Raw genomic sequence first — 54,873 nt, 5'->3', positions numbered from 1 at the left:
GATATCGCGCGGCGGCTGAGCCTGAGTGCGAAGACGGTGAACACGCACAAGGCGCGGCTGTTCGAGAAGATGGGGATCCACGACAACATCGCGCTGGCGCGGATGGCCAGCCAGTACGGGTTGGTGGATCCGGCGCGGCCGCTGTAACGGGTTTCGGCCAACGGCTGAGCCCCTTGCGGTGTGCGGCAGGATTCGTGGGGTTGGCCCTGCGGAGGGATTGCGCAGGGGACGCCGTGAATCCATCCCTGGAGGCTCGGTCGCGCCATCCATGGCGCTCGCGCCCCTGCGCAATCCCTCCGCAGGGCCAAGGACGGTTTTCGTGCGCCGCCACCGCGGAATGAAGAAGGAAGAGCGGGAGCGGGTCGCGCGCTGCGCGCGCTCTGGATGCTGGTCCTGTAGAGCTGAGCCATGCTCGGCTGCTTTCCATTCCGCTGGCGTGGAGCCGAGCGTGGGCTCGGCTCTACAGCTGCGTTGGGCTCAGTGGCCGCGAACGCGCTTGATGATCTTCGCGGCGTCGGCGGCGCTGGCGCGCACCTTGTCCCATTCGCCGTTGGCAATCCAGTTGCCCGGCACCATCCACGAACCGCCGATGCAGACCACGTTTTTCTGCTCGAGGTATTCGGCGGCGGTGTTTTCGGTGATGCCGCCGGTCGGGCACAGCTTCAGGTCCGCCACCGGGCCGGCCAGTCCCTTGATCATCGCCAGCCCGCCCACGGCCGTGGCCGGGAACAGCTTGCACACGCGGAAGCCGCGGGCGTAGAGCGACAGCAGCTCGGTCGGCGTGGCCGCACCCGGCACCACCGGCAGCGGCGCAGCAGCCAGTGCATCGGCCAGCGCTGGCGGCGTGCCCGGGGTCACCAGGAAGTCCGCGCCCGCATCGATCGACTGCTGCATCTGCTCCACGGTCAGCACCGTGCCTGCACCCACCACCACATCGGGCAGCTCGCGCTTGAGCATCGCCAACGCTTCCATCGCCACCGGCGTACGCAGCGTCAGCTCGATCGCCGGCAAACCACCGTCCAGCAGCGCCGCACTGACCGCCCGCGCCTGGTCCAGCGTATGAACCGTCACCACCGGCAGGATGCCCGCCGCATGCAACAGCTCCGCCGCCTTCACCTGATGTTGTTCGATACCCATAGCTCTGCTTCTGCCTTTGCTGTCGAATTTGATTTCAATGATCACTTCGCGGCATTGATGCGCCGGAGAGTGTCAGAAGGGCGCGGTCAGCCCCAGCCGGGACCGTAAGCGGCATGGATGCCGCGACCGAGCCCCCATGGGTGAGGGCGCTTTGCTTGCGAAGCACCGCTTTGCAAGCGCCCGAACGCCCAACCGCCAGCGGTTGGGCCGGTCCCGTAGGGGGGTTTACGGCGTGTCCCGGCCAGGGCGCTCTACTGCCCAAGCCGGGAAGCCTGCCGCGGCTTTTCGCTTCAGGCGTCTTTCGCCTCATGCGGCGCTGCCGCCGCCGCGGCATCATGCCCCAGCTCGTACTCCGCGTCGTACTCCCACGGCCCGCCATCGGCCGCCGCCGGACCGCACGAAATCGACATCGCTCCCTGGTCGGCCGGGCCCACCACGCGACGGTTGACCGCGAACAGATTGCGGCCCAGGTCATGCGCGGCCGGCGCAGTGTTCGGAGCCAGCGGACGCGCCGCCCATTCGGCCGGGTCCACCAGCACCTCCAGCGTGCCGGCCTCGCCGTCCAGCCGGATCATGTCGCCTTCGCGAACCTTCGCCAGCGGGCCGCCGCGCGCCGCTTCCGGCGTCACGTGGATCGCCGCCGGAATCTTGCCCGAGGCGCCGGACAGGCGGCCGTCGGTGACCAGCGCCACGCGTCGGCCCTGGTTCTGCAACAGGCCCAGCAGCGGCGCCAGCGAATGCAGTTCCGGCATGCCGTTCGCACGCGGGCCCTGGTAACGCACCACCGCCACGAAATGCTCGGGCAGCAGGCCACCGGCGTGCAGCTTGTTCAGCACCTGCGGTGCATCGACCACCACGGCCGGTGCTTCGATCGTGCGGTACTGCGGCTTCACCGCCGACAGCTTGATCAGCGACTTGCCCAGGTTGCCGCGCAGCAGGCGCAGGCCACCCTGGTGTTCGAACGGATTGTCGACGCCACGCACCACCTCGTCATCGGCGCTGCGTTCCAGGCCCGGCAGATAAACCAGTTGGCCGTCGCGCAGCTGGGGTTCGCGGGCGTAGTCGGCCATGCCGCCACGGGCCACGCTGACCAGGTCGCCATGCATCAGGCCGGCCTTGATCAGCTCGCCGAACACGAACGCCGGGCCACCGGCGGCGGCGAAGCGGTTCACGTCGGCCTCGCCGTTCGGGTAGACGCGGGCCAGCAGCGGAATCAGCTGCGACAGCTCGTCGAAGTCGTCCCAGGTCAGCACGATGCCGGCCGCACGCGCCACCGCGATCCAGTGGATGGTGTGGTTGGTCGAACCGCCGGTGGCCATCAGCGCGATGACCGCGTTGATGATCGCGCGCTCGTCGATGATCCGGCCCAGCGGACGGAAGTCATCGCCCAGCGCAGTGATGTCCAGTGCACGTTCGGTCGCTTCGCGGGTAAGAGCGTCGCGCAGCGGGGTGCCCGGATTGACGAACGACGCGCCCGGCAGCTGCACGCCCATCGCTTCCAGCAACACCTGGTTGGAGTTGGCCGTGCCGTAGAAGGTGCAGGTGCCGGCGCCGTGGTAGGAGGCCGACTCGGCTTCCAGCAGTTCTTCACGGGTGGCTTCGCCGGCGGCATAGCGCTCGCGAACTTCCGCCTTCTGCTTGTTGGGTATGCCCGGGGTCATCGGGCCGGCCGGCACGAACACCGCCGGCAGGTGGCCGAAGGCCAGTGCGCCGATCAGCAGCCCCGGCACGATCTTGTCGCAGACACCAAGGTAGACGGTGGTATCGAACATGTCGTGGCTGAGCCCGATCGCCGTCGCCTGCGCAATCACATCGCGCGAGAACAGCGACAGCTCCATGCCACCACGGCCCTGGGTGACGCCGTCGCACATCGCCGGCACACCGCCGGCCACCTGCGCGGTGGCGCCCAGCTCGCGGGCGATCTGGCGGATCTGCTCGGGATAGGTCTCGAACGGCTGGTGCGCCGACAGCATGTCGTTGTAGGCGGTGATGATGCCAAGGTTCGGTGTCACCCCACCGCGCAGGCGGCTCTTGTCGGTACCGCCGCAGGCGGCGAACCCATGGGCGAGGTTGCCGCAGCTCAGGCGGCTGCGGAACGGGCCCTCGCGCAGGGAGGCGTCGATCGCGGCCAGATAGGCGGCGCGCGAGGCCGCGCTGCGGCGGATGACGCGCTCAGTGATGGCTTGCAGTTGCGGATGGAGGCTCATTGGCTACCGGCGTTCGTGGTGGCGAGAGGCAAGCGGCGGCGTGGCGCCGCCGCCGACATCAATCAGCCCAGTGGACGCGCAGGCGCGCGCCTTCCAGGTTGATTGCATTGAGGATCGGGTACTGCTGGGGGTCATTGCTGTCCAGTGCCTGGCGCAGTACCTGCAGCTTCTGCTTGCCGCGCAGCAGCAGCAGACGCTGGCGGCACTGGCGCAGGCCGTGCGGGGTCAGGGTGATGCGCAGCGGCCACTGGTTCGCGCCCGGGCAGCCGGTGGCATCCAGTGCCGCATAGGGCAGGGTGCTTTCCAGTGCACGGGCCAGGTCCTTCGAACCCGGGAACAGCGAGGCGGTGTGGCCATCGTTGCCCATGCCCAGTGCCACCAGGCTGGGTGGCTGGCTGTGCTGGGCCTGCAGGTTGGCGGTGTAGACGCACTCCGTCAGCGGCTTGCCGATCCGCACCAGCGGATCGAAGTGCGCACCCTCGGCACGCTTGAGCAGGTGCTCGCGCACCAGCCAGGCGTTGCTGTCGCGATCCTGCGGCGACAGCCACCGCTCATCGGCCAGGCTCACTTCCACCCGGTCCCAATGCACGTCCAGTTCGGCCAGTGCCTGGTATACCGGCGCCGGCGTGGTGCCACCGGAGAGCAGGATGCGGGCCCGGCCCACCTCATTGATGTCGTGGTTGAGGGTCTGCGCCATTTCGGCGGCCACCGCCTCGATCCAGCCATCGGCGTCGCCGTGCTGAATGAACTCGATGCGGTCGTCGTGGAAGGTGGGGCTCATGCGGCAACTCCTGGTGCGTCACGTTCGGCGTCGGCAGCATAGGCGGCAGCGCCCAGCAGTCCGGCGTGGGGATGCATCACGGCAAGCGATGGCACCCTCGCCATGATCGAAGAGAACCGCCCCTTGTGTTCGAAGCGCTGGCGGAAGCCGGAGTGCTGCAGTGAATCGAGCATCTTCGGGGTCAGGCCGCCCGTCAGGAACACGCCGTCCCAGGCGCCCTGGGTCAGTACCAGATCGCCGGCGATGGCGCCGAACACCGCGCAGAACACGTCCACGGTGCGCATTGCCTGCGGATCACCGTGCAGGGCACGCGCGGTCACGTCTACCGGCTGCAGCTGGCCGGGGTCGATGCCGGCCATCTCGCACACGGCGCGATGGATGTTGACCAGCCCGGGTCCGCAGATCAGGCGTTCGTTGGAGACGCGGCCGAACTGCTCGGAGAGGATTTCCAGGATGCGGATTTCCTCCGGTGTGCCCGGTGGGAAACTGACATGACCGCCTTCGGTTTCCAGCGGATAGCAGCGGCCGTGGCGCATGATCAGGCCACCGACGCCGAGCCCGGTACCGGGCCCGATCACCGCGTAGTTGCGCGGCTGTCCCGGCTTGCCCGGTACCCAGGCGGCGCCGCCGACCTGGACGACGTCCTCGGGCTGCAGCAGCGAAATCGCCATCGCCTGTGCGGCGAAGTCGTTGATCAGGTGCAGCTCGTCGAACCCCAGCATCGCGGCCGTGCGGCTGCGCGAGATCACCCACGGATGATTGGTGATGCGCGCCTCGTCACCGTCGACGCGGCCGGCCACTGCGAACACGCCGCGGCTGGCCGCAGCGCCGATCTGCTCCAGGTGGTGGCGCGCGGCATCACCCAGCGACGGGAATTCCGCCACCGCGTACTCGCGGATGCTCTCCTTGAGCAGCGGCGCGTCCTGCGAGGTGTCGGCCAGGGCGAAGCGGGCATTGGTGCCGCCGATGTCGGCAACCAGCACCGGCTGCGAGATGGCACTCATGCCGAGGCCCCGCTGTCCGGCGCGTCCACGCCCTGCGGCAGGAACTCGCCTGCATTGCTCGGGCCCCACTGGCCAGCAGGATACGGTTCCAGCGGCAGCTTGGCCTCCTTCCAGGCGTCGGCAACGCTGTCGATCCAGGCCCACGCTGCGCGCACTTCGTCGTCGCGCACGAACAGCGTGTGGTTGCCGTTGAAGGCATCCAGGAACAGGCGTTCGTAGGCGATGCGGCGGTGCAGGCCGGTCGGCACCGACAGTTCCAGTTCCAGCGGATGCAGTTCCAGGGCACCCCATTCCGGGCCGGCCAGGCTGCTCATCAGGCCCAGTTCGATGTTTTCCTGCGGCTGCAGCTGGAACACCAGGCGGTTCGGCGCGGCCTGCGCGCGCTGCGGGCGCTCGAACAGCCAGTGGGTGACCGGCTTCAGCGTGACCACCACGCGGGTGGTGCGCTCTGGCAGGCGCTTGCCGGTGACCAGGTGGAACGGCACGCCGCTCCAGCGCCAGTTGTCGATATGCGCGGTGACACCGGCGAAGGTTTCCACGTCGCTGCCTTCCGGCGGCTGGTAGGCCTGGGCCGGCTGGCCATTGATGGTGCCGGCGGTGTAGCGGCCACGGATGCTGTCACGCGCGGCGTGCCTGGCATCGAGCGGGCGCAGGGCGCGCAGCACCTTGACCTTCTCGTCGCGGATGCGATCGGCTTCCAGCGATGCCGGCGGTTCCATCGCCACCATGCACAGCAGCTGCAGGATGTGGCTCTGCACCATGTCCCGCAGCGCGCCGGAGCGGGCGTAGTAGGCGTCACGGCCGTCCACGCCTTCGCTCTCGGCCACCAGGATGTGCACCGATTCGATGTAGTTGCGGTTCCACACCGCTTCCAGCAGCGTGTTGCCGAAGCGCAGCGCGATCAGGTTCTGCACTGCCGCCTTGCCCAGATAGTGGTCGAGGCGGAACACGCGGTCCTCGTCGATCCACTGGCCGATGGTGCTGATGATTTCCTCGGCGCTCTCGCTGTCGCTGCCGATCGGCTTCTCCAGCATCAGGCGTGCCGGCGCGGCGAGGGCGCCGCCCTTTGCCAGGCCTTCGCAGGTGGAGATGTACAGGCCCGGCGGAATGGCCAGGTAGCTGACACACTTGCGGTGCACCAGGTCGGAGACGGCGGCGGCAACCGAGTCGACATCGCGCAGGTCCACCGAACGGTAGTCGATGCGGCGCAGCAGGGCAGCGATGTCGTCCTGCGTGGCCATCGGCATGGCCTGCTGCAGGCGCGGCCGGAGGATGTCATGGAAAGCTTCGGTGTCATGCCCGGACAGGGCCAGTGCGCGGATGCGGAAGTCCTCCGGCAGCAGGCCGTCGCCAAGCAGGCGAAGCAGCGAAGGGAACAGGTAGCGCTGGGCCAGATCACCTGTGGCACCGAACAGGAAGAGGGTGTCGTGCATCGCTCGAGTTTCAGATCCGGGTGACATCGTTGTCAATCGCTTCATGGCTGGGTTCGGGGGACATCCGCGCAACTGCCTGTCCGAGGTTCGTCAGGGGCGTTCTACCGTACTGCGGAAGACCGTTCCATTCGAAACCACTACCTCGGCGGAACCTTCGTTCAACCGCCGACGCAGATCGGTGCGCACCGATCATCGGATAGTGCCACGTGAAAACGTTTACATGGCAGAATGGGCAACTGTATTCGATTGCAGTGCTCGCCGTCATGCGGCAGGCGCGCAATCATCACTGCCATCGGGAGGGCCGAGGCAGTCCCAAAAGACAGCCCGGCTTCGGGCGGACCGGATAGGTGATATGGCAAAAGTGCAGTTGCAGGGTGTGCGCAAGGTCTATGACAACGGCCAGGTCGCGGTGAAGGACGCCACCTTCGAGGTCGCCGATGGCGAGCTGATGGTGCTGGTCGGACCGTCCGGCTGTGGCAAGTCGACCCTGTTGCGGATGGTGGCCGGCCTTGAAGAGATCAGCGGTGGCACGCTGACCATTGGTGATCGCGTGGTCAACGACGTGGCGCCGAAGGATCGCGACATCGCCATGGTGTTCCAGAGCTACGCGTTGTACCCGCACATGACCGTGGCCGAGAACCTGGCCTTCGGCCTGAAGCTGCGCGGGCATGACAAGGCGACCATCGACAAGCGCATTGCCGAGGCGGCGCAGACGCTGGGCCTGACCGAGATGATGGACAAGCTGCCCAAGGCGATGTCCGGTGGCCAGCGTCAGCGCGTGGCACTGGGCCGGGCGCTGGTGCGCGAGCCGGCGGTGTTCCTGCTCGACGAGCCGCTGTCCAACCTCGACGCCAAGCTGCGTCACAGCGTGCGTACCGAGATTGCGCAGCTGCACCGGAAGCTGGGCACCACCATGATCTACGTGACGCACGACCAGGTTGAAGCGATGACCCTGGGTCAGCGCATCGTGGTGCTGAAGGACGGCATCATCCAGCAGATCGATACGCCGATGGCGCTGTACGACCGCCCGGCCAACCTGTTCGTGGCTGGTTTCCTCGGCAGCCCGGCGATGAACGTGCTGCGTGGCACGCTGCAGGGCGATGCCGGTGGCGTGACCGTGGTCGACGGCCAGTGGCGTGCACCGCTGGGCCAGGCCACGATCGATCCGGCATGGCTGCAGAAACCGATCGCGGTGGGCGTGCGCCCGGAGCACCTGCAACCGGCTGCTGCCGATGATGCGCACGCGTTCATCGCGCGCATTGAGGGCATCGAACCGGTCGGCAACGAGATCTTCGTCAACCTCAGCAGTGGCCAGCATGCGCTGACCATGCGCGTGGCACCGCAGGCGTTGCCTGCGGTGGGCGATGACATCCGCGTGGCGATCCACCCGCAGGGCCTGCATTTCTTCAACGCAGAGAGCGGCGAGCGCCTGTAACGGGTAGCGCCGGCCGCTGGCCGGCAACCTCAACCCTGCATGGTTGCCGGCCAGCGGCCGGCACTACCATTCCTTCACCGAAGGCGTGCGGACCAACGGTCCGCACCCACCGGGTCGGTCAGTAGATCCACGCCATGCGTGGATGAGGGCGCGTCAGATTCAGCGCGCCAATCCATCCAGCAGCGGCACGCGCTGCGCAATGGCATCACCCACCTGCAGCTCGGCGTCGCCAGCCTCCAGTGGCAGCACCGCCAGCGCCAGCTCGCCGGCCACGCTGGCGATTGTGCCCAGCGTCGCGCCGTCCTGCTGCACGCCATCGCCGGCACGTGCGGGTGCCGCGGTATGCAGCAGCTGCACCGCGCGCTTGGCCTTGCCGAGGAAATGGGTGCGGGCGACGATTTCCTGGCCGGGGTAGCAGCCCTTCTTCACGCTGTAGCCATTCAGGCGGTCCAGGCCCAGCTGCTGCGGGGTCCACACTTCGCGCTGGCTCTCTTCCAGCCGTGGCAGGCCGTAGCGCAGGTCGGCCTGGCGCCAGGCCAGGGCAAAAGCAGTCTCATCGGCTTCAGAACTGGCGGCGAACGCTTCGGCGCTGCCGATGCGCAGGGTGCGCGGCAGTGCATCGCTGCCCAGGTCCAGCTCCCAACCCTCATCTGCGGCCTGCGCAATCGCCGCGCCGCTGGCGGCCTCGGGCGCGGTGAAGGCGCCGGCCGCTGCCAGATCGCTGCGCACCTGTACCTTCACCTTGCGACGGAACACGAAGCGCTGCAGTTGCGACGCAATCGCATCGGCATCGCCGTCGGCCAGCACCAGCATCACGTGATCGTCGGCCAGCCGGAGCAGCTGGAACACCGCCAGGGTGCGGCCCTTGGCACTCAGCCAGGCACTCCACTGCCAGTGCAACAGGGGCAGGGCGGTGACATCGCTGCTGAACTGGGCGTGGGCGAAGGCGGCCGCATCCGGGCCCTGCAGGCTCAGCAGCTGGTGGCCGGGCAGGCGCGGATATCCGACGAAAGCAGGGGGCAGGTTGTCAGGCACGTGAACGAGGTCTAAAATTTGTGCGTTGCGAGACCGAACATGATAGGCCAAACAACCCCCACTCCCGACGACGAAACTGAAGCCCCGCTGGTCCCTGCGGCACCCGTGCCCGTGGAGCAGGAAAAGGCAGAAGAATTCGGCGGCCGCGGCGGACTTGATCCGGTGCGGTATGGCGATTGGGAGAAAAACGGACGCTGCATCGATTTCTGATCAGCATTGAGCCAACGCGGCCGCGTGCCGCCCAGCCGAGACAACGAGCCCAGCGAATGGCGACCAGACAACGCCCACTTTCCCCGCACCTTCAGGTGTATCGCTGGCAGATTCAGATGGCCACCTCGATCCTGCATCGAGCCACCGGCATCTTTCTGTCTGTTGGTGCCCTCATCATCGCTGCCGGCCTGCTGGCCCTGATGATGGGGCCCGAGTCCTGGAACTGCTTCACCGGCCATGCCGGGGCCTGGTATGGCCGCGTGTTCCTGTTCGCGTGGACATGGTCGTTCGCCTATCACCTGTGCAATGGCATCCGCCACGTGGTGCAGGACTTTGCCATCGGCTTCAGCATCCCGGCCTTCATCCGCAGCAGCTGGCTGTCGGTCATCGGCAGCCTGGTGATCACCCTGCTGGTGTGGGCCTATGTGATGTTCGGAGGTGCCGCGTGAGCAAGTTCCGTACCCCGTTGAAGAACGTGCGCGGCCTGGGCTCGGCCAAGACCGGCACCGAGCACTTCGTGCACCAGCGCCTGACCGCCGCCGCACTGGTGGTGCTGGGCATCTGGTTCCTGGTCTTCGTGCTGGGCCTGCTCGGCTCGGACTACGCGACCGCCGCCGCCGCCGTGGCCAAGCCGTGGAACGCGGTGCCGCTGATCGGCCTGCTGATCGCCATGTTCTGGCACGCGCAGCTCGGCATGCAGGTCGTGCTGGAAGACTACATCCACGAATCGCTGCTGGCCCTGGTGCTGCAGACCGCGGTGAAGTTCGTCGCCGTGCTCGGCATGATCGTCAGTGTGTTTGCGGTGGGCCGCATCGCCCTCGGCGTTGCCTGAGCCCAGGCACCTACACAGGAATCCAGATTAGATGTCCGCTTACAAGATCACCGAACACAAGTACGACATGGTCGTGGTCGGCGCCGGCGGTGCCGGCCTGCGCGCCACGTTCGGCCTGGCCGCCAAGGGCCTGCAGACCGTGTGCCTGACCAAGGTCTTCCCGACCCGTTCGCACACCGTTGCCGCCCAAGGCGGTATTTCGGCCGCGCTCGGCAACATGGGCGAGGACGACTGGCGCTACCACTTCTTCGACACCATCAAGGGGTCGGACTGGCTGGGTGACCAGGACGCCATCGAGTACATGTGCCGTGAGGCCATCCCGGCCATCATCGAACTTGAACACTACGGCGTGCCGTTCTCGCGCACCGCCGAAGGCAAGATCTACCAGCGTCCGTTCGGTGGCATGACCACCAAGTACGGCGAAGGCCCGGCGGCGCAGCGTACCTGCGCGGCGGCCGACCGTACCGGCCACGCGATGCTGCACACCCTGTACCAGCAGTCGCTGAAGCACGATGCGCGCTTCATGATCGAGTACTTCGCGCTCGACCTGATCTTCGACGACGAAGGCGCCTGCCGCGGCGTGCTGGCCCTGGACATGTCCGATGGCACGCTGCACCTGTTCCGCGCCCAGGGCGTGGTGCTGGCCACCGGCGGCTACGGCCGTGCCTACTTCAGCGCCACCTCGGCGCACACCTGCACCGGCGACGGTGGCGGCCTGGCCATGCGTGCCGGCATCGCCATGCAGGACATGGAGTTCGTGCAGTTCCACCCGACCGGCATCTACGGCGCCGGCTGCCTGATCACCGAGGGTGTCCGCGGTGAAGGCGGCATCCTGCGCAACAGCAGCGGCGAGCGCTTCATGGAGCGCTATGCACCGCACTACAAGGATCTGGCCTCGCGCGACGTGGTCAGCCGTTCGATGACCATCGAGATCCGCGAAGGCCGCGGCGTCGGCGAGCACAAGGACCACATCCTGCTCGACCTGACCCATCTCGGCCCGGGCGTGATCGACGAGAAGCTGCCGGGCATCGCCGAGAGCGCCCGCATCTTCGCCGGCGTCGACGTGCACAAGCAGCCGATCCCGGTCATTCCGACCGTGCACTACAACATGGGCGGCATCCCGACCAACTACCACGGTGAAGTGGTGCAGAAGGTCGGCGACAACGACAACGCCGTGGTGCCGGGCCTGTACGCCATCGGCGAAGCGGCCTGCGTCTCCGTGCACGGCGCCAACCGCCTGGGCTCGAACTCGCTGCTCGACCTGGTGGTGTTCGGCCGTGCGGTGGCCAACCGCTGCGCCGAGACCATCAAGCCGGGCGCCGCGCACAAGCCGCTGCCGGCCGATGCCTGCGACAAGGCGCTGGGCCTGCTGGACAAGCTGCGCCACGCCAACGGCGATACCCCGACCTCGGTCATCCGCGACCGCATGCAGCGCACCATGCAGGCCGACGCGGCGGTCTTCCGCACCAGCCAGACGCTGAAGGAAGGCTGCGAGAAGATGGACAAGATCTTCGACTCGTTCCAGGACGTGAAGGTCTCCGACCGCTCGCTGGTCTGGAACTCGGACCTGATCGAGACCTATGAGCTGAACAACCTGCTGCTCAACGCGGTGGCGACGATCAACTCGGCCGAACAGCGCAAGGAAAGCCGTGGTGCGCATGCGCACGAGGACTATCCGGACCGCGACGACGTCAACTGGCAGAAGCACACCCTGGTCAGCGTCGACGAGAAGGGCAAGTGCAGCTTCGACTACCGTCCGGTGCACATGTACACGTTGACCGACGACGTGTCCGTGGTGCCGCCGAAGCCGCGCGTGTACTGATTCGACCCCGCCTACCATGCAATCCGCGCCCACGGGCGCGGGCCGCCTGAGCCAACGAGAGCAGCCATGGCCGAGTTTTCACTCCCCAAGAATTCCAAGATCACGAAGGGCAAGCACTTCCCCGTCAAGAACGGCGGCAAGAATGTGCGCACCTTCAAGATCTACCGCTGGAGTCCGGACGACGACAGCAACCCGCGCACCGATACCTATGAGGTCGATCTGGATGCCTGTGGCCCGATGGTCCTGGACGCCCTGATCAAGATCAAGAACGAGATCGACCCGACCCTGACCTTCCGCCGCTCGTGCCGCGAAGGCATCTGTGGTTCGTGCGCGATGAACATCGACGGCACCAACACCCTGGCCTGCACCCGAGCCATCTCGGACTGCGGCAAGAAGGAAGTGCCGATCTACCCGTTGCCGCACATGAACGTGGTCAAGGATCTGGTTCCGGACCTGACCCACTTCTACGCGCAGTACGCCTCGATCAAGCCGTGGATCCGCACCCAGACCCCGGCACCGCCGGACCGCGAGCGCCTGCAGTCGCCGGAAGACCGCAAGAAGCTGGACGGCCTGTACGAGTGCATCCTGTGCGCCTGCTGCTCGACCAGCTGCCCGAGCTACTGGTGGAACGGCGAGCGTTACCTGGGCCCGGCAATCCTGCTGCAGGCCTACCGCTGGATCATCGACTCGCGCGATGAGGACACCGGTGCGCGCCTGGACGATCTGGAAGATCCGTTCAAGCTGTACCGCTGCCACACCATCATGAACTGCGCCCGCACCTGCCCGAAGGGCCTGAACCCGGCGCTGGCCATCGCCGAGATCAAGAAGCTGATGATGGAACGCCGCGCCTGATCAGGCCTGGCTGTACCCGGTAGAGCCACGCCATGCGTGGCTGCACCACCTCAGTAGAGCCACGCCATGCGTGGCTTTGCTGTATCTGGAGAAGCACGATGGAAGAAGACGTTCTGCTGAAGAAGCTGCGCTGGCGCTGCCGCCGCGGCATGCGTGAGCTGGATCAGCTGTTCGAGCGCTATCTCGACCACGAATGGCGCACTGCGCCGACCGAAGAGCGCGAGGTTTTCCTGTTCCTGCTCGACTGCGAGGACGATAAGTTGTGGCGCTGGTTCATGGGCTACGAGGCCTGTCCGCATGCGCACGCGATCCCCCTCATGCAGAAGATCCTCACCCTCAAGCCTTGAGTGGCGCCCTTCGAGGCTGCAGGCCGCCGCTCAGTTGGCGGTGCTGCTGGCCGCGCCCTGGCTGTTGCGCGCCTCGGATCTGCCTGCGCGGCTGCTGATGCCCGCGCTGCTGCTGGCCTGGGGCGTCGGCTTGGCCGAACTGGCCTGGCGCCAGCGCAGGCCACGCGTACAGGTGCTTCTTGCGCCGCTTCCCGAACCACTGCAGGTGGCCGGGCAGGACGTTGATACGCCACGGCTGGTGGTGCGTGGCCCATGGTTGTTGTTGCTGTGGTGTGAGGATCGGCGCCGCCGGCGCCTGCTGTTCTGGCCCGATGTGCTCGATTCCGGGCAGCGACGTGAACTGCGACTGGCCGTGGCCGCACGCGGCGTTTCCCGTCGGCCCCGGTCAATGGCACCATAAGCTGAATTGACTGGCGTGCCTGCATGTTCAAACCCATTCCCGTGGCGATCGGCCTGCGCTACCTGCGTGCCAAGCGCCGCAACGGCTTCATCTCCTTCATCTCGATGGCATCGATCCTGGGCATCGCGCTCGGCGTTACGGTGCTGATCACCACCTTGGCCGTCATGAGCGGTTTCCAGAAGGAAATCCGCAGCCGTCTGCTGCAGATGACCGCGCACACCACCATCAGCCGCGACGGCGAACCGATGCCGGACTGGATGCGGGTGGTCGACGTGGCCAGGAAAGACCCGCGTGTGGCCGGCGCCGCACCGTACATCGAGATCCAGTCGATGATCAGCGGCCCGCGCGTGCAGGGCGCGATTATCCAGGGCATCGATCCGGCGCTGGAGCCGAACGTCTCGGTGATCGACAAGAAGATCACCAAGGGCAGCTATGACAGCCTCAAGCCGGGCAGCTTCAACCTGCTGCTGGGCAAGGAGCTGGCGATCTGGCTGGGCGTGGACGTTGGTGACCAGGTGCTGGTGACCTTTGCCGAAGTGCAGGGCACGCCGGCCGGCGCGGTGCCGCGGATGAAACGCTTCACCGTCAGTGGCCTCTTCGAGGCCGGCTACAACGAGGTCGATCGCGGCGTCGGCTTCGCCAACATGCAGGACCTGGAGCGCGTGCTGCGCAGCGACGGTGCCACCGGCGTGCGCCTGAAACTGCACGACATGGACCGCTCGCTGGAGGTGGGCGTGGATCTTGCGCAGAACCTCGGTGGCGCCTACCGCGTAAGCGACTGGACCCAGCAGAATGCCAACCTCTACCACTCACTGCGCATGGAAAAGGTGGTGATGGGCATCCTGCTGTCGCTGATCATCGCCATGGGTGCGTTCAACCTGGTGTCTTCGCAGGTGATGCTGGTGACCGACAAGCAGGCCGACATCGCCATCCTGCGCACCCTCGGCCTGACCCCGGGTGGCGTGATGCAGGTGTTCATGGTGCAGGGTTCGCTGATCGGCATCTTCGGTACGCTGGCTGGCCTGATCGGCGGCATCACCCTGACCCTCAACCTGGAACGCATCCTCGGCGCCATCGAGAGCGTGTTCAACGTCAAGCTGCTGCCGGAGGATGTGTACTACATCACCGGCCTGCCGACCGACATGCAGACGGGCGACGTGGTGGCGATCACCGTGGTCGCGCTGCTGATGAGCTTCCTGGCCACCCTGTATCCCGCCTGGCGGGCAGCACGCACCCAGCCGGCGGAGGCCCTGCGTTATGAATAAGGTCTTCAACCGCGGCGACGAAGTGATCCGTGCCGAAGCACTGGGCAAGACCTACGCTGAAGGGCGCATGCAGACCCCGGTGTTCGATGGGCTGGACCTGACCGTGACCGCCGGCGAAACGGTGGCGATCATCGGTGCCTCCGGCGCCGGCAAGAGCACGCTGTTGCACCTGCTGGGTGGCCTGGACATTCCCACTGCCGGTGAGGTCTATGTGACCGGCCAGCGCATGTCGGCGCTGTCGGACACCGCGCGCGGCCTGCTGCGCAACCAGGCGCTGGGCTTCGTCTACCAGTTCCATCACCTGCTGCCGGAGTTCACCGCGCTGGAAAACGTGATGATGCCGGTGCTGCTGGCTGGCACCGCGGTGGCCGAAGCGAGCAGCCGCGCCACCATGCTGCTGGAAGCGGTCGGCCTCGGCCATCGCCTGGACCACAAGCCGGGCGAGCTGTCCGGCGGCGAGCGGCAGCGTGCTGCGGTGGCGCGGGCACTGGTCAATCACCCAGCCTGCGTGCTGGGCGACGAGCCTACCGGCAACCTGGATGACCGCACGGCGGCAACGGTGTTCGAGCTGATGCTTGAACTCAACCGCGCGCGCCATACCAGCCTGGTGCTGGTGACCCATGACCGCAGCCTGGCGCGTCGCCTGGACCGGGTGCTGGAACTGCGGGAAGGGCGCCTGCACGCACTGGCCCACGCCGACGTCTGAGGCGCTGGGCCCGCTTTGGTGCAAGCCGACCTGGGTCGGCTGCTCCTTCAGGGCGAGCGCCAAGCAAGGTTGGCGTCTACCGTGGTCCGGCCAGCAGCCGCCGACCGGCGGCTGAATGGGCTGCCGGTCGGCGCGCCAGCGTTGCGAGCCCGGGCGCATGATGGCGACAGTTCCCCGAGGAGATCGCCATGAAGACCCCGATCCTGCTGGCCGGCCTCTGCCTCGCCCTGGTCGCCTGCGCGACCACCGGCCGGCTCAGCAGCGCCGAGAAGCTTGACCTTTACCGCGCCCACGCCGGTGCGCCGCAGAGCGACATGCAGTTCTTCGGCACCCTCAATGGCTGGACCGAACTGGGCGACAGCGCACTGGCGGTCTGGACGCGCCCGAGCGAGGCCTACCTGCTGGAGCTGAGAGGCCCCTGCCAGGACCTGCCGTATGCCACCGCCATCGGCCTGACCAGCCAGATGAATCGTGTTTCGGCGCGCTTCGACAAGGTGCTGGTGCGCGACCCTACCGGTGGCCCGCGCATGCCGTGCTTCATCGACAGCATCCGCAAGCTGGATGTGAAGGCGCTGCGCGCGTCCGAGCAGGAGCTGCGACAGGCGCAGGTGCAGGAGCGCGAGGAATCCGGGAAATGAACGGGTAGCGCCGGGCCATGCCCGGCGGATGCCTGGACGCCGGGCATGGCCCGGCGCTACCGGCAGGTCAGGCTTCCGGAACGAAGCCAGCCGGCTTCTCTGCGTCCTTCTCGAACAGGAACTTGACCAGTTCGCCTTCAAGAAACGCACGATGCTCCGGGGTGCGCGGCGACAGCCGGTTCTCGTTGATCAGCATGGTCTGGTGCGCCAGCCATGCGGCCCAGGCCTGCTTGCCGATGTTGTTGAAGATGCGCTGGCCCAGCTCGCCGGGGTAGGGCACGAAGTCCAGGCCCTCGGCATCGCGTTGTTCGTACTGGCAGAAGACGGTTCGGGGCATGGCACTCACTCGTGGTTGCGGGATTTCTTGGAAGTTCGTTTTGGCGTCCTGATCGTGGCGCCGTCGAGCAGTTTGCGGATCGGCGCTGGCAGGCCCAATGCGGGTAGCTCGTCGTTGGCGACCCAGCGCAGCGTGGGTTCTTCCACGCGCAGGCCGCGCACCTTCCGTGACAATATCTGCAGGTGCAGCCTGTAGTGGCTGAAGGTGTGCTGCAGCACCGGCAGTTCCTCTGCATCTTCCAGCGAGCCGTCGACATGTGCGTCGAACCAGTCCTGCAGGTCGCTGCCGGCCTCCGCCTGCGGCAGCGTCCACAGCTGCGCCCAGATGCCAGTGTCCGGCCGCTTCTGCAGCAGCACGCGCTGCTGGGCGTCACGCAGCAGCAGAGCCACGGCTTCGCGCTCGGGCAGGGTCTTGCTGGGCTTGGGCGTGGGCAGTTCAGCGGTGCGGCCTTCGCGGCGTGCCACGCACGCGTCCTGCAGCGGGCAGATGACGCAGGCGGGCTTGGCCCGGCTGCATACGGACGCGCCCAGGTCCATTTGTGCCTGGGTGTAATCGGCCATGCGACCGGCCGGCACCTTCGCCACGTGTGCCTCGGCGATCGCCCATAGCTGCTTTTCGATGTCTGGCAGGCCGGGGAAGCCGTCGATGCCGTGATAGCGGCTGAGCACGCGCTTGACGTTGCCGTCAAGGATCGCGAACGGGTCGTTCCAGGCCTGGCTGAGGATCGCGCCAGCGGTGCTGCGGCCAATGCCGGGCAGGGCATGCAATGCATCGAAATCGCGCGGCAGGTCGCCGCCGTGCAGTTCCACGCAGCGCTTTGCAGCGGCATGCAGGTTACGCGCACGGGCGTAGTAGCCAAGCCCTGCCCACTGCGCCATCACCGCGTCATTGCTGGCGGTGGCGAGGTCGGGCAGGGTCGGGAAGTGCTGCAGGAACCGCAGGAAGTACGGGATGACCGTGGTCACCTGGGTCTGCTGCAGCATGATCTCCGACAACCAGACCCTGTAAGGGCTGCGCGGGTGCTGCCAGGGCAGGTCGTGGCGGCCGTGGTCGTCGAACCAGTGCAGCAGGCGAGCGATGAAGTCGTCTTGCTGGGGGCTGTCGGCGCTGGCGTGCGGCTGGCGGGGCATGGGTGTTCCGGGGAAGGCAGCCACCCGTAGGGTGGCTCTACTGGATTGCGGTTGCGGTGCAGTAGAGCCACGCCATGCGTGGCTGCACGGTGTATCAGGCGCCCAGCGCTTCGGGCAGCAGGGCGTCGACGAAGGCTTCCGGGTCGAACACGCGCAGGTCTTCCGGGCGCTCGCCGATGCCGGCAAAGCGGATCGGGATGCCGAACTCGCGGGCCAGTGCGAACACCACGCCGCCCTTGGCAGTGCCGTCCAGCTTGGTCACCACCAGGCCGGTCACGTTCACCGCAGCATTGAACTGGCGCAGCTGCGACAGCGCGTTCTGGCCGGTGGTGCCATCGATCACCATCAGCACTTCGTGCGGGGCGGTGGGGTCGATCTTGCCGAGCACGCGGCGGATCTTGCCCAGCTCGTTCATCAGGCCGGACTGGGTATGCAGGCGGCCAGCGGTATCGGCGATCAGCACCGAGGTGCCGCGGGCCTTGCCGGCCTGCAGCGCGTCGAACGCCACCGAAGCGGCATCGGCGTTCTGCCCCTGCGCGACCACGGCCACGCCATTGCGCTCGCCCCAGGCCTGCAACTGGGCCACGGCGGCGGCGCGGAAGGTGTCACCGGCGGCCAGCATCAGGCTGTGGCCCTCGTCCTTGAAGCGCTTGGCCAGCTTGCCGATGGTGGTGGTCTTGCCGACACCATTGACGCCGACGGTGAGCACCACGAAGGGCTTGGCGTTGCGGTCGATCACCAGCGGCTTGGCGACCGGTTGCAGGATCGCGATCAGCTCGGCGCGCAGCGCGGCCAGCAGCGCATTGGCATCAGCGAACTCGCGCGACTTCATGCGCTTGCGCAGGCCCTCGACCAGATCGGTAGTGGCACCCACGCCGACGTCGGCAGTGATCAGTGCGGTTTCCAGTTCGTCCAGCAGGTCGTCGTCGAGCTTGGGATTGCGCGAGAACAGGCCACCGAAGCTGCGCGCGATGACGCTGTTGCGCAGGCGCTCGCGCCAGCCGGGCTTGCCGGCCGGGGCTGGCGGGGCATCCACCAGAGCTGGCAGGTCGGCGGCCGGGGCGGTTGGTTCCTCGACCGGAATGACCGGAGCCAGAGGGGCCAGCACGGCGGCCGCAGCCAGCACTTCGGCCTGGACGTCCTCCGGCGCGGTGACCGGCTGCGCAGCCGGTACGGCAGGCCATTCGGCGACGGGCGCCGGTTCCGGTACAGGTGCCGGTGCTGCGGCTTCGACTACCGGGATCGTGGCGGCGTCTTCGGCCGGGGCGGCTGACGGGAACGCCGCCGCCAGCTCTTCAGCCGAGTAGTGCTGGGTCTTGGGTGCCTCCGTGGCGGGGGCATCCTGGGGCTTCTTGCGGCGGAAAAAACTGAGCATTGGCAAAAGGCGCTGAAATCAGGGGGATATGCTACCACTCGGGCCTGTCGGGCTGATGTGGACTCAAGGTCGCGGCCCGCCGGCCGTTAACCGGTCCGAAGGGCTGCGCAGCGCGGCCCGGAGACCGCCATGAACGACGTGATGGGAATCGCTCTCGGCGGGATGCGCGCGGCCCACCAGGGCGTGCAGGTGGCCGCGCACAACGTGGCCAACCTGGCGACTCCTGATGCCCGACGCCTGCAACTGCTGCGCAGTGAGGCGGAGCAGGGCGGGGTGCAGGCCGCGATGACCCCTGCCGACGCCGATGCTGGCGCGCCATTGGGGGACCTGCTGGCGGCGAAAGCCGAGGTGGTGGCCTTCGCCGCCAATGCCACGGTGATACGGCGCCAGGACCAGATGCTGGGTTCGCTGCTGGATCGGGAGGTCTGAGCCGCCCGGCTTTGGTGGGTGTCAACCTGGGTTGACACGCTCGCCCCCCTGAGTAGGTGCCAACCTTGGTTGGCACGCTTTTGGGGCGCCAACCAAGGTTGGCCTCTGCTGCAGTGCCAACCAAGGTTGGCACCAACCAGAGCATCGCCGGGCCATGCCCGGCGACCACCGCCTCGATCAGGCCGACAACTCCAGCAGCAGCTTGTTCAGGCGCGCCACATAGGCGCCGGGGTCCTTCAGGCTGTCACCGGCGGCCAGTGCGGCCTGGTCGAACAGTACCCGGCCGAGATCATCGAAGCGTGCGCCGTCGGCTTCTGCATCCAGCTTGGCGATCAGCGGATGGCCCGGATTGATCTCCAGCACCGGCTTGCTGTCCGGCACCTTCTGCCCGCTGGCTTCGAGGATCTGGCGCATCTGCAGGCCCAGGTCCTGCTCGCCGATGGCCAGCACCGCCGGCGAATCGGTCAGGCGGTGCGAGACGCGCACGTCGGCCACGTCATCGCCCAGTACCGTCTTCAGGCGCTCGACCAGGCCCTGCTTGTCCTTGGCCGCCGCTTCCTGTTCCTGCTTGTCCGCTTCGGTTTCCAGCGCGCCCAGGTCGAGGTCGCCGCGGGCGATGTCGACGAAGCCCTTGCCGTCGAAATCGGTCAGGTAGCCCATCAGCCACTCGTCGATGCGGTCGGTCAGCAGCAGCACTTCCACGCCCTTCTTGCGAAACACTTCCAGGTGCGGACTGTTGCGCACCTGGCTGTAGCTCTCGCCGGTGAGGTAGTAGATCTTGTCCTGGCCTTCGCTCATGCGGCCGAGGTAATCGGCCAGCGACACAGTCTGTGCATCGCCGTCGCCACGAGTGGAGGCGAAGCGCAGCAGCCCGGCCACCTTCTCACGATTGTTGTAGTCCTCGGCCGGGCCTTCCTTCAGCACCTGGCCGAATTCCTTCCAGAACGTGGCGTACTGCTCCGGCTTGTCGGTGGCCAGCTTTTCCAGCATGTCCAGCGAACGCTTGGTCAGCGCGGCCTTCATCGAATCGATGACCGGGCCGGACTGCAGGATCTCGCGCGAGACGTTCAGCGAAAGGTCGTTGGAATCGACCACGCCCTTGATGAAGCGCAGGTACAGCGGCAGGAACTGCTCGGCCTGGTCCATCACGAACACGCGCTGCACATACAGCTTCAGGCCCTTGGGCGCATCACGGTGATACAGGTCGAACGGCGCGCGGCCAGGCACGTACAGCAGCGAGGTGTACTCCAGCTTGCCTTCGACCTTGTTGTGGCTCCACGCCAGCGGATCGCTGTGATCGTGTGCAACGTGCTTGTAGAACTCGGTGTACTCGGCGTCGCTGATCTCGGTGCGCGGACGGGTCCACAGCGCGCTGGCACGGTTGACGGTTTCCCATTCGGCCGCGGCGCCTTCTTCGCCACCTTCCTTCGGCATCTGGATCGGCAGGCCGATATGGTCCGAGTACTTCTTGAGGATGCTGCGCAGGCGCCAGCCATCGGCGAAGCCGTGCTCGCCGTCCTTGAGGTGCAGCACGATGCGGGTACCGCGCTCGGCCTTGTCGACGGTGGCCACTTGGAAATCGCCTTCGCCGCGCGAGGTCCAGCGCACGCCTTCGCCTGCGGCCAGGCCGGCGCGGCGCGAGGTCACTTCCACTTCGTCGGCAACGATGAAGGCGCTGTAGAAGCCGACGCCGAACTGGCCGATCAGCTGCGAATCCTTCTTCTGGTCGCCGGACAGCTGGCGCAGGAAGTCGCCGGTGCCGGACTTGGCAATCGTGCCCAGGTGGGCGATGGCTTCGGCGCGGCTCATGCCAATGCCGTTGTCGTCGATGGTGATGGTGTGGGCGGAGGGATCGAAGCTGACGCGCACGCGCAGTTCGCTGTCGCCTTCCAGCAGCGCCGGCTGGGTCAGGGCCTCGAAGCGCAGCTTGTCGGCGGCGTCGGCGGCGTTGGAGACCAGCTCGCGGAGGAAGATTTCCTTGTTGGAGTACAGCGAGTGGATCATCAGCTGCAGCAGCTGCTTGACTTCGGTCTGGAAGCCAAGGGTTTCGGTCTGGATGGTGTCGGTCATCGATAGGGCTCCATGTGCAATGCCGCGCCAGCGCGTGCGGCCTCGCCAAGGGGTATGGCTGATTGTCCCGAAATCAAGGGGTTGGTCGGCCGGGCTGCGCCCGGCACCCGCCCAGTGCAACTGCAACTGCCAAAGCCAGAGCCAGAGCGGCATTCCGTGGGATGGCGGGGCACTGTGGGTTCGCGGGGACGGCGCAAGTACGTCCATGTAGCCTTGGTCGCCGCATCCATGCGGCTCACACCCCGCGAACCCACAGTGCCCCGCCTCTGACAGGTTCACGCGGCTGTTGGTAGGTGTCGACCTTGGTCGACACATCTGTCAGATATCGAAATAAAACTTGGGTCAGATCCGTTTTCCGCAGGAAAACGGATCTGACCCCAAGAGTCGTTCCGACAGCTCGCAGGAAACTGTCGAAGGCGGGGTGGGTCAGGTTGTGGGGGTGTCCGCGGCATGGATGCCGCAGCCAAGCCCCCATGGACGGGTTTACGGCGTCCCCCACAGCCTGACCTACCCCGCCTACCCCCAGGGAACCAGCTTTTGCCGTTGCTCTGGCTGTCGCTTCGGCCTCTGCGGGTGCCGGCCGCGGGCCGGCCGAACTACAATCCCACTCATGCTGAAATTCTTGAATACCTCCCGCCGGGGGCGCCGGTGAGCGGCCGTGGGGGCAATGACGGTCAGGTCCGCATCATCGGCGGGCGCTGGCGCAATACCCGCCTGCCGGTGCCGACCCTGCCAGGGCTTCGGCCCAGCAGCGACCGCGTGCGCGAGACCCTTTTCAACTGGTTGATGCCCAGACTGGGCGGCGCGCGGGTGCTGGACCTGTTCGCCGGCAGTGGCGCGTTGGGCCTGGAGGCGGTCTCGCGCGGCGCTGCTCACGCCACCCTGGTCGAGCGTGATGCTCAGCTGGGGCGCAACCTGGCCGCCGCCGTGACCAGGCTGCAGGCCAGCGACCAGATCACCGTAGTGCAGGCCGATGCCCTGCGCTGGCTGCAAGGGGCGCAGGCGCAGCAGGCCGATCTGGTCTTCATCGACCCGCCGTTCGCCGATGGCCTGTGGCAGGACGTGCTGGCCCAGCTGCCGCGGCACCTGGCCGCCGATGCCTGGCTGTACCTGGAATCGCCGGCCGGCCACGTGCCGGTGCTGCCGCCGGACTGGCTGCTGCACCGCGAGGGCGGCACCCGCGAGGTGCGCTTTGCCCTGTACCGCCGCGCCACTGCTACACTTTGACCTCATCTGAACATCTGCACCCGCCCATGACCGTGGCCAACCGCCGCATTGCCGTGTATCCCGGCACATTCGATCCGATCACCAACGGTCATATCGACCTGGTCAGCCGGGCCGCGCCGCTGTTCGAAAAAGTCGTGGTCGGCGTGGCGCAGAGCCCGTCCAAGGGCCCGGCGCTGCCGCTGGAGCAGCGCGTGCAGCTGGCACGCGGCGCCCTGGCCCATCACGGCAATGTCGAGGTCATCGGCTTCGATACCCTGCTGGCGCATTTCGTACGTTCGGTGCAGGGCGGGGTGCTGCTGCGCGGCCTGCGCGCGGTGTCCGACTTCGAATACGAATTCCAGATGGCCAGCATGAACCGCCACCTGATCCCCGAGGTCGAGACCCTGTTCCTGACCCCGGCCGAGCAGCACAGCTTCATTTCGTCCTCGCTGGTCCGCGAGATCGCCCGCCTGGGTGGCGACGTGTCCGGCTTCGTGCCGGCCGCGGTGCTCGAAGCCCTGCGCAAGGTCCGCGAAGCGAAGGCGGCACAGTCGTAAGCCCCGCTGTACCCGCACCCCATTACGTACACCACCACGCACCATTCCGGGAGGAAACCCATGAACACCACCATGCGCGCGATGCTGATCGCTTCGTTGGCCCTGGCCTTCACCGCCTGCAAGAAGGAAGAGGCCGCTCCTGTCGACGAGGCCAAGCAGGCCCTGGTCGCGCCGTCCAAGGATGACGATGCCGGCTGGAAGAAGTACCTGCAGGAAGTGGCCATCCAGAACATGGGCAACATCAGCAACAGCCCGTTCCTGTACTACCTCTCGCCGGAATCGGACCCGGACTTCCAGGCCAAGTACGAGCGCCAGACCGAGAGCGCGACCCAGGCGGTGGCCCGTGGCGTGCAGCCGGGCAACATGCTGGCCTTCGGTTCGTCGGCCTCGGGCAAGATGGCTGACATGATCCAGGCTGTGTTCAAGGACGTGGCGCCGGATTCGATGAAGGGCGTGCGCGTCGTCTTCATCGGCCAGTCGGCCGACAACGCCCGCGTGCAGGCGGCGGTCCAGCCGACCGGCGCCGAGTACATTTTCGTCGAAGCCAAGTAATACCGAGCCATGGCGGCCGTGCTCCGGCATGGCCCGGGCGGCACCCCGCAAGGGTGCCGCTGATGACCTGACCGGCCCGCGCGCCCGCGCTGGCCGGTCCTTTGTCCCAAGGCGCGGGCGAGGAGTATCGCCATGTCGCTGAAAATCAACGAGCTCTGCGTCAACTGCGACGTCTGCGAGCCGGCCTGCCCGAACCAGGCCATTTCGATGGGTGAAACCATCTACGTGATCGACCCTGCGCGCTGTACCGAATGCGTCGGTCATTTTGACGAGCCACAGTGCGTGGTCGTCTGCCCGGTCGAGTGCATCGACCCGGACCCGGAGATCGTGGAAACGGAAGACCAGCTGCTGGCCAAGCTGCGCCAGCTGCAGCACGATCACCCCGAACTCTACGCGGAGCCCCCATCCGAATGAAGACGCTGATCGTTCGCCCCCTGTTGCTGCTCGGCCTGCTGCTGAGCCCGATTGCCTGGGCCGGCAGCCCGGTCCGTGCCGAGCGCCCTGATGGCGCCGCCATTGCCAGCGGCCATGCGCTGGCCACCCAGGCCGGTATCGACATCCTGGCCCAGGGCGGCAACGCCTTCGACGCAGCAGTGGCGGTGTCGTCCACGCTGGCGGTGGTCGAGCCGATCAGTTCCGGTCTGGGCGGTGGCGGCTTCTTCCTGCTGCACGATGCGGCCACCGGAAAGGACGTGATGCTGGACGCGCGCGAGACCGCGCCGGCCGCCGCGACCCCGCAGGCCTTCCTCGACAAGCAGGGCAACCTGGACCGTGACCGCTCGGTCAACGGCGCCTGGTCGGCCGGCATCCCGGGCCTGCCTGCAGCGCTGGTCGAACTGTCGGCCAGGCACGGCAGGCTGCCGTTGTCGGCCTCGCTGCAGCCGGCCATCCGCATCGCACGCGAAGGCTTCCCGGTGTACGAGCGCATGGCCAAGGGCTACGCCTCGCGCCGTGAAGTGATGGAGCGCTATCCCGGCACGCGCGAGGTCTACCTGCGTAACGGTACGCCGATCGCTACCGGAGACCTGTTCAAGCAGCCGGAACTGGCGCAGACGCTGGAGCGGCTGGCTGCGGGTGGCTTCGATGGCTTCTACAAGGGCCAGACCGGAAAGCTGTTGCTGGCCGGCGTGAAGCAGGCCGGCGGCAACTGGACCGCTGAAGAGCTGGCCGGTTATCGCGTGAAGCAGCGCGAACCGATCGTGTTCAACTACAACGGCTGGAAGATCACCACCGCGCCGCCGCCGTCATCCGGAGGCATCGCGCTGGCCAGCATGCTGCAGATCCTGGAAGGCTGGGACATCAGGAAGATGGACCCGGCGCACCGCACCCACCTGGTGGTGGAATCGATGCGCCGTGCCTACCGCGACCGTACCTTCTTCCTCGGCGATCCGGACTTCGTGCAGATCCCGCAGAAGGTGCTGACCAGCAAGGACTACGCGCAGGGCCTGCGCGCGACCATCCATCCGGAGAAGGCCACGCCCAGCGACCTGCTGTCGGGCAACCCGACGCCACTGGAAGATGACGAAACCACGCACTTCTCGATCATCGACCGTGACGGCAACCGCGTCGGCGCCACCCAGACCGTCAACCTGCTGTACGGCTCGGGCCTGATTCCGAAGGGCACCGGCGTGCTGCTGAACAACGAGATGGACGACTTCGCGCTGAAACCAGGCACGCCCAATGCATTCGGCGTGATGGGCTACGAGGCCAATGCGCCGAAGCCGGGCAAGCGCATGCTCAGCTCGATGACGCCGACCTTCATGGAAAACAGCGACAAGGTGATCGTGCTGGGCACCCCGGGTGGCAGCCGCATCATCACCATGGTGCTGCTGGGCATCCTCGGCTACGACGCCGGCCTGGACGCGCAGCAGGTTGCTGCGCTGCCGCGCTATCACCACCAGTGGCTGCCGGACCTGATCGAAGCTGAGGACGATGCATTCGACGCGGCGACGGTGAAGCAGCTGCAGGCGATGGGCCACAAGATCGACCTGCCGGGCAATGTCGCCGCAGGCGGCCGCGGTTCCAGCCACGTGTGGGGCAACCTGCAGACCGTGGAATGGGACCGCAAGGCGAACCGACTGTTCGGCGGCAGCGACCCGCGCAATCCGGTGGGCAGTGCTCAGGTCGTGCCGGCCCATTGACGTGGGAGTGCCGGCCACTGGCCGGCACTTCGGCGGATATCGAAACCCCGTCTTCGCCGGCGGGGTTTTCCGTTTGCTTTCTAGCGATTATTTAACGGTCCGGCGCCGATAATCGACACATGAAACTCTGGTCTATTCGTGGAAACTCGCAACGCCTTGATGGCGGCGCGATGTTCGGCAACGCGCCGCGCGCGTTGTGGGAAAAATGGGCGGCTCCGGACGAGCTCAATCGCATCGAGCTGGCCTGCCGTGCGCTGCTTGCCAGTCCGCTGGAAGGCAAGACCGTGCTGTTTGAAACCGGTATCGGGGCGTTCTTCGATCCGCGCATGCGCGAGCGCTACGGCGTGCAGGAAAGCCAGCACGTGCTGATCGATTCACTGCGCGAAGCAGGTTTCGAGCACGAGGACATCGACGTGGTGGTGCTCAGCCACCTGCATTTCGATCATGCCGGTGGTCTGCTTGCCGCATGGAGCGAAGGGCGCGAGCCCGAGCTGCTGTTCCCCAACGCAACCTATGTGGTCGGTGCGCAGCACTGGCAGCGCGCCGTGCAGCCACACCCGCGCGATCGGGCCAGTTTCATTCCTGAGCTGCCCGGCCTGCTGCAGGCCAGTGGCCGCCTGGAAGTGGTGGAGGGGGAGTACTCGAAGGCACTTGGCCGCAGCGTGCGCTTCAGCTACAGCGACGGGCATACGCCGGGGCTGATGCTGGCCGAGATCGTTGGTCATGCGCATGCCGGTGAAGATGCGCACGGTGGCGTGGTGTTCTGTGCCGACCTGATCCCGGGGCGCTCATGGGTACACGTGCCGATCACCATGGGCTACGACCGCAACGCCGAGCTGCTGATCGACGAGAAGCGGCAGTTCCTTGAAGACAAGCTGGCGCGCAACGTGCGGCTGTTCTTCACCCACGACCCGCAGGTGGCGCTGGCGCAGCTGGGCCGTGATGACAAGGGACGTTTCGTGACCCTGCACGAACAGGGCGAGCTGAAGGCGCGCGCCCTGGGGTAACGGCAGAGCCGAGCGTGGGCTCGGCTCTACATCACTCTCGTTACGACGCCTTCAGGCAGCTGCTCATGAAGGTCTTGCGCGCATCGCCTGCCAGCTTCTTCGCACCCGCGTCGGCATTGCACTTGCGCATGCGTTCCTGCTGTGGATTGACCGCCTTGGTTTCGGCGGCGTGGCCGCTGAGGCAGGAACTCTGCGCGGTCTTGTAGGCATCCCCCTTCAAGCCCTTGTTCTTGGCCGAACATTCGGCCATGCGCTGCTGCTGCGGGGTGGTGGCGTTGGCAGCGAGGGGCAGGCCAACCAGCAGGACGGCGGCCAGCAGGAAAGCGGCTTTCATCGGAATGCTCCAAGCGGTGGCGGGTGCGCGGAGCATTCGCTTCCGACCGGTAAGGCCACGTGAAGAACCACGCGTCGGCCACGCCCGCGTCCACGGGCGTTCACGTGCCGCGGCGAAGCGCGCCCGCGAGTGGTTGGCGGGTCAGAGCCCTCTCCTGCGGAGAGGGATCCGACCCGTTCACCGGGATTACCCGACGCGGGTTCCGAAGATGCGGTCGCCGGCGTCGCCCAGGCCCGGCAGGATGTAGCCCTTGTCGTTGAGCTGGGCATCGATGGCCGCGGTGTAGATCTCCACGTCCGGGTGCACGGCCTTCACTGCTTCGATGCCTTCCGGCGCGGCCACCAGGAAGATGCCCTTGATGCGACGGGCGCCGGCGCGCTTGAGCATGTCGATGGTGGCGATCAGCGTGCCGCCGGTGGCCAGCATCGGGTCGAGGATCAGTGCGTCGCGCTCTTCCAGGCGGCCGGTCAGGCGCTCGAAGTAGGGCACCGGCTGCAGGGTTTCCTCATCGCGCTGCAGGCCCACCACGCTGACACGTGCGGCCGGGATCAGCGACAGCACGCCGCTGAGCATGCCCAGGCCGGCACGCAGGATCGGCACCACGGTGATCTTGGCGCCGGCAATGCGCTGAACCGTCACCGGACCGGCCCAGCCGGGCAGGGTGTGCGGCTCGGTGTCCAGGTCGGCGGTGGCCTCGTAGGCCAGCAGGGTACCCAGCTCGTTGGCCAGTTCGCGGAAATCCTTGGTACTGAGCGCGGCATTGCGCATCAGGCCGATCTTGTGCTGCACCAGCGGGTGGCGCACTTCGACGATCTTCATGGTCGGGAAGGGGGAAAGGAGAGAGAGGAGGCCATTTTGCCGGATTGGCGTGTCGAATCCCAAACCGGCCCCGGAGCGGCGTGACCGGAAATGTGCAGGTGCATGTCATGGCCATGCAACCTTGCGGACATATCGTGCAGACCCATTCTTAACAGGAATGGGGATTCCCAGTGCATATCAAGACTCCGTTGGCCGTTGCCATCACCCTGACCCTGGCAATGGGGGCCGCAGCACCGCTGCAGGCGGCCGGGCAGCAGGCGGTAGCCGCCACCGGCGCCGTGGCCGCCGACGCGGTCGACCTGGACCGCATCGAAGTACGCGCCCAGCTCGAGTCGCAGATCCGCGCAGTCGATCTCAAGCGCAGCAGCGACGCCATCGAGGATGCAGTGTCCTCCGACGCACTGGGCCAGTACCCGGACAAGAACGTGGCCGAGTCGCTGCAGCGCCTGCCGGGCATCAGCGTGACCCGCGACCAGGGCGAGGGCCGCTTCGTGGTCATCCGCGGTCTGGATGCCAATCTCAACAGCGTCAGCGTGGATGGCATCGCCGTCGGCACGCCGGAAGATTCCAGCCGCGCCGCGCCACTGGACGTTATCCCGTCCGACTCCACCGAGCGCCTGCGCGTGGTCAAGTCGCCGACCCCGGACATGCCCGGCGACGCCATCGGTGGCGCAGTGCTGGTGGAATCGGCCTCGGCCTTTGACCGCGACGGTCGCAGCCTGCGTGGCAAGATCGAAGGCAGCCACCAGCAGTTGTCCGGCGAGACCAGCCCCAAGGCCGCCTTCAACTACAGCGAAGTGTTCAACGACACCTTCGGCGTGGCCCTGGGCGTGAACTACCAGAAGCGGAAGTTCGAGTCGGACAACACCGAAGTGGAGTACGACGGCGAGGATGACGCCGCACCTGGCGACGTCACCGCGATCAACCTGCAGCACCGCAAGTACGAGATCGAGCGCAAGCGCATCGGCGCCAACCTCAACCTCGACTGGCGACCGAGCGAAAACAGCAAGTACTACCTGCGCACGCTGTACAGTCAGTTCGATGATGCGGAGACCCGTCAGCGCGTGATCTTCAACTTCGATGACGCGAAGATGGTCAAGACCGGCACCGACCAGTACCGCCTGGACGGCATGCCGAAGGATTCCATCGACAAGCGCATGCGCTATCGCACCAAGAAGGAAAACACCTTCGCGGCCAGCTTGGGCGGCGAGAACAAGTTGACCAATGCCGTGGTCGATTACCGGATCGGCTACACCCGTACCGAAGAGCGGGTAAATGACGAGATGGAGGCGCGCTTCAAGCTCAACGGAAAGGCCTTCAACGGCACGCTGGATCAGCGCAGCCGCCTGCCCAGCTATAGCTTCGACAATCCGCAGTGGCTGGACAATGCCAACTACGCGTTCGATCGTTTCGTGATCTCGCCGAAGCAGGTGAAAGACAAGGAACACAGCGCGCAGGTCAACGTGCGCTTCGACGGCGACAGCAGCAGCATCAAGTTCGGCCTGCTGGGCCGCTGGCGCGACCGCGACGTGAATGTGGACGAGCGCGAACTGCGTGTCGGCCCGGAGGTGGCGCTGTCGAGCTGGACCACCACCTCGCCGGAACACCGCCACGGCGATATCGGTGACGGCATGGATTCGCCCGCGATGCGTGCCTATTGGGCGGCCAACGGCGGCCAGTACAGCGCCCGCCCGCAGGACGCCGGTGGCAATGCGATGACGTCGCTGGAAGAGGATTACGTGGCAAGCGAGGACATCTTCGCCAGCTATGCCATGGGTACCTGGGACGTGGGCGCACTGCGCATCATCGGCGGTATTCGCGTGGAAAACACGCAGTTCAAGGCGATCGGCAACCAGGTGGACGTGGCCGCCAACGGCCGCAGCTTCACCGTCACCCCGCGCGTGGCCAACAGCAGCTACACCAACGTGCTGCCGGGCCTGCACCTGCGCTATGATGCGGCTGATGACTGGGTGCTGCGCGCCTCGGCCAACAAGACCGTATCGCGTCCGTCCTTCGGCGACGTCTCGCCGCGCGTGGGTTACAGCCGTGGTGACGAGGAAGTGCGCCTGGGTAACCCGGACCTGGATCCGTACGAGTCGAAGAACATCGACCTGTCGGTGGAGAAGTACATCGGCAGCAGCGGCATCGTTTCGCTGGGCCTGTTCCATAAATCGATCGACGGTTACATCGTGGAGACCGTGCGCACCAATGATCCGGCCTACGGCGGATACGACGTGACGCAGCCGATCAATGGTCGCAAGGCCACCGTGCGTGGTGCGGAGTTCAACTGGCAGCAGCAGCTGGCCTTCCTGCCGGACGGCCTGGATGGCCTGCTGGTCGGCGCCAGTGGCACCTGGCTGGATACCGAGTTCGATGCCGGCATCAAGGACCGTGCGGGCGAGGACTTCACGCTGCCGCGCGCTTCCAAGCATGTCTACAGCGCACACATCGGCTATGAAAAGTATGGTGTAAGCACGCGCCTGGCGGCCGTGTACCGCAGCGAGTATCTGGACAGCATCGGCAAGGGCCGCGCGTTCGACATCTACGTGGCACCCAACACCCAGCTCGATTTCTCGCTTGACTACAAATTCACCCCGCGCGTGAGCGTGTACTTCGAAGCGCAGAACCTGCTGGACAAGCCATTGGAGCTTTACCAGGGCACCCGTTCGCGCACCCTGCAGATGGAAGAGTACGGCCGCACCTATGCGCTGGGCCTGAAGGTGGCGCTGTGAGGGGGCGTGGCTTCACCGTCCTGGCCGCCGCGCTGGCAGCCGCGCTGGTCGCCGGCTGCACGCCGGCCACCGGCACCGATCCGGTTGCGGGAGTAGCCGCGCCGGCCGCCGGGGGCGAGCGCGTGGTGACCACCATCGCCGAGGCCTTCCTGTCACCGATGACCCCGGCCGACAACATCGACTCGCCTGCAGCCTGGCGCGCGCCGGACGGCGCGCTGTGGCTGATCGCCACCGCCAAGGCCACCGACAAGCTGGTGGTCTACGACGGCAGCACCGGGCAGCACCTGCGTGACGTCGGCAGCAGCGGCACCGCACCGGGGCAGTTCGACCGCCCAAACGGTATCGCGGTGATCGACGACCTGCTGTGGATCGTGGAGCGCGACAATCACCGTGTGCAGGTGCTGAGCCTGCCGGACTTCACGCCGCTGGCGACGTTCGCTGCCGACGACCTGCGCAAGCCGTACGGGCTGTGGGTCGACCGCCGTGCCGATGGCTACAGCGTCTACGTCACCGACTCCTGGGACAACGGCGAGGATGCGCAGGGGCGTGACATCCTGCCGCCGCTGGCCGAGCTGGACAAGCGCGTGCGCCAGTACCACGTGTCCCGCAATGGCGCGAAGGTCGACGCGAAGCTTGTCGCCAGCATCGGTGACACCACCGAGGCCGGTGCGCTGCGCGTGGTCGAGTCGATCTGGGGCGATCCCGAGAACGACCGCCTGCTGATCGCCGAAGAGGACGAGAGCTACGCCAGCGAGTTCAAGGTCTACACCCTGGCGGGCCGCTTCACCGGCACCACCTTCGGCCGCGACGTGTTCAAGGCACAGGCCGAAGGCGTGACCCTGCGCACCTGTGGCAAGGACGGCTGGTGGATCACCACCGAACAGGGCAAGCAGCGCAGCGTGTTCCACCTGTTCGACCGGCACACGCTGAAGCCGGTCGGCGCGTTCCAGGGCAATACCGTGGCCAACACCGATGGCATCTGGATGATGCAGCAAGCCAGCACGCGCTTCCCGCATGGTGCGCTGTACGCCGTGCACGACGACCAAGGCGTGGTGGCCTTCGACTGGGAGAGCATCGCCAAGCAGCTGGCGCTACCGCTGGAGTGTGGTGCATGAGCCGGCACTGCGTGATGCCTACGTTGGCACTGGGCCTGCTGCTGGCCCTCCCGTCGCTGTCGTTCGCAGCAGCCGAAGCCAATACCCAGGTGCCGGCGGGCAGCCGCCACTACGCGGCGACGACGGTACCTGACCGCATCGTCGCCTCCCCGTCGGCCGATCCCAGCCATGGGTTCGCCGTGGCCTGGCGTACCGACGGCAGCGTGCAGGCACCGCTGCTGGAGATTGCCCCCGCCGGGGATTCGCCCGCCATCGAGGGCATCCGCCAGATACACGCGACGACCCGCGCGCTGCAGACCGAGAACGGGCTGTCACACCACCATCGAGCAGATATCGATGGCCTGCAGCCGGATACCCTGTACGTCTACCGCGTGCAGGGCAATGGCAGCTGGAGCGCCTGGAACCAGCTGCGTACGCTGGCCGCCGCCGACCAGCCGCTGACCCTGCTGTACTTCGGTGATACCCAGAACAAGAACATCAGCCACGTCAGCCGGGTGGTGCGTGCCGCGCAGAAGGCTGCACCCGAGGCGCGCATGAGCCTGTTCGCTGGCGATCTGGTCAGTGGAGGTGATGGTGCCGATGACAGCGAGTGGGGTGAGTGGTTCGCTGCGACCAGTTGGCTGGCGCAGGAGACCCTGGTGGCGCCGGCCATCGGCAACCACGAGTACTTCGAGGAATTCGAGGACACCCCGCAGGAGCGCCGCGTGCTGGGCCGCCACTGGCCGGTGACGTTCGCGCTGCCGGGCAATGGTGCCACCGCCGCGCACCAGACCAGCTACTGGTTCGATGCGCAGGGCGTGCGCGTGGCCGTGGTCGATGGCACATCGGCACTCGACCTGGGCACCGCCAAGGCACAGGCACAGTGGCTGGACAAGGTACTGGGCGGCAATCGGCAGCCGTGGACCATCGTGCTGCTGCACCAGCCGTTCTACTCGCCGCGCGAAGGACGCGAGAACGCCGCGTTGCGTGACGTGCTGCTGCCGGTGGTGCGCCGCCACAATGTTGACCTGGTGTTGCAGGGCCACGATCACACCTACGGCCGCCGTGGCGAAGGGCATGCCGCAACCCCGCAGTACGTGGTGACCGTGGCCGGCCCCAAGCAGTACCGTCTCTCCGACGAGGCACGAAAGACGATGGATCCGGTGGCCGAGGACACCCAGCTGTTCCAGGTGTTGAACATCGATCCGCAGCGCCTGCGCTATGAGGCGCGTACCGTGACCGGTCGTCTCTACGATGCCTTCGAGTTGCGCCGCGATGCCAAGGGGGGCAAGCAGCGCACGGAGCTGACCGAAGGCCGCGTTACGCCACGCGACTGCCCGCGCGCACAGACCGCCAAGGGTCGTACCGACCGCTGCTGGGAATGAGGAGATGCCGATGACCACGCACCGCCGTATCGTTCCTCTCGCTGCCATCGGTGCGGCACTGCTGTTGCTGGCCAGTGCAGTGACCGCTGCCGATACCGCGCTGCACCCGTTCCTGGCCGACCAGCCGAAGCAGGCCCCGGATGAAGTTCACCTGGCGGTGGAGATTCCTGCCGGCAGCTTCACCAAGTACGAGATCAAGGAAGACGGCCTGGTGCATGTGGATCGCTTCCAGTCGATGCCGGTCGCCTATCCGGCCAACTACGGTTCGATGCCGCGCACGCTGGCTGGCGACAACGATCCGCTGGACGCGCTGGTGCTGACCCGTGAACCCCTGCATCCGGGCGTGATCGTGCGCTTCCGGCCGATCGGTTACCTGAAGATGATCGATGGCGGCGAGCACGACGAAAAGATCATCGGCGTACCGACCGACAAGGTCGACCCGACCTACGCCACGATCCGCGATCTGAAGGATCTGCCGGAGGTCGAGCGCCAGCGCATCGAGGCCTTCTTCCGGGTCTACAAGGACCTGCCGGCCGGGCGCAACCCGGTGCAGCTCAACGGTTGGGGCAACGCCGCCGAGGCGAGGGCACTGATCAGCGAAGCGATGAAGCGCTTCGAAAAGTAGATCCACGCCATGCGTGGATTCAGTCCAGCAACGTCTCGATGAACGATTCGGCCTGCAGGCGGTCGCCCAGTACCCGGGCCACCGCCTGTACTGCTGCCTCGTGGTGTTCAGGGCGGATGCCGCCATCATCATCGTCGTTGTAGAGGTCATCGCCGGCATCGAGGTATACCGTGCCCGCTGCAGCCAGAGCCGCCATCAGGGTCGGCACATCGGCGGTGATCTCGCCGGCATCCAGCAGGCCGGCACCGTGATGGCTGAACAGTACACGGCCATCGTTCAGGTCGAGGATGAACGGATCGGCGCTGCGATCGGCAATCACCAGCCAGTTCGATGGCCAGTCGTTGATCCGTTCGCCGCTGACGCCGTGCCATCGATAGCCGGCCTGCTGGCTCCACAGGCGTTGCAGTGGCGGTATCCAGACATCAAGGCCGGGAACGGTGATGCCGGCGCGGCCAACCCTGGCATTGATCTCTTCGCCCAGCGGCCCCACCTGCGCGTAAAAACGTGCCAGTACGGGGGGCAGCGGGAACGGGCCCTGCCAGTCACGCTCGTGCTGGGCATGCAGCAGCCCGAAGCGGGCGAATGAGGCGTGCAGATCATCCATGTCAGAGTCCAACGGGTAGCGGCCGTGCAGCCTAGCAGACGGCGTCTGCGCGCATCTCCTTCACTACCGCTGGCTATCATGTGCGCCTTCCACAACGAAGGCAGTGCCTGTGTCGGTAGCGTTGGTATGGTTCCGCCGTGATCTGCGGCTGCAGGACAATCCGGCCCTGCAGGCCGCGCTGGATGCAGGTCACGATGTGGTGCCGGTCTACATCCACGCGCCGCACGAGGAAGGCGAATGGGTGCCGGGTGCGGCCTCCGATGCCTGGCGCCACCGTTCACTGGCCGCGCTGGATGCGGACCTGCGCGCGCGGGGTTCCTCGCTGGTGCTGCGCAGCGGCGATAGCCTGCCGGCCCTGCAGTTGCTGATCGAGCAGGCGGGCGCCGAGGCGGTGTACTGGAACCGCAAGTACGAACCGGCCACCCAGCCCCGCGACGCGGCCATCAAGTGCACGCTGCGCGAGCAGGGCATCGACGCGCAGAGCTGCAATGGCAGCCTGTTGTTCGAACCCTGGGACATTGCCACCCAGCAGGGCCAGCCGTACAAGGTATTTACGCCGTACTGGCGCAATGTACTCAGTCATTGGCGCCTGCCGGCACTGCAGGCTGCACCGGAAGCACTGGCGCCGCACGCGGTCGACAGCCTGGCATTGGATGATCTCCAGCTGGCACCGACGCTGGACTGGGATACCGGCTTCTGGGAGCACTGGCAGCCGGGTGAAGCCGGTGCGCTGGAAGCACTGTCCGTCTTTGAAGACGGTGCCCTTCGCGGGTATCGCGAGCAGCGTGACCTGCCGGACCGTGTCGGGACCTCGCAGTTGTCGCCCCATCTGCACTTCGGCGAGATCGCGCCGTGGCGCATCGCGCAAGCCCTGGAAGGGCTGCGCAGTGCGGCCACCGATGCCGACATCGACGGCTACCTGCGCCAGCTGGGCTGGCGTGACTTCGCCTACCACCTGCTGCATCACTTCCCGAAGACGCCGACCGACAACCTCAACCCGCGTTTCGACCGTTTCCCGTGGGCCACTCCGAGTGCCACGCAGCTGCACGACTGGCAGCGCGGCAATACCGGCGTGCCGATCGTCGATGCCGGCCTGCGCGAGCTGTGGCACACCGGCTACATGCACAACCGGGTGCGGATGATCGTGGCCAGCTACCTGTGCAAGCACCTGCGCGCGCACTGGCTGCATGGCGCGCGCTGGTTCTGGGACACCCTGGTCGACGCCGACCTGGCCAATAACACCATGGGCTGGCAATGGGTGGCCGGGACTGGCGCCGATGCCGCTCCGTACTTCCGGGTGTTCAACCCCGTGACTCAGGCCGAGAAATTCGATCCGCAGGCACGGTACATCAGCCGCTGGGTGCCCGAACTGGCCGCGCTGCCGGTGAAGGCCCGGTTTGCGCCGTGGCAGCATCCGCTGCTGCTGGCGGCGCATGCCCCGGGCTATCCGCGTACGCCGCTGGTGGACCTGGCCGCGGGCCGCGACGCCGCATTGGCGGCATACCGCCAGTCGGGGGCGGGGTAAAGGGTGACCCGAGCGATCCGGTCAGTTAGCTGAACGCGGCCCTGTCGGCGCACCGGATCATCATCCCGACGTCGCATCGGGCTGTTTATTCTCTCTGCGCCCGCAAGCCGCCGGCCCGTCCGGAAACCAAGGAGAACCTCATGATCCGCAACACCACCCGCAACGTCGCACTGGCCCTGATGAGTGCGGCCGTCCTGTCGGCCTGCGCCACCGGCGGCTCCTACGTGCAGAGTGACCAGTACGGCAATCCGACCGAGCAGCAGAACCGCACTGGTCGTAACGCGCTGATCGGTACCGCCATCGGCGTGGCTGCCGGCCTGTTGACCGGCGACAGCGCCACCGAGCGCCGTCAGCACGCATTGATCGGTGCCGGTATCGGTGCGCTCAGCGGCGCCGCGGTCGGCCAGTACCAGGATCGCCAGGAACGCGCGCTGCGCGAGCGCACCGCCAACACCGGCATCGATGTGCAGCGCCAGGGCGACAACATCATGCTGAACCTGCCGGACGGCATCACCTTCGACTTCGGCAAGGCCACCCTGAAGCCGCAGTTCTACGGCTCGCTCAACGGCGTCGCCGGTACGCTGCGTGAGTACAACCAGACCATGATCGAAGTGGTCGGCCACACCGACAGCATCGGCAGCGACGCTGTGAACAACCGACTGTCGAAGGAACGCGCCGACTCGGTCGCCCAGTACCTGATCGGCCAGGGCGTGCAGAGCGTACGTATCGAAACGCTGGGCGCCGGCAAGGCGTATCCGATTGCCGACAACAGCACCGACGCCGGCCGTGCCAAGAACCGCCGCGTCGAGATTCGGGTGATTCCGCTCAAGCAGTAACGCGTAGCGTTATTGCTTGAGCCGGTCCGGCCATCGGCCGGAGCGAAAATGCCGCCCTTGCAGGCGGCATTTTTGTGGGTGCCGAGCGTTGCTCGGCACGCCGATGGCGTATGCGGAGTCTAGCCGTGCTCGACTCACCAGAGGCAGTCGAGCGTGGCTCGACGCTACAGAAACCGGCATCGCGCGCCCGGGTAGAGCCACGCCATGCGTGGATACCCCCGGCTACGCCGCCGAAGCGGCCACCTTCTCCAGGATCCGCTTGCCGCTGCTTTCCAGAGCGGCGTCTTCCTTTTCCTTCTGCTGCTGCGCCAGCTTCGCACCCGGGCACTGCGCCAGCATGTAATTGGCATCGAAGTTGAGCTTCTCGACCAGGAAGTCGACAAACGCACGCACCTTTGGCGAGACCAGGCGGCCGCCGGCGAACACGGCGTTGAAGTCCACTTCCGGGCCGGTCCAGCCGGCCAGCACGCGGCGCACCATGCCCGATTCAACGAACGGCTTGGCCATCACGTCGCCGGTCAGCAGCAGGCCTTCGCCACAGACCAATGCACCATTCAACGCAGACATGTCGTTGGCGGTCATCAGCGGGGTAACCGGGAAGTCGCGCAGTTCCCCACCGTTCTCGCCCAGCTGCCAGGTGAAGCGCGGCGAGTTGCCGGTGTGGTACGGCTTGCGCATCGCAAGGATGCGATGGAACTGCAGTTCTTCCGGATGCAGCGGCTCGCCGTAGCGCTCGATGTAGGCCGGGCTGGCGAACACCTGCGTCCGCAGGCTGCCCAGCTTGCGCGCGACCAGATTGGAATCGGGCAGGGCACCCACGCGCAGCGCCAGGTCCGCTTCACCGGCGATCAGGTCCAGCTTTTCGTTGCCCATGTGCATGTCCAGGCGGATCTCCGGGTACTGCGCATGGAACTGGCCCAGCAGCGGGGCGATCCAGGTGATGCCGATCGAATAGGGCACGGTGAAGCGCAGCCAGCCGCGCGGGCCGGACTGCAGCTGGCTCACCGCGCTTTCGGCCTCTTCAAGCTCGCGTGCGATGCGCTGGCAATGTTCGTGGTAGATCGAACCAGCTTCGGTCAGGCCGAGGCGGCGCGTGGTCCGGTGCAGCAGGCGCGCGCCCAGGCGCGTTTCCAGCTCCTGCACTTTGCGGCTGACCGTGGTCTTGGGCAGGCCGAGCGATTTGGCAGCGGCAATGAAGCTGCCTTGCTCGACCACTTTGACGAAGATCAGCGTCTCGTTGAGATCGTGGGACATGGTCGGGATCCTGGACGTCGGGGATGGGACAATCGTGACAGAACGATTGGACCGGGAGCGGGATGATTATTCCCCTTAATCAGGACTAATCAAGTAAAGGTTTGAGGTCTATCGTGGCGCCATTCGTTAATTGGAGCCCGTCCGCCATGAGCCTGCGCAACATTCTTGCCCGACTCCGGAACGCCGGCCAGAGCACCCTGGACCTGGCGATGACCGTCGAAGCCCGTCCGAGTTCCTTGGTAAACAAGGACTTTCGTGAGTTTACCGCGCCCATGCGTCAGCAGCGTGGCGGCGCCATCCGCTTGGCCCCCCACAAGGGTGACCGGCTGCGCCGGATCGGGACTATCCCGGATTTGGGAGGAAATGTCCCGTGAATGGGATACTGACGCCCGAAGTTCTGGTCCTCGGTGGTACCGGTGCCGTGGGCCAGGGCGTGGTCGGCGCCTTGCTGGAAGCCGGCAGTCCGGTGCTGGTGGTCGGTCGCGATCCGGGCCGGCTGGCTGCGCTGCATGAGCAGTTCGCCGATGAGCCGGGCCTGGAGACGCTGCTGGGTTCACTCAGCGATGACGGCTCGGCACGCGCCCTGGCCGAACGCATCGGGCAGCGCCCGCGTCCATTGGCCGCGGTGATCGCGGCCATGGGCGGGCCCTACCGTCGCGGCCGGGTGATCGACCGCAACGGCGAGGAGCTGCTCGGGGCCATGCAGGCCGACCTGATGCCGCATGTGCATGCGGTGCGCCACCTGCTGCCGTTGTTGCAGGACAACGTGCATGCGCGGCGCTATGTGATGATCGGCAGCCCGGCCAGCGCCAAGCCTTGGGCGGGCTACGGCGAGACCTCGATCACTACCGCCGCGCTGCGCATGTACGCGCAGGTGGTGCATCAGGAAGCGCAGGCGCTGGGCGTGCGCGCGCAGATGCTGGAAGTCTGCAGCCCGGTGTGTACCCCGGCCAACGCGGCCAACGCCTGCATCGAGTGGCCCAGCTCGCTGCTGGTCGGCCGCCGCGTGGTCTCGCTGCTCGATGGTTGCCGGGACAACCGCGCCATCGTCCGCTGCGACAGCAGCGATGCCGAACTGCCACGCGGCCTGCTGCACCTGGAAGTTCCCCCTTTGTGGCGCGATACCGCAGGCGTCGCTTGACCTCGACCAAGGTTGAGGTCGCAGTATGCGCCGCCGATTTTTGCAACACGTTCCCATATTGCTGTACCCCCCCTCCGTACGGATGCATGCCATGACTTCCCCCAATACCACCCCACATCGTTTCGGCCATCGCATTGCGATGGTTGGCGTGTCGATCCTCGCCGCGGCCGTGCTGGCGGCCTGCAGCGGCGGCCATGCCGAAGAGGCCGGTGCACCGCCGCCGCCGCAGGTCAGCGCCGCGCCGGTGCTGGTCAAGCAGGTCAGCCAGTGGGACGAGTTCAGCGGCCGCGTCGAAGCGGTACAGAGCGTTGAACTGCGCCCGCGCGTGTCCGGCTACATCGACAAGGTCAACTACGTCGAAGGCCAGGAAGTGAAGAAGGGCGATGTGCTCTTCACCATCGACGCCCGCAGCTACCAGGCCGAGTACGACCGCGCAGCCGCCGAGCTGGCCCGTGCCCGCACCCAGGCCAGCCTGGCCCGCAGCGAGTCCGAGCGTGCCAAGCGGCTGTCCGAGCAGCAGGCGATCTCCACCGAGACCGCCGAGCAGCGTCGCGCGGCTGCCGACCAGGCGGGGGCTGCCGTGCAGGCCGCGCAGGCGGCCCTGGATGCAGCCCGGCTCAACCTGGAATTCACCAAGGTGCGCGCGCCGATTGACGGCCGTGCCGGCCGCGCGATGGTCACCGCCGGCAACCTGGTCACTGCTGGCGACAGCGCCAGCGTGCTGACCACGCTGGTCTCGCTGGACACGGTGTTCGTCTACTTCGATGCCGACGAGAGCACTTTCCTGCGCTACGCCCAGATGGCGCGCAAGGGCGAGCGCCCGAGCGAGCGGGACAGCGAGCTGCCGGTGAAGGTCGGCCTGTCGGGGGAAGAGGGCTATCCGCACTCGGGCAAGGTCGATTTCCTCGACAACCAGGTGGCGCGCAGCACCGGCACCATCCGCGTCCGTGCGCTGCTGGACAACGCCGACCGCCAGTTCACACCGGGCCTGTTCGCCCGCGTGCAGCTGCTTGGCAGCGGCCAGTTCCAGGCCCTGCTGATCGACGACAAGGCCGTGCTGACCGACCAGGACCGCAAGTACGTCTATGTGGTCGACAAGGATGGCAAGGCCCAGCGCCGCGACATCCAGCTCGGCCGTACCGCCGACGGCCTGCGCATTGTCGAGCATGGCCTGGCCGCAGGTGACAAGGTCATCATCGACGGTGTGCAGAAGGTCTTCATGCCGGGCATGCCGGTGCAGGCCAAGGCGGTGGCCATGCAGCCACCGGCCGCAAAGCCCGCACCGGGCCGCGATGCCACCGCTGCGCTGAACCACTGATCCGCCCGCTCCTGATCCGCGTCCCCGCTTAGCTGCCGGCGCCAGCGGCAGCCTTCCCTGCCTTCGTCATATTGGCGAGGGGCGGGGCGGCTGTTGCCCGCCGAATGCCTTTCCCAGGAATTCCTCCATGGACTTTTCCCGCTTCTTCATCGACAGGCCGATCTTCGCGGCGGTGCTGTCGATCGTGATCTTCGCCGCAGGCCTGATCACGATTCCAATCCTGCCGATCAGCGAGTACCCCGAAGTGGTGCCGCCGTCGGTGGTCGTGCGCACGGTGTATCCGGGCGCCAACCCCAAGGTCATTGCCGAGACCGTTGCTACCCCGCTCGAAGAGGCGATCAACGGCGTCGAAGGCATGATGTACCTGAAGTCGGTTGCTGGCTCGGACGGCGTGCTGCAGATGACCGTCACCTTCCGCCCGGGCACCGACCCGGACGCGGCGGCGGTGAAGGTGCAGAACCGCGTGGCGCAGGCACAGGCACGCCTGCCCGAGGACGTGCGCCGGCAGGGCGTGACCACGCAGAAGCAGTCGCCCACCTTCCTGATGGTGGTGCACCTGACCTCGCCGCAAGGCAAGTACGACACTCTGTACCTGCGCAACTACGCGCGCCTGCACGTCAAGGATGCGCTGGCGCGTATTCCGGGCGTGGGTGACGCGCAGATCTTCGGTGGCGGCGATTACGCCATGCGTGCCTGGCTGGACCCGGACAAGGTGGCGTCGCGCGGCCTGACCGCCAGCGACGTGGTGCGCGCCATGCGCGAGCAGAACGTGCAGGTGTCGGCCGGCCAGCTCGGCGCCGAACCGCTGCCGGACAGCAAGTTCCTGACCCTCATCAATGCCCAGGGCCGGCTGAAGACCGAAAAGGAATTCGGCGACATCGTGCTCAAGAGCGGCACGGATGGCGAGATCGTGCGCCTGTCCGACGTGGCCCGCCTGGAACTGGGCGCGGGCGACTACACCCTGCGCTCGCAGCTGGACGGCAAGAACGCGGTGGGTATCGGCATCTTCCAGTCGCCGGGTGCCAACGCGCTGGAAATCCGCGACCAGGTCATCTCGACGATGGACGAGATGCAGAAGACCATGCCGGCCGATGTGAAGTACGAAGCGGTGTATGACACCACCATCTTCGTGCGCGACTCGATCAAGGCCGTGGTCTCCACGCTGCTGGAAGCGATCGCCCTGGTGGTGCTGGTGGTGATCCTGTTCCTGCAGACCTGGCGTGCGTCGATCATTCCGTTGATCGCGGTGCCGGTGTCGGTGGTGGGTACCTTTGCCGCGCTGTACGTGCTGGGCTTCTCGATCAACACGCTGAGCCTGTTCGGCCTGGTGCTGGCGATCGGCATCGTGGTCGACGATGCGATCGTGGTGGTGGAGAACGTCGAGCGCAACATCGAGGAAGGCCTGTCGCCCACTGCGGCGGCACACCAGGCCATGCGCGAAGTGTCCGGCCCTATCGTGGCGATCGCGCTGGTGCTGTGCGCCGTGTTCGTGCCGATGGCGTTCCTGTCCGGTGTCACCGGCCAGTTCTACAAGCAGTTCGCCGTCACCATCGCGATCTCCACGGTGATCTCGGCGATCAACTCGCTGACCCTGTCGCCGGCCCTGGCCGCGCGCCTGCTGAAGGCCCATGGTGCGCCGAAGGACGGCCCGAGCCGCCTGATCGACAGCCTGTTCGGCTGGGTGTTCCGTCCGTTCAACCGCTTCTTCAAGTCCAGCTCGGAGAAGTACGAACGTGGCGTGGCCCGCATCCTCGGCCGTCGTGGTGCGGTGTTCGTGGTCTACGCGATCCTGCTGGTCGGTACCGGCGTGATCTTCAAGCTGGTGCCGCCGGGCTTCATCCCGACCCAGGACAAGCTGTACCTGATTGCCGGCGTGAAACTGCCGGAAGGTTCGTCGATCGCACGCACCGATGAAATGCTGCGCAAGGTGGCCAAGATCGCCCAGGAAACCGATGGCGTGGCCCACACCATCTCGTTCCCGGGTTTGAATGCACTGCAGTTCACCAACACGCCCAACACCGGTGTGGCGTTCATTCCGCTCAAGCCGTTCGCCGAGCGCCATGGCCGCACTGCCGCGCAGATCAACGCCGAGATCAACCAGAAGATCGCTGGCCTGCAGGAGGGCTTCGCGTTCGCGATGATGCCGCCGCCGATCCTCGGCCTGGGTAACGGCAACGGCTACCAGATGTTCATCGAGGACCGCGGCAACCTGGGCTACGGCGCACTGCAGAATGCCGTGCAGGCGATGCAGGGCACCGTTGCGCAGACCCCGGGCATGGCCTTCCCGATTTCCAGCTACCAGGCCAATGTGCCGCAGCTGGATGCCGAGGTGGACCGCGTCAAGGCCAAGGCACAGGGCGTGCAGCTCACTGAGTTGTTCGACACGTTGCAGACCTACCTGGGTTCGGCCTACGTCAACGACTTCAACCAGTTCGGCCGTACCTGGCAGGTGATCGCCCAGGCCGACGGTCCGTTCCGCGAGACGGTCGAGGACATCGGCAAGCTGCGCACCCGCAACGATCGTGGCGAGATGGTGCCGATCGGTTCGATGGTCACCATCAAGCAGACCTTCGGCCCGGATCCGGTGCTGCGCTTCAATGGCTACCCGGCAGCGGACCTGGCCGGCGAGGCCGACCCGCGCCTGCTGTCCTCGGCCGAGGCGATGACTAAGCTGACCGAGATCGCCGGCAAGGTACTGCCGGTCGGCATGACCACCGAATGGACCGACCTGAGCTACCAGCAGGCAACCCAGGGCAAGGCCGCCTTCATCGTGTTCCCGGTGGCGATCATGCTGGCCTTCCTGGTGCTGGCCGCGCTGTACGAGAGCTGGTCGCTGCCGCTGGCGGTGATCCTGATCGTGCCCATGACCCTGCTGTCGGCGCTGTTCGGCGTGTGGCTGACCGGTGGTGACAACAACGTGTTCGTGCAGGTCGGCCTGGTGGTGCTGATGGGCCTGGCGTGCAAGAACGCAATCCTGATCGTCGAATTCGCCAGAGAGCTGGAGATGGGCGGCAAGGGCATCGTTGAAGCCGCGCTGGAAGCCTGCCGCCTGCGTCTGCGCCCGATCGTGATGACCTCCATCGCGTTCATCGCCGGCACCGTGCCGCTGGTGCTGTCGCACGGCGCAGGCGCCGAGGTGCGCTCGGTAACCGGTATCACCGTGTTCGCCGGCATGCTGGGCGTGACCCTGTTCGGCCTGTTCCTCACCCCGGTGTTCTACGTGGCACTGCGCAAGCTGGTTACCCGCAACGGTGGCGGCCAGCTGGTGCAGCATGGCGAACCGACCATCCATCACTGACATGGAACCCCGCCGCCGCCGGCTACCGGCCGGCGGCGGCTTTTCCCTCACGAGGCATGAATCCATGAACACCCATCAGAACAAGATCGCGCTGGTCACTGGCGCTACCCGTGGCATCGGCCTGGAAACCGTGCGCCAGCTGGCCCAGGCGGGCGTGCACACGCTGCTGGCCGGTCGCAAGCGCGAAACGGCGGTGGAGCTGGCCCTGAAGCTGCAGGCCGAGGGCCTGCCGGTGGAAGCCCTGCAGCTGGACGTGACCGACGCGGCCAGCATCGCCGAGGCAGTCGAGCAGGTGCGCCAGCGCCATGGCCGCCTCGACATCCTGGTCAACAATGCCGGCATCATGATCGAGAATCCCGCGCAGGCGCCGTCGGAGCAATCGCTCGAGACCTGGAAGCGCACCTTCGACACCAACGTCTATGCGCTGGTGGCAGTCACCCAGGCCTTCCTGCCGCTGATCAGGCAGGCCAAGTCCGGGCGCATCGTCAATGTGTCCAGCATGCTCGGTTCGCAGACCCTGCATGCCGACCCGACCTCGGGCATCTACGATTTCAAGATCCCGGCCTATAACGCGTCCAAGGCCGCAGTGAACAGCTGGACCCTGAGCCTGGCCTATGAGCTGCGCAACACGCCGATCAAGGTCAACACCGTGCATCCGGGTTACGTAAAGACCGACATGAACGGCGGCAATGGCGAGATCGAAATCAGCGAAGGCGCGCGTTCCAGCGTGGAAATGGCGCTGATCGGTGAGTCCGGTGCCAGCGGCAGCTTCACCTACCTGGGCGAGGTGCTGCCATGGTGATCCGCACGTTGGCGATGGCCGTCTCCAGCCTGGTGCTGGCAGGCTGTGTCAGCGTCGGCCCGAACTACAAGGCCCCGGTACAGGAGCCGGTGGTGCTGAAGAGCGCGCAGCAGCCGGTCTTCAGTTCCGTCTCGCCGGTGGCCAGCTGGTGGGCGCAGTTCGACGATCCGGTGCTGGAAGAGCTGGTGCACGGCGCACTGTCGGACAACCTGGACCTGCGCGTGGCCGTGGCCCGCGTCAGCCAGGCCCGTGCTGTGTTCGTCGAAAGCCGTTTCGACCAGGCCCCGCACATCACCGCAGGCGGCAGTTACGACCGCCGCAAGCAACCCGATCCGCAGCTGGGTGGGCAGCGGGTGTTCAGTGAAAGCTACCAGCTCGGCTTCGACGCCGGCTGGGAGCTGGATCTGTTCGGCCGCAAGCGCCGTGCTGCAGAAGCCGCGCGCGCCGACCTGGACGCCGAACAGGCCAACCTGGCCGACGCGCAGGTGCTGGTTGCCGCTGAAGTGGCGCGCAACTACTTCGAACTGCGTGGCACCCAGAAGCGCATCGCAGTGGCCCAGCACACGTTGGAGAACCTGCGCGATACGCAGAAGCTGACCGAAGCACGCTGGGAACTTGGGGCCGGCAGCGAACTGGACGTGCAGAGCAGCCGCGCCCGCCTGAAGGCGATCGAGGCCGATATCCCGCTGCTGGAAGTAGCCGAGACGCAGTCGCGCAACCGGCTGGCCGTGCTGCTGGGCCAGCGCCCGGAAGTGCTGACGGCGATGCTGGCACCACATGATGTGCCGGCATTCGCCAAGGCACTGCCGCTGGGCGATACCCGCGAGCTGCTGCGCCAACGCGCCGACGTGCGCGTGGCCGAGCGTCGCCTGGCCGCTGCTACCGCACGCGTGGGCGTGGCTACTGCGGACCTGTTCCCGCGGCTGTCGCTGTCCGGTTTCGTCGGCTTCCTCGGCGGCGATGCAAGTGGCCTGGTCAATGGCAACAACAAGGCCTGGTCGCTGACCCCGTCGCTGAGCTGGGCAGCATTCGACTTCGGCACCGTGCGTGCACGCCTGCGTGCCAGCAAGGCCGAGGCCGAAGGCGTGGCAGCACAGTATGAGCAGGCCGTGCTGCTGGCACTGGAAGACACCGAAAACGCGCTGACCCGCTATTCCAAGCAGCAGGCACGGTTGGCAATCGTGGTGGAGCAGGCGCAGGCGGCTCGGCGTGCCGAATCGCTGGCGCAGATCCGCTATCGCGAGGGATCGGAGGACTTCCTGACCCTGCTGGACGCGCAGCGGACCCAGCTGGCAGCCGATGATGCGCTGGCGGCGGCCGAGGCCGACGTCAACGTCAGCGTGGTGGGTGTGTACAAGGCGCTGGGTGGTTGGGGTCAATCACCGCAGCCGCCAAGCGTGGCGCAGGCGCAGTAACCGCAGGGGACGGAAGCAGGGACTTCCGTCCCCTTGTTCTTTCAGGGCCAGTGGTTGGCCGGTACCTCACGCTCGCGCATGCGCACGATGCAGAAGCGATGGCCGGTTGGTGCTTCCATCACCCACCAGCGCTTGACGAAGCCTATCCGTCGCGCGCCGAGCTTCTCCAGGCGGTTGGCTTCGGCATCGATGTCGTCGCTCTCGATGTCCAGATGCACCCGTGACGGGTGATCGACGCGCTGGACTTCAACGTCCAGGCCCGCCGGAGCACCGAGCAGGTCGGCATACTCGGCGGCGTCTTCGGCACGGGCGGGCTGCGCCTGCAGGCCAAGCGCGGCGGCCCAGAAGCGGGCGCCTTCGTCGGCGGGAATGCCCTCGCAATCGATGATGAAACCGGCCAGGCGACTCTGGTGTGCCATGCCTTTCTCCACAGTTCGGGAACAGGGGCAGGGTAGCGCGGCGTCTGCTGTGGACGTTGTCACAGTCGTGACGTTTCTGACTCTGCCGGAAGCCGTGTCCGCCGTGTAACTAGTGGGGCAGATTCCAGGGAGTACACACGATGAGCGATGACAGGCGGGATACCCAGCGCATGCTGTTTGGCGACCCGGGGCCACCCGGTGCGGGCCTTTCGGTGGCGGTCGTTGTGCTGCTGGTGCTGGCGACGATGGCCGCTGCGATCGGTTTCCTGCGACTGCCCGATCCGATGCTGGGGCTCGGGCTGATCGGTGTCGCCGTGTTCCTTGCCGTCGGCGCCCGCATCTGCCAGGCGCGCAACCAGCACCAGGCGTTGTACCGGCTGTTGTCGCGGCAGCCGCCGCCGTAGCCACGGCTGCCGCGGGAATTCAGGGCTTCGGCCAGTCCAGCTCGACCACCAGCGGGAAATGATCCGACGGCAGCACGCCGTCGATGCGACGATCATCGGTAAGGAAGCTGCGCGCACGGAAGCCACGCACCAGCACCCAGTCCAGCTGCACGGTGGCCTTGCCGGTGAAGTCGTGGAAGGTCGGGCGCGGACCCTGCGGTGTTTTCACCTGGGTACGGGTGTCCTGCAGCAGGCGGGTGAACGCCTTGTAGGTGTCACCGCCTGGCTCGCTGTTGAAGTCACCGGTCAACACCACCGGCAGGTCGGCCGGCAGTGCTTCCAGGCGCTTGCCGATGAGCTCGGCACCCTTCACCCGGCGCGGTTCGTCCTCGTCGCGGTAGGGCAGGTGGGTATTGAGGAAGTAGAAGCGACGGCCATCGTCCAGGCGCCGGAACAGGGCCCAGGTGACCATACGCGGGTACAGGTTGCCCCAGCTGATGCTGCCAGGGACGTCCGGCGTATCCGAAAGCCAGAAGTTGCCGGATTCCTCGATGGCCAGCACCTTGCTGTCGTAGAACACGCCCATGTGCTCATCGCCGCTGCCACCGCGGCGGCCTTCACCGAACCAGCGGTAGCCGGGCAGGTGCCCTGACAGGTAGTCGGCCTGTTCCTTCACCAGTTCCTGGGTGCCGATCACTGCCGGGTGCGCGTCGAGGATCACCTTGACCATCGCATCACGGCGGTCGGGCCAGCGCTTGCCCGGTTCGGTGTCAGCCGGGGTACGGACGTTGAATGACATCACCTTCAACGGCGCCGGCGTGACGGCCCAGGCAACGGCAGGCAGAGCAAGCGCCAGCAGCGCACTCAGCGCCGGGCGACGGAAACGCGACAACATCGTGGAATCCCTCCATCCCATGAAAACGGTTTCATGGAGCATGCCATGGAAGGCGGGGGCAGTGGTATGCCGGGACAGGCGACTTGGAGACGCCGGGCGGGCGCTGGACGCTCCGCCCGGCAGATGCCCCTTGCCCGATCAGGGGTCGTAGATCATCCCGTTCTCGTCGCGGTTGTAGTGGTCGCTGGCCACGCGGGTGCCGTCGTCATGGACCACGTACAGCGTGCAACGCTGGTGGAACACGTTGCCGCTGATGCGGAAGGGCACGCACTCCTCCTGCAGGCCGACCTCTTCGGCTGCATTCGCCGGCGGCGAGGGCACCAGGGCCGCAAGTGCAACTACTGCAGCGAAAGAAAAAGCGGTCATTCGATTGTGCAGCATCATTGATCACACTCCTTGTAGCCGTAGTCGGTGTCCGATGCAGATCAGTCTGCCGGGAGGTACCACTGACCGTTCTCGTCTATCCAGTACACCGACGTGAAAACGGTGCCGTCTGCCAGAGTGCGGGTGACGGTGCAGCGCTGATGCACGAGGTTGGGCCCAAGTCTTACGGGCACGCAATCGGTCGTCGATCCGGGGGACCCGGCCGCGTGGCCAGTCGCCGGTATCCCACTACCCAATGCCAACATCAATGCGGCCATCGCGGCCAGTTGCAGTTTCATAAGCATCATCCTTGCTTTCTGCAATCGCGCACATGCGCATGGCGTGTGTAACACGCGAACCAGAGATCCGGAAGTGCCTCGCCGCGATCAGTCTTCGATCTCGCCGCGACGGCTGGCGGCACGCACTGCCTGCGCGGTGGTCGCCACACCCAGCCGTTGCCGCGCGTGGCGCAGGTGGTTCTCCACCGTGCGCGTGGAAAGCCCAAGCGTGGCCGCGATCTCAGCTTGCCGGCGCCCGGCGGCGACCCAGCGCAGCACTTCGCGCTCGCGGTTGCTCAGTGCGCTTCCCGAACGCTCGGCAGGTGATTCGGCCAGACGGCGCGCGGCCCGGAATGCTGCGGTTGCAGCAGCTTCCAGCCGCAGGCGCGCGTTGGCCGACGCGTCGATTGACGTACCGGCAACGCTGACCGCGCCTTCCAGGCCGGTGATGCCGAACACCGGCACCTGCAGCCCATGCAGGCCTTCGCCGCGAGGCTGCTTCACCACCTGGTAGCGCTCGCCGCGAACGCCCAGGCGCTTGCTCCAGAAGAACGGCGCGTTGCTGTCCAGCACGTGGCGATTGACGGGGCAGGCGTGGAGGTAGCGCGCAAGGTCGGTATCGCTGCCATCGCCGAACCAGTCGCCCTCGATCCAGTACACGCGTTGCGTACCCCGCTCCAGCCCGGTGCCGGTGGCAAACACCAGCACGCGGTCGAAGCCGAGCGGTGCCGCGATGCCTCGCAGGACTGCACCCACCGCGCTCAGCGAACGGGCGCGTTCCAGCTCCAGCAGCGCCTGCACCAGCTCGGTCATCCGGCTCAGCGCCCGGCCAAGGCGTCGAGCAGGGCGCGTGCAGCCAGTTTGCCCAGCGCATTGCCAGCCAACGGGCTGTCGCCGGTCAGCAGCAGGCGGTCCTGCAGCACGCTGCCATCGATGCCGTCATTGACGATCTGCACGCCCCGCTGTGCCAGGCGCTCACCGAAGAACCACGGCAACTGTCCAGGCATGTAGCCGATCTCCGGCGTCTGCCGGTCCATCGCATCGGGGAAGGCGCAGATGCGGTAGCCGCGGAACAGCGAACCGCCATCGGCCTCGTCCACGCCCGCAGCCAGCAGTGCGGCCGGACCGTGGCAAAGGGTGATGATGTGGCGTTGCTGGGCCATCGCCCAATGCAGGACGGACTTCACCGCGCGGCTCTGCGGCAGTCCTATCAGGGCGCCATGGCCACCGGGGATGAACACTGCAGCATAGTCCGAATCCGCATCGAGCCCGGCAACCACCTCGTCCAGTGGCAGCGGCTGGCGGAAGCACGAGGCATAACGCTCGTACAGCCCGCCGATTTCCTTGTCCTCGTTTGGAAATGCCCACCACTCGAACTTGGCGGGGTTGCCCGACAGCGTGGCTACATCGATGCCGAAGCCGGCCTTGTCGAGGTGGTACATCGGCAGCAGGGTCTCCACCGGATGGTTGCCGGTGGAGAACAGGTGGCCATTGGCAGTTGGCAGATAGCGTTCGTCGGCAGCGATCATCAGCACCTTCCAGCGGCCATCGCGGCGCGCATCCGGGTAGTCGGCACCGGAAAGGTTGCTCTTGGGCGATGTGAACTGTGACAGCGAGTAGGGAGACGGGAAGAAGGCATCGCGCTCGGCCGGGTCGGGGCTGGGCTGGCGGCTGGGCTCTTGCGTGTTCATGCAGATCTCCTGCGGGAAATGTGAGGCCAGCATAGGAGGGTGGGTGCGCACGCGCGATGAGGGATTTCCCTCAGCTGCCCACGGCTAATTGGCCTGGTTTCCGTGTTGCTGCATGTCCTCATGCAGGATCCGCCGCAGTTCGACGATGGCCGGCGTGGCTTCCTGCACGCTGTGCCCGGAGACGATCACCTTCTCCGAGTCCGCATGCGGCAGGTGCGAGCTCCAGTAGGGCACCAGCCCGTCGCTGGTCTTTCCCAGTGGACCATCGGCCTTTGCCCGCGCGATGATCGAGTGGTAGTGCACCTTCGGCGACATCGGCAGGTCTGCCACGGCGCGGACGAAGGGATCGTCCTTGTCCAGATTCTGGATGCTGTTCATCTGGTAGCCGTGCTTGCCGTCGGAGCGGTCGATCTGGCCGTCGTTGGCGATGGTGGCAACGTCTTCCAGCACGGTCAGCGGCAACCGCACCAGGCGACCGATCCAGCGGCCCAGGCGGGTGCCCGCCACATCGGTGCCGCGGTGTGGCGTGGCGATGAACACCACCCGCGACACTGCCGGTTCCGGCAGGAAGGTCAGCACCGGTGCGCCCTTGGTGCGCAGCAGTTCACGCTGTGCCGGGGTCATCTGCGCGGTTGCCAGCAGGGTATCGACCAGATGATCGCCGGAAGAGGAAACCATCAACCGCGCGATCACCCCACCCATGCTGTGCCCGACCAGGACCATGTCATGCGAAGCCCGCGCCTTGCCGCTGGGGTCGAAATGCTTGAACACCTCATCCAGCGTGTGGCGCATCGCATCGTGGCTCATCGCGATGGGCATGTTGGTGGGGTAGTAGAACTGCCAGACCTGGAAGTCCTGGCGGATCTCGTCGTCGCGCAGCAGTTCGTTGGCCACGTTGACCCAGGCTTCCGGACTGCTGGCCAGGCCATGGATCATCAGCAGTACGCGACGGTTGGGATCGTAGGGCTGCATCATGTACAGATGCGGCGTGTCGATGCCGCCCTTGCCCCCGAACAGCGAGCGCAGCGACTGCCGGCTGAAATTGGAACGGGCCAGCCACAACGCATAGCCGGCGGTGAAGTTGGCCGCCAATGGCACGTGCTGGCCGTGCAGGGTTACTTCCGAAACCTGGTAGGGATCGTGAATCTCCAGCTCCGGCTCGTCATCGTGCAGCACTTCCCACAGGTTCTTTCCCGAGAAGCGCAGCAGCACCGTCATCGATGGCGAAGGCATCTCGCTCCAGCTCTGCGTGGCGGAAGGGCTTGCCTGCACCGCTGCCGGCGTAGTGCTGGGCGTGGTTGCGGCCGGGTCATCCATCACGGCCACCAGTTCGGCACCGAAGCCATCGCGGCGGTGCACGCTGCGCAGCGTGCCGGTGAACGACAGCGAGGCGGCGGGTACCAGTTCGGTCGGTGTACGCTCGTCCAACGCCGATGCTTCCCCTGGAGGAGCCAGCACGAACGTCCAGCGGCCCAGCTGGAGATGGTTGGCATCGTTGTGCACGCGCCCGGTGGCGTAGGCGTCGTACAGCTGCACCGACGCCTCCTGCACGGCCAGGTTGTAATAGTCGCGGACCTGGGTCTGGCGGTCTTCGAAGCCGCGCTGGTTGGCGGTGCGCTCGGTGAAGAACAGGTAGGCGTAGGCCTGGCGCGCGACCTGCATCCATGCGTCCAGGCGCGGCTGGAAGTCGGCATCCAACTCGTTGATTGCGGTCTTGGCGCGACCCGAGGCGGAGTACTCGCGCTTCGGCGCCGGCAGGGTCATCGCATACTGCAGCCACAGCTCGGCCAGGCTGGAGCGCTTGTCCTCCTCGCGCACGACGATGCTGGCTTCCATCGCTTCGATGCAGGGCAGGCCGGTCTTGGCGCAGACACCTTCATCAAGGCCGGCCACGCGCAGCGTCTCCGTGGTCGCCGCACTGAGCTTGCCGGAGGTGAGGATGTCACCGCGCTTGAGCGCGATGTACTGGCCGGGCGTGACCGAGGCGACCTGCACCGAAGGCCCGAACTGCCGCAGCGTCGCGCAACCTCCCAGGCTGAGCAGCGCGGTGATGATGAGGGTCGTGCGGCCGATCAAGCCCAAGCCCGTGGTAGCCATGCGATCCTCCTGCGCGGAGGCGCCACTCTAGCGGTCGGTCTGCCAAAGTGGAATCCACTGGCCGGATTGGGCCTGGCCGATGCGTCCGCCGTGCGATCCGGGCATTCCCGTGTGACACTGTGGTGGAACGTGCTTGGTGATCGTGATGATCTGGCTGGAAACACGTGTTCCCCCGCCCGTGGTGATGCTGCTGTGTGCAGCTGTCGGCTATGCAGCGTGCAGGCTGTGGCCGGGTTCTGCCTTTCGGGCACCGGTGCCGGCGCTACTGGCGGGTCTGACGATGGCGCTCGGTGTGGTGCTCAACCTGCTGCCCAAGGTCTCCTTCCGGCGAGCAGGCACCACCGTCAATCCTCTGCGACCTTCGGCCTCGAGCGTGCTGGTTACCAGCGGGGTCTACCGCCGCACACGGAATCCGATGTATCTGGGCCAGGCGCTGGTTCTGCTGGGAGCCATGGTGTACCTGCAGCATCTGATCGCGCTGATCGTGGTCCCGCTGTTCCTGGCGTACATCACGCGGTTGCAGATCCTGCCGGAGGAGCGGGCACTGATGGCGCGCTTTCCCGAGGCGTACGCGCAGTACCGTCGTCGCGTGCCGCGCTGGTTGTAGCGTTGGCTACGCCATCAGCGGCTGATCTGGCATTTCACTGCGGCCGAATAGCCCTCGTAGTCGTCGCCCGCGATCACGTGCAGGGTATGGCGCTTGTCGATGCGCTTCGCGTACGACGGTTCTTCGGTATTGGCGTGCTCGTTGACTTCGGTCACCGACCAGGCCTTGGCCAGGCGCTTGGCACCGACACCGTTCAAGTACACGAAGAGGCTCCTCTCGCCTTCGGCCACGTTCACATCGGCACTGGTGACCGTGCCACCAAACAGCGCGACCGGCTTGTCCTCCGGTTCGAATGTACCGCCCGGCTTCTTGGCCAGGCCGGCTGCCTGCAGGGCATCGATGGCTTCGGCCTCGCTGAAGTTGGAGCCAGGTCTGCAGGACAGTAGGGCTTCCAACGTTGCGGTGCCTGGCGGCGCGATGGTGGGTGTGGAGGCGTGCGTGGCTGGGGCTGCGGCCAGGGCGGTGAGGAGCAGGGACATCGCGAGGGGGGCTTTCATGGCAGATCCTTCTGGCGATCGCGGAGTGAGGGGCTGTTGGAGGTGTCATCCCGATTATGCGCCACACATCCTCCGCGACGTGCAGGCACAAAAAAGCCGGAACCCCGGTTGACGGGAGATCCGGCTTCTTGCGGCCTCGACAGGCCATACAGATGGTGGAGGTGGGCGGAATTGAACCGCCGTCCGAAGGCACTCCATCCCCAGCACTACATGCTTAGCTCACCGTTGGATCTCGTCCCCGAACAGCACGGTGCGCAAAGCGCATCCGGGAACCAGCCTGTTGTGTTCTAGAGCCGGGCTGACAGGCAGCCGCCCAGCGCGATTCCATGATAGTGACTCTACACCGCGAGCATGGACACAAGCGGTTTCGAGGCTTAGGCCTTAAGCGGCCAGAGCGTAGTTGTCGTCGTTGGCAACTAGAGTTTTGCAGCTGGATTTACGAGGAAAGCTACCCCCTCGGCATGCGCCAGGCGACTTCACAACCCCCGTCGAAACCAATGCACCCCCGGTTTCTACAGTGCTGCAATGTACAGGGCCAATGCCGTGTTGCCACGAGCGGGGCCTGCCCAACGCTGCCAATGCTACGCCAAAACAGCTGAACAGTCACCGTGGCAATCCACAACAAGTTGTAGAGCCTCCGTCATAGCGGATTGGTAACGTCATGGGCACGAATTTGCGACACACTGGCGACGACCATCCAAGCCAGGACAGACAGGGAGACTGTGGGTGACCGAGGCAAGCCAACAACGCAGCCTGCGACAGCTGGTTGGACCCGTCGGGGCCGACTACCAGCGGCGCGCGTTGCCGCCCGGCTGGGTCTGGGCGGTGCTGGCGGTGCTGCTGGCGGCCACCTGGCCGACCGAGCTGCCGGCGACGGCGGCAGCCGCGCTGGTCTCCAGTGCGGTGGTGGTGCACTGGCCGCAGCGTGGGCGCTTGCATTGGCTGGGCTGGCGGCTGCCGGCGCTGGCGGTGCTCGCCGCGCTGCTGTGGGGCCCGGATGTACTGTCACAGTGGTTCGAACATGGCCTGGCCCTGACCTTGATGTCGCTGGCCAGCCTCAGCATTGGCGTGCATGTGTGGCAGTCGCGGCAAGTTGCGCGACAGTTGCAGGCTTCCGCCGATGCGCTGGACGACGCCCAGTTGCTGGCCCTGCTGCCCGTCGACGCCGCGCGGCTGGCGCAGCAGTGGCGCGCCGGTGATGATCGCCACGCTCCGGAACTTTCGGTGGTGATGCACCTGGCGGTGATGCATGCGGCGCTGGCGCCGAGGATGCGCAGGCAGGGCGTTCTGGCCAGCTGAACCGCATCGTGTTGTAGAGCCGAGCCTATGCTCGGCTGCTTCACGGCAGTCGAGCACAGCTCGGCTCTACGAACGCGGAAGCCGAGCACAGCTCGGCTCTACAGAAAGCCAAAGCAGCCGAGCATGGCTTGTATGTTCCTCCCGGCTCCTACGCGGTATGTAGGAGCCAGGGTGGAGGGACCGTCAACATGATATCTGCGGATAGCAGCCGACAGACGAGCCGAGCGATCCCCATCCCGCACCTTAACGTCGAT

At 66.4% G+C, this 54,873-nt stretch carries 56 protein-coding genes and 1 other RNA gene (1 of these 57 only partly in view); 34 read left to right on the top strand and 23 right to left on the bottom strand.

The window, feature by feature from the left end; genetic code table 11:
- Window positions 1–147, top strand: partial view of a response regulator gene (locus AC5P7R_RS18750; RefSeq protein ID WP_004153112.1) — the 3' end only. 501 nt of this gene lie to the left of the window's left edge; 147 of the gene's 648 nt are visible here — the last part of the coding sequence; its start codon lies beyond the left edge, outside the window; it ends in the stop codon at window positions 145–147.
- 330 nt (window positions 148–477) lie between these two features.
- Here AC5P7R_RS18750 and eda read toward each other — a convergent pair whose 3' ends face one another.
- The 5 genes from eda to zwf all read right to left on the bottom strand — a co-directional run bounded on the left by eda (window position 478) and on the right by zwf (window position 6,562).
- On the bottom strand, window positions 478–1,137 hold the full coding sequence (gene eda, locus AC5P7R_RS18745; protein WP_134730658.1) for a bifunctional 4-hydroxy-2-oxoglutarate aldolase/2-dehydro-3-deoxy-phosphogluconate aldolase: 660 nt from the start codon (window positions 1,135–1,137) through the stop codon (window positions 478–480).
- A gap of 290 nt (window positions 1,138–1,427) precedes the next feature.
- The gene (edd, locus tag AC5P7R_RS18740; protein WP_021202019.1) at window positions 1,428–3,344 is read right to left on the bottom strand and encodes a phosphogluconate dehydratase; all 1,917 of its coding nucleotides are present in this window, start codon (window positions 3,342–3,344) and stop codon (window positions 1,428–1,430) included.
- A gap of 58 nt (window positions 3,345–3,402) precedes the next feature.
- Entirely contained in the window at window positions 3,403–4,125 is a 723-nt protein-coding gene (gene pgl / locus AC5P7R_RS18735; protein ID WP_058980277.1) for a 6-phosphogluconolactonase, read from the bottom strand.
- Window positions 4,122–5,129, bottom strand: a complete 1,008-nt coding sequence (glk, locus tag AC5P7R_RS18730; RefSeq protein WP_019661196.1) for a glucokinase — start codon at window positions 5,127–5,129, stop codon at window positions 4,122–4,124. Before glk ends, pgl begins: the two co-directional genes overlap by 4 nt.
- Window positions 5,126–6,562, bottom strand: a complete 1,437-nt coding sequence (gene zwf / locus AC5P7R_RS18725) for a glucose-6-phosphate dehydrogenase (protein ID WP_019661197.1) — start codon at window positions 6,560–6,562, stop codon at window positions 5,126–5,128. The genes glk and zwf overlap by 4 nt, the downstream gene beginning before the upstream one ends.
- Before the next feature lie 352 nt (window positions 6,563–6,914).
- On the opposite strand from zwf, the gene AC5P7R_RS18720 reads away from it, so the two are divergent.
- Window positions 6,915–7,997 carry an ABC transporter ATP-binding protein gene (locus AC5P7R_RS18720; RefSeq protein WP_019661198.1) on the top strand — a complete coding sequence of 361 codons (1,083 nt, stop codon included), beginning with the start codon at window positions 6,915–6,917 and terminating at the stop codon, window positions 7,995–7,997.
- A 159-nt stretch (window positions 7,998–8,156) separates the two neighbouring features.
- Here the strand turns inward: AC5P7R_RS18720 and ygfZ are convergent, their stop codons facing one another.
- Entirely contained in the window at window positions 8,157–9,032 is an 876-nt protein-coding gene (gene ygfZ / locus AC5P7R_RS18715; protein ID WP_134730656.1) for a CAF17-like 4Fe-4S cluster assembly/insertion protein YgfZ, read from the bottom strand.
- Between the two features lie 39 nt (window positions 9,033–9,071).
- On the opposite strand from ygfZ, the gene AC5P7R_RS18710 reads away from it, so the two are divergent.
- The 10 genes from AC5P7R_RS18710 (at window position 9,072) to AC5P7R_RS18665 (ending at window position 16,104) form a co-directional block, all read left to right on the top strand.
- Window positions 9,072–9,242 carry a DUF1674 domain-containing protein gene (locus AC5P7R_RS18710; RefSeq protein ID WP_074901279.1) on the top strand — a complete coding sequence of 57 codons (171 nt, stop codon included), beginning with the start codon at window positions 9,072–9,074 and terminating at the stop codon, window positions 9,240–9,242.
- A gap of 56 nt (window positions 9,243–9,298) precedes the next feature.
- Complete coding sequence (gene sdhC / locus AC5P7R_RS18705; protein WP_005416132.1) at window positions 9,299–9,691, top strand: succinate dehydrogenase, cytochrome b556 subunit; 393 nt, start codon at window positions 9,299–9,301, stop codon at window positions 9,689–9,691.
- Window positions 9,688–10,074: a succinate dehydrogenase, hydrophobic membrane anchor protein gene (gene sdhD, locus AC5P7R_RS18700; protein WP_005409077.1), complete on the top strand. Its 387-nt coding sequence runs from the start codon at window positions 9,688–9,690 to the stop codon at window positions 10,072–10,074. Before sdhC ends, sdhD begins: the two co-directional genes overlap by 4 nt.
- A 31-nt stretch (window positions 10,075–10,105) precedes the next feature.
- Entirely contained in the window at window positions 10,106–11,896 is a 1,791-nt protein-coding gene (sdhA, locus tag AC5P7R_RS18695; RefSeq protein WP_014036803.1) for a succinate dehydrogenase flavoprotein subunit, read from the top strand.
- A 66-nt stretch (window positions 11,897–11,962) separates the two neighbouring features.
- Window positions 11,963–12,748: a succinate dehydrogenase iron-sulfur subunit gene (locus AC5P7R_RS18690; RefSeq protein ID WP_005409079.1), complete on the top strand. Its 786-nt coding sequence runs from the start codon at window positions 11,963–11,965 to the stop codon at window positions 12,746–12,748.
- Window positions 12,749–12,846: 98 nt separating this feature from the next.
- Complete coding sequence (locus tag AC5P7R_RS18685; RefSeq protein WP_019661201.1) at window positions 12,847–13,095, top strand: FAD assembly factor SdhE; 249 nt, start codon at window positions 12,847–12,849, stop codon at window positions 13,093–13,095.
- On the top strand, window positions 13,046–13,495 hold the full coding sequence (locus AC5P7R_RS18680) for a hypothetical protein (protein WP_021202023.1): 450 nt from the start codon (window positions 13,046–13,048) through the stop codon (window positions 13,493–13,495). Before AC5P7R_RS18685 ends, AC5P7R_RS18680 begins: the two co-directional genes overlap by 50 nt.
- A gap of 23 nt (window positions 13,496–13,518) precedes the next feature.
- Window positions 13,519–14,760: a lipoprotein-releasing ABC transporter permease subunit gene (locus AC5P7R_RS18675; RefSeq protein WP_019661203.1), complete on the top strand. Its 1,242-nt coding sequence runs from the start codon at window positions 13,519–13,521 to the stop codon at window positions 14,758–14,760.
- The gene (lolD, locus tag AC5P7R_RS18670) at window positions 14,753–15,466 is read left to right on the top strand and encodes a lipoprotein-releasing ABC transporter ATP-binding protein LolD (protein WP_019661204.1); all 714 of its coding nucleotides are present in this window, start codon (window positions 14,753–14,755) and stop codon (window positions 15,464–15,466) included. Before AC5P7R_RS18675 ends, lolD begins: the two co-directional genes overlap by 8 nt.
- A 188-nt stretch (window positions 15,467–15,654) precedes the next feature.
- A complete protein-coding gene (locus tag AC5P7R_RS18665; protein WP_021202024.1) occupies window positions 15,655–16,104 on the top strand; it encodes a DUF6491 family protein in 450 nt (149 codons plus the stop codon).
- A gap of 67 nt (window positions 16,105–16,171) precedes the next feature.
- Here AC5P7R_RS18665 and AC5P7R_RS18660 read toward each other — a convergent pair whose 3' ends face one another.
- From AC5P7R_RS18660 to ftsY, 3 genes are all read right to left on the bottom strand, one after another.
- On the bottom strand, window positions 16,172–16,441 hold the full coding sequence (locus AC5P7R_RS18660; protein ID WP_019661206.1) for an oxidative damage protection protein: 270 nt from the start codon (window positions 16,439–16,441) through the stop codon (window positions 16,172–16,174).
- Window positions 16,442–16,446: 5 nt separating this feature from the next.
- Window positions 16,447–17,571 carry an A/G-specific adenine glycosylase gene (gene mutY, locus AC5P7R_RS18655; protein WP_478436404.1) on the bottom strand — a complete coding sequence of 375 codons (1,125 nt, stop codon included), beginning with the start codon at window positions 17,569–17,571 and terminating at the stop codon, window positions 16,447–16,449.
- Between the two features lie 94 nt (window positions 17,572–17,665).
- Window positions 17,666–18,946: a signal recognition particle-docking protein FtsY gene (ftsY, locus tag AC5P7R_RS18650; RefSeq protein ID WP_111103658.1), complete on the bottom strand. Its 1,281-nt coding sequence runs from the start codon at window positions 18,944–18,946 to the stop codon at window positions 17,666–17,668.
- 129 nt (window positions 18,947–19,075) lie between these two features.
- On the opposite strand from ftsY, the gene AC5P7R_RS18645 reads away from it, so the two are divergent.
- Entirely contained in the window at window positions 19,076–19,375 is a 300-nt protein-coding gene (locus AC5P7R_RS18645) for a hypothetical protein (RefSeq protein WP_021203986.1), read from the top strand.
- A 177-nt stretch (window positions 19,376–19,552) separates the two neighbouring features.
- Here the strand turns inward: AC5P7R_RS18645 and htpG are convergent, their stop codons facing one another.
- Entirely contained in the window at window positions 19,553–21,445 is a 1,893-nt protein-coding gene (gene htpG, locus AC5P7R_RS18640; protein ID WP_058980285.1) for a molecular chaperone HtpG, read from the bottom strand.
- A 648-nt stretch (window positions 21,446–22,093) separates the two neighbouring features.
- Here htpG and rsmD point away from each other — a divergent pair.
- From rsmD to AC5P7R_RS18610, 6 genes are all read left to right on the top strand, one after another.
- Entirely contained in the window at window positions 22,094–22,672 is a 579-nt protein-coding gene (gene rsmD, locus AC5P7R_RS18635; RefSeq protein WP_021203984.1) for a 16S rRNA (guanine(966)-N(2))-methyltransferase RsmD, read from the top strand.
- Between the two features lie 26 nt (window positions 22,673–22,698).
- On the top strand, window positions 22,699–23,208 hold the full coding sequence (gene coaD, locus AC5P7R_RS18630) for a pantetheine-phosphate adenylyltransferase (RefSeq protein ID WP_005416145.1): 510 nt from the start codon (window positions 22,699–22,701) through the stop codon (window positions 23,206–23,208).
- 60 nt (window positions 23,209–23,268) lie between these two features.
- A complete protein-coding gene (locus AC5P7R_RS18625) occupies window positions 23,269–23,760 on the top strand; it encodes a hypothetical protein (RefSeq protein WP_010484374.1) in 492 nt (163 codons plus the stop codon).
- 132 nt (window positions 23,761–23,892) lie between these two features.
- Window positions 23,893–24,174, top strand: coding sequence for a YfhL family 4Fe-4S dicluster ferredoxin (locus AC5P7R_RS18620; RefSeq protein WP_010484376.1), 282 nt, complete (start codon window positions 23,893–23,895; stop codon window positions 24,172–24,174).
- The gene (gene ggt / locus AC5P7R_RS18615) at window positions 24,171–25,901 is read left to right on the top strand and encodes a gamma-glutamyltransferase (protein WP_155029341.1); all 1,731 of its coding nucleotides are present in this window, start codon (window positions 24,171–24,173) and stop codon (window positions 25,899–25,901) included. Before AC5P7R_RS18620 ends, ggt begins: the two co-directional genes overlap by 4 nt.
- Window positions 25,902–26,020: 119 nt before the next feature.
- On the top strand, window positions 26,021–26,908 hold the full coding sequence (locus tag AC5P7R_RS18610; RefSeq protein WP_019661213.1) for an MBL fold metallo-hydrolase: 888 nt from the start codon (window positions 26,021–26,023) through the stop codon (window positions 26,906–26,908).
- Between the two features lie 40 nt (window positions 26,909–26,948).
- Here the strand turns inward: AC5P7R_RS18610 and AC5P7R_RS18605 are convergent, their stop codons facing one another.
- The gene (locus AC5P7R_RS18605) at window positions 26,949–27,242 is read right to left on the bottom strand and encodes a PsiF family protein (RefSeq protein WP_019661214.1); all 294 of its coding nucleotides are present in this window, start codon (window positions 27,240–27,242) and stop codon (window positions 26,949–26,951) included.
- 186 nt (window positions 27,243–27,428) lie between these two features.
- On the bottom strand, window positions 27,429–28,061 hold the full coding sequence (gene upp, locus AC5P7R_RS18600) for a uracil phosphoribosyltransferase (RefSeq protein WP_005409099.1): 633 nt from the start codon (window positions 28,059–28,061) through the stop codon (window positions 27,429–27,431).
- Between the two features lie 218 nt (window positions 28,062–28,279).
- On the opposite strand from upp, the gene AC5P7R_RS18595 reads away from it, so the two are divergent.
- Genes AC5P7R_RS18595 through AC5P7R_RS18580 form a run of 4 tightly spaced genes read left to right on the top strand, consistent with a single transcriptional unit; the run spans window position 28,280 to window position 33,897 of the window.
- On the top strand, window positions 28,280–30,793 hold the full coding sequence (locus tag AC5P7R_RS18595; protein ID WP_495214138.1) for a TonB-dependent receptor: 2,514 nt from the start codon (window positions 28,280–28,282) through the stop codon (window positions 30,791–30,793).
- Window positions 30,790–31,908 carry a phytase gene (locus AC5P7R_RS18590; protein WP_495214134.1) on the top strand — a complete coding sequence of 373 codons (1,119 nt, stop codon included), beginning with the start codon at window positions 30,790–30,792 and terminating at the stop codon, window positions 31,906–31,908. Before AC5P7R_RS18595 ends, AC5P7R_RS18590 begins: the two co-directional genes overlap by 4 nt.
- Window positions 31,909–31,922: 14 nt before the next feature.
- Entirely contained in the window at window positions 31,923–33,272 is a 1,350-nt protein-coding gene (locus tag AC5P7R_RS18585) for a purple acid phosphatase family protein (RefSeq protein WP_346484094.1), read from the top strand.
- A 10-nt stretch (window positions 33,273–33,282) separates the two neighbouring features.
- Window positions 33,283–33,897, top strand: coding sequence for an inorganic diphosphatase (locus AC5P7R_RS18580; protein ID WP_478436405.1), 615 nt, complete (start codon window positions 33,283–33,285; stop codon window positions 33,895–33,897).
- Between the two features lie 19 nt (window positions 33,898–33,916).
- On the opposite strand, the gene AC5P7R_RS18575 is transcribed toward AC5P7R_RS18580, so the two are convergent.
- A complete protein-coding gene (locus tag AC5P7R_RS18575) occupies window positions 33,917–34,501 on the bottom strand; it encodes a hypothetical protein (protein ID WP_478405755.1) in 585 nt (194 codons plus the stop codon).
- A 109-nt stretch (window positions 34,502–34,610) separates the two neighbouring features.
- Between AC5P7R_RS18575 and AC5P7R_RS18570 the strand changes: the two genes are divergently transcribed.
- On the top strand, window positions 34,611–36,026 hold the full coding sequence (locus AC5P7R_RS18570) for a cryptochrome/photolyase family protein (RefSeq protein ID WP_459390246.1): 1,416 nt from the start codon (window positions 34,611–34,613) through the stop codon (window positions 36,024–36,026).
- A gap of 140 nt (window positions 36,027–36,166) precedes the next feature.
- A complete protein-coding gene (locus tag AC5P7R_RS18565) occupies window positions 36,167–36,862 on the top strand; it encodes a YiaD family glycine zipper/OmpA-like lipoprotein (RefSeq protein ID WP_005416156.1) in 696 nt (231 codons plus the stop codon).
- Window positions 36,863–37,084: 222 nt separating this feature from the next.
- Here the strand turns inward: AC5P7R_RS18565 and AC5P7R_RS18560 are convergent, their stop codons facing one another.
- Entirely contained in the window at window positions 37,085–38,116 is a 1,032-nt protein-coding gene (locus AC5P7R_RS18560) for a LysR family transcriptional regulator (RefSeq protein ID WP_005409107.1), read from the bottom strand.
- Window positions 38,117–38,262: 146 nt separating this feature from the next.
- On the opposite strand from AC5P7R_RS18560, the gene AC5P7R_RS18555 reads away from it, so the two are divergent.
- From AC5P7R_RS18555 to AC5P7R_RS18530, 6 genes are all read left to right on the top strand, one after another.
- A complete protein-coding gene (locus AC5P7R_RS18555) occupies window positions 38,263–38,490 on the top strand; it encodes a hypothetical protein (RefSeq protein WP_021203974.1) in 228 nt (75 codons plus the stop codon).
- Window positions 38,487–39,257 carry an SDR family NAD(P)-dependent oxidoreductase gene (locus tag AC5P7R_RS18550; protein ID WP_019661222.1) on the top strand — a complete coding sequence of 257 codons (771 nt, stop codon included), beginning with the start codon at window positions 38,487–38,489 and terminating at the stop codon, window positions 39,255–39,257. The genes AC5P7R_RS18555 and AC5P7R_RS18550 overlap by 4 nt, the downstream gene beginning before the upstream one ends.
- A 91-nt stretch (window positions 39,258–39,348) precedes the next feature.
- Window positions 39,349–40,575: an efflux RND transporter periplasmic adaptor subunit gene (locus AC5P7R_RS18545; protein WP_019661223.1), complete on the top strand. Its 1,227-nt coding sequence runs from the start codon at window positions 39,349–39,351 to the stop codon at window positions 40,573–40,575.
- A 127-nt stretch (window positions 40,576–40,702) separates the two neighbouring features.
- On the top strand, window positions 40,703–43,873 hold the full coding sequence (locus AC5P7R_RS18540) for an efflux RND transporter permease subunit (RefSeq protein WP_478436407.1): 3,171 nt from the start codon (window positions 40,703–40,705) through the stop codon (window positions 43,871–43,873).
- Window positions 43,874–43,937: 64 nt separating this feature from the next.
- Window positions 43,938–44,675 carry an SDR family oxidoreductase gene (locus AC5P7R_RS18535; RefSeq protein WP_021203972.1) on the top strand — a complete coding sequence of 246 codons (738 nt, stop codon included), beginning with the start codon at window positions 43,938–43,940 and terminating at the stop codon, window positions 44,673–44,675.
- A complete protein-coding gene (locus tag AC5P7R_RS18530; RefSeq protein ID WP_171952181.1) occupies window positions 44,669–46,090 on the top strand; it encodes an efflux transporter outer membrane subunit in 1,422 nt (473 codons plus the stop codon). Before AC5P7R_RS18535 ends, AC5P7R_RS18530 begins: the two co-directional genes overlap by 7 nt.
- A gap of 41 nt (window positions 46,091–46,131) precedes the next feature.
- On the opposite strand, the gene AC5P7R_RS18525 is transcribed toward AC5P7R_RS18530, so the two are convergent.
- Complete coding sequence (locus AC5P7R_RS18525) at window positions 46,132–46,509, bottom strand: VOC family protein (RefSeq protein WP_021203971.1); 378 nt, start codon at window positions 46,507–46,509, stop codon at window positions 46,132–46,134.
- Between the two features lie 140 nt (window positions 46,510–46,649).
- Between AC5P7R_RS18525 and AC5P7R_RS18520 the strand changes: the two genes are divergently transcribed.
- Window positions 46,650–46,913 carry a hypothetical protein gene (locus AC5P7R_RS18520; protein WP_021203970.1) on the top strand — a complete coding sequence of 88 codons (264 nt, stop codon included), beginning with the start codon at window positions 46,650–46,652 and terminating at the stop codon, window positions 46,911–46,913.
- Between the two features lie 19 nt (window positions 46,914–46,932).
- Here AC5P7R_RS18520 and AC5P7R_RS18515 read toward each other — a convergent pair whose 3' ends face one another.
- The 6 genes from AC5P7R_RS18515 to AC5P7R_RS18490 all read right to left on the bottom strand — a co-directional run bounded on the left by AC5P7R_RS18515 (window position 46,933) and on the right by AC5P7R_RS18490 (window position 52,216).
- On the bottom strand, window positions 46,933–47,787 hold the full coding sequence (locus tag AC5P7R_RS18515; RefSeq protein ID WP_021203969.1) for an endonuclease/exonuclease/phosphatase family protein: 855 nt from the start codon (window positions 47,785–47,787) through the stop codon (window positions 46,933–46,935).
- A 138-nt stretch (window positions 47,788–47,925) separates the two neighbouring features.
- The gene (locus AC5P7R_RS18510; RefSeq protein ID WP_227200225.1) at window positions 47,926–48,153 is read right to left on the bottom strand and encodes a hypothetical protein; all 228 of its coding nucleotides are present in this window, start codon (window positions 48,151–48,153) and stop codon (window positions 47,926–47,928) included.
- Window positions 48,154–48,212: 59 nt separating this feature from the next.
- Entirely contained in the window at window positions 48,213–48,449 is a 237-nt protein-coding gene (locus AC5P7R_RS18505) for a hypothetical protein (protein ID WP_021203968.1), read from the bottom strand.
- An 87-nt stretch (window positions 48,450–48,536) separates the two neighbouring features.
- Window positions 48,537–49,241 carry a PA1136 family autoinducer-binding transcriptional regulator gene (locus AC5P7R_RS18500; RefSeq protein WP_019661232.1) on the bottom strand — a complete coding sequence of 235 codons (705 nt, stop codon included), beginning with the start codon at window positions 49,239–49,241 and terminating at the stop codon, window positions 48,537–48,539.
- Window positions 49,242–49,246: 5 nt separating this feature from the next.
- On the bottom strand, window positions 49,247–50,119 hold the full coding sequence (gene hchA, locus AC5P7R_RS18495) for a glyoxalase III HchA (protein WP_049483081.1): 873 nt from the start codon (window positions 50,117–50,119) through the stop codon (window positions 49,247–49,249).
- An 84-nt stretch (window positions 50,120–50,203) separates the two neighbouring features.
- Entirely contained in the window at window positions 50,204–52,216 is a 2,013-nt protein-coding gene (locus AC5P7R_RS18490) for an esterase/lipase family protein (protein WP_021203966.1), read from the bottom strand.
- 145 nt (window positions 52,217–52,361) lie between these two features.
- Between AC5P7R_RS18490 and AC5P7R_RS18485 the strand changes: the two genes are divergently transcribed.
- Window positions 52,362–52,823 carry a methyltransferase family protein gene (locus AC5P7R_RS18485; RefSeq protein ID WP_031270553.1) on the top strand — a complete coding sequence of 154 codons (462 nt, stop codon included), beginning with the start codon at window positions 52,362–52,364 and terminating at the stop codon, window positions 52,821–52,823.
- 14 nt (window positions 52,824–52,837) lie between these two features.
- Here AC5P7R_RS18485 and AC5P7R_RS18480 read toward each other — a convergent pair whose 3' ends face one another.
- Together AC5P7R_RS18480 and ssrA are read right to left on the bottom strand one after the other, a co-directional pair.
- Window positions 52,838–53,320, bottom strand: a complete 483-nt coding sequence (locus AC5P7R_RS18480; protein WP_031270551.1) for a hypothetical protein — start codon at window positions 53,318–53,320, stop codon at window positions 52,838–52,840.
- Between the two features lie 153 nt (window positions 53,321–53,473).
- Window positions 53,474–53,827, bottom strand: a transfer-messenger RNA (tmRNA) gene (gene ssrA, locus AC5P7R_RS18475).
- A 219-nt stretch (window positions 53,828–54,046) separates the two neighbouring features.
- On the opposite strand from ssrA, the gene AC5P7R_RS18470 reads away from it, so the two are divergent.
- Window positions 54,047–54,619, top strand: a complete 573-nt coding sequence (locus AC5P7R_RS18470) for a hypothetical protein (RefSeq protein ID WP_019661237.1) — start codon at window positions 54,047–54,049, stop codon at window positions 54,617–54,619.
- The last annotated feature ends 254 nt before the right edge of the window (window positions 54,620–54,873 follow it).

The sequence above is a fragment of the Stenotrophomonas sp. YJH_SMC_27 genome (genome assembly GCF_059369815.1).
Note: the sequence above shows the minus strand (reverse complement) of the source record. Positions and strands in the feature narration are given on the sequence as shown.

Bases quoted from the DNA above. Each gene is read 5' to 3' on its own strand.
- eda (WP_134730658.1), bottom strand. From the start codon at position 1,137: ATGGGTATCGAACAACATCAGGTGAAGGCGGCGGAGCTGTTGCATGCG.
- edd (WP_021202019.1), bottom strand. From the start codon at position 3,344: ATGAGCCTCCATCCGCAACTGCAAGCCATCACTGAGCGCGTCATCCGC.
- pgl (WP_058980277.1), bottom strand. From the start codon at position 4,125: ATGAGCCCCACCTTCCACGACGACCGCATCGAGTTCATTCAGCACGGC.
- glk (WP_019661196.1), bottom strand. From the start codon at position 5,129: ATGAGTGCCATCTCGCAGCCGGTGCTGGTTGCCGACATCGGCGGCACC.
- zwf (WP_019661197.1), bottom strand. From the start codon at position 6,562: ATGCACGACACCCTCTTCCTGTTCGGTGCCACAGGTGATCTGGCCCAG.
- AC5P7R_RS18720 (WP_019661198.1), top strand. From the start codon at position 6,915: ATGGCAAAAGTGCAGTTGCAGGGTGTGCGCAAGGTCTATGACAACGGC.
- AC5P7R_RS18710 (WP_074901279.1), top strand. From the start codon at position 9,072: ATGATAGGCCAAACAACCCCCACTCCCGACGACGAAACTGAAGCCCCG.
- sdhC (WP_005416132.1), top strand. From the start codon at position 9,299: ATGGCGACCAGACAACGCCCACTTTCCCCGCACCTTCAGGTGTATCGC.
- sdhA (WP_014036803.1), top strand. From the start codon at position 10,106: ATGTCCGCTTACAAGATCACCGAACACAAGTACGACATGGTCGTGGTC.
- AC5P7R_RS18690 (WP_005409079.1), top strand. From the start codon at position 11,963: ATGGCCGAGTTTTCACTCCCCAAGAATTCCAAGATCACGAAGGGCAAG.
- AC5P7R_RS18685 (WP_019661201.1), top strand. From the start codon at position 12,847: ATGGAAGAAGACGTTCTGCTGAAGAAGCTGCGCTGGCGCTGCCGCCGC.
- AC5P7R_RS18680 (WP_021202023.1), top strand. From the start codon at position 13,046: ATGCGCACGCGATCCCCCTCATGCAGAAGATCCTCACCCTCAAGCCTT.
- AC5P7R_RS18675 (WP_019661203.1), top strand. From the start codon at position 13,519: ATGTTCAAACCCATTCCCGTGGCGATCGGCCTGCGCTACCTGCGTGCC.
- lolD (WP_019661204.1), top strand. From the start codon at position 14,753: ATGAATAAGGTCTTCAACCGCGGCGACGAAGTGATCCGTGCCGAAGCA.
- AC5P7R_RS18665 (WP_021202024.1), top strand. From the start codon at position 15,655: ATGAAGACCCCGATCCTGCTGGCCGGCCTCTGCCTCGCCCTGGTCGCC.
- AC5P7R_RS18660 (WP_019661206.1), bottom strand. From the start codon at position 16,441: ATGCCCCGAACCGTCTTCTGCCAGTACGAACAACGCGATGCCGAGGGC.
- mutY (WP_478436404.1), bottom strand. From the start codon at position 17,571: ATGCCCCGCCAGCCGCACGCCAGCGCCGACAGCCCCCAGCAAGACGAC.
- ftsY (WP_111103658.1), bottom strand. From the start codon at position 18,946: ATGCTCAGTTTTTTCCGCCGCAAGAAGCCCCAGGATGCCCCCGCCACG.
- AC5P7R_RS18645 (WP_021203986.1), top strand. From the start codon at position 19,076: ATGAACGACGTGATGGGAATCGCTCTCGGCGGGATGCGCGCGGCCCAC.
- htpG (WP_058980285.1), bottom strand. From the start codon at position 21,445: ATGACCGACACCATCCAGACCGAAACCCTTGGCTTCCAGACCGAAGTC.
- coaD (WP_005416145.1), top strand. From the start codon at position 22,699: ATGACCGTGGCCAACCGCCGCATTGCCGTGTATCCCGGCACATTCGAT.
- AC5P7R_RS18625 (WP_010484374.1), top strand. From the start codon at position 23,269: ATGAACACCACCATGCGCGCGATGCTGATCGCTTCGTTGGCCCTGGCC.
- AC5P7R_RS18620 (WP_010484376.1), top strand. From the start codon at position 23,893: ATGTCGCTGAAAATCAACGAGCTCTGCGTCAACTGCGACGTCTGCGAG.
- ggt (WP_155029341.1), top strand. From the start codon at position 24,171: ATGAAGACGCTGATCGTTCGCCCCCTGTTGCTGCTCGGCCTGCTGCTG.
- AC5P7R_RS18610 (WP_019661213.1), top strand. From the start codon at position 26,021: ATGAAACTCTGGTCTATTCGTGGAAACTCGCAACGCCTTGATGGCGGC.
- AC5P7R_RS18605 (WP_019661214.1), bottom strand. From the start codon at position 27,242: ATGAAAGCCGCTTTCCTGCTGGCCGCCGTCCTGCTGGTTGGCCTGCCC.
- upp (WP_005409099.1), bottom strand. From the start codon at position 28,061: ATGAAGATCGTCGAAGTGCGCCACCCGCTGGTGCAGCACAAGATCGGC.
- AC5P7R_RS18595 (WP_495214138.1), top strand. From the start codon at position 28,280: ATGGGGGCCGCAGCACCGCTGCAGGCGGCCGGGCAGCAGGCGGTAGCC.
- AC5P7R_RS18585 (WP_346484094.1), top strand. From the start codon at position 31,923: ATGCCTACGTTGGCACTGGGCCTGCTGCTGGCCCTCCCGTCGCTGTCG.
- AC5P7R_RS18580 (WP_478436405.1), top strand. From the start codon at position 33,283: ATGACCACGCACCGCCGTATCGTTCCTCTCGCTGCCATCGGTGCGGCA.
- AC5P7R_RS18575 (WP_478405755.1), bottom strand. From the start codon at position 34,501: ATGGATGATCTGCACGCCTCATTCGCCCGCTTCGGGCTGCTGCATGCC.
- AC5P7R_RS18565 (WP_005416156.1), top strand. From the start codon at position 36,167: ATGATCCGCAACACCACCCGCAACGTCGCACTGGCCCTGATGAGTGCG.
- AC5P7R_RS18560 (WP_005409107.1), bottom strand. From the start codon at position 38,116: ATGTCCCACGATCTCAACGAGACGCTGATCTTCGTCAAAGTGGTCGAG.
- AC5P7R_RS18555 (WP_021203974.1), top strand. From the start codon at position 38,263: ATGAGCCTGCGCAACATTCTTGCCCGACTCCGGAACGCCGGCCAGAGC.
- AC5P7R_RS18545 (WP_019661223.1), top strand. From the start codon at position 39,349: ATGACTTCCCCCAATACCACCCCACATCGTTTCGGCCATCGCATTGCG.
- AC5P7R_RS18540 (WP_478436407.1), top strand. From the start codon at position 40,703: ATGGACTTTTCCCGCTTCTTCATCGACAGGCCGATCTTCGCGGCGGTG.
- AC5P7R_RS18535 (WP_021203972.1), top strand. From the start codon at position 43,938: ATGAACACCCATCAGAACAAGATCGCGCTGGTCACTGGCGCTACCCGT.
- AC5P7R_RS18530 (WP_171952181.1), top strand. From the start codon at position 44,669: ATGGTGATCCGCACGTTGGCGATGGCCGTCTCCAGCCTGGTGCTGGCA.
- AC5P7R_RS18525 (WP_021203971.1), bottom strand. From the start codon at position 46,509: ATGGCACACCAGAGTCGCCTGGCCGGTTTCATCATCGATTGCGAGGGC.
- AC5P7R_RS18520 (WP_021203970.1), top strand. From the start codon at position 46,650: ATGAGCGATGACAGGCGGGATACCCAGCGCATGCTGTTTGGCGACCCG.
- AC5P7R_RS18515 (WP_021203969.1), bottom strand. From the start codon at position 47,787: ATGTTGTCGCGTTTCCGTCGCCCGGCGCTGAGTGCGCTGCTGGCGCTT.
- AC5P7R_RS18510 (WP_227200225.1), bottom strand. From the start codon at position 48,153: ATGACCGCTTTTTCTTTCGCTGCAGTAGTTGCACTTGCGGCCCTGGTG.
- AC5P7R_RS18505 (WP_021203968.1), bottom strand. From the start codon at position 48,449: ATGAAACTGCAACTGGCCGCGATGGCCGCATTGATGTTGGCATTGGGT.
- AC5P7R_RS18500 (WP_019661232.1), bottom strand. From the start codon at position 49,241: ATGACCGAGCTGGTGCAGGCGCTGCTGGAGCTGGAACGCGCCCGTTCG.
- hchA (WP_049483081.1), bottom strand. From the start codon at position 50,119: ATGAACACGCAAGAGCCCAGCCGCCAGCCCAGCCCCGACCCGGCCGAG.
- AC5P7R_RS18490 (WP_021203966.1), bottom strand. From the start codon at position 52,216: ATGGCTACCACGGGCTTGGGCTTGATCGGCCGCACGACCCTCATCATC.
- AC5P7R_RS18485 (WP_031270553.1), top strand. From the start codon at position 52,362: ATGATCTGGCTGGAAACACGTGTTCCCCCGCCCGTGGTGATGCTGCTG.
- AC5P7R_RS18480 (WP_031270551.1), bottom strand. From the start codon at position 53,320: ATGAAAGCCCCCCTCGCGATGTCCCTGCTCCTCACCGCCCTGGCCGCA.